The organism is Bradyrhizobium sp. CB1717 (assembly GCF_029714325.1).
GTDB lineage: Bacteria > Pseudomonadota > Alphaproteobacteria > Rhizobiales > Xanthobacteraceae > Bradyrhizobium.
In genome coordinates this window covers 8446333-8502558 of the sequence record NZ_CP121666.1, presented here as the reverse complement: position 1 = coordinate 8502558, position 56226 = coordinate 8446333, and the positions used below count along the sequence as shown (strand labels likewise).

Annotated in this window: 58 protein-coding genes (2 of these 58 cut by a window edge); 37 read left to right on the top strand and 21 right to left on the bottom strand. The window is 64.6% G+C overall.

Translation table 11 applies throughout. The features are described from left to right. The 7 genes from QA649_RS39515 to QA649_RS39485 form a co-directional block, all read right to left on the bottom strand. A protein-coding gene (locus tag QA649_RS39515) for an AAA family ATPase (RefSeq protein WP_283021874.1) crosses the window boundary here: on the bottom strand, positions 1 to 349 show its beginning. The gene continues 920 nt to the left of window position 1, outside the view; the window shows 349 of its 1269 coding nt (coding positions 1–349); it begins with the start codon at positions 347 to 349; its stop codon lies off the left edge, out of view. Then, positions 346 to 1080 carry a CpaD family pilus assembly protein gene (locus QA649_RS39510; protein ID WP_018646593.1) on the bottom strand — a complete coding sequence of 245 codons (735 nt, stop codon included), beginning with the start codon at positions 1078 to 1080 and terminating at the stop codon, positions 346 to 348. Before QA649_RS39510 ends, QA649_RS39515 begins: the two co-directional genes overlap by 4 nt. A gap of 20 nt (positions 1081 to 1100) precedes the next feature. Then, the gene (locus QA649_RS39505) at positions 1101 to 2576 is read right to left on the bottom strand and encodes a type II and III secretion system protein family protein (RefSeq protein ID WP_283021873.1); all 1476 of its coding nucleotides are present in this window, start codon (positions 2574 to 2576) and stop codon (positions 1101 to 1103) included. A gap of 11 nt (positions 2577 to 2587) precedes the next feature. Further along, a complete protein-coding gene (gene cpaB, locus QA649_RS39500; protein WP_026312554.1) occupies positions 2588 to 3388 on the bottom strand; it encodes a Flp pilus assembly protein CpaB in 801 nt (266 codons plus the stop codon). A 128-nt stretch (positions 3389 to 3516) separates the two neighbouring features. Then, a complete protein-coding gene (locus QA649_RS39495) occupies positions 3517 to 4041 on the bottom strand; it encodes a prepilin peptidase (RefSeq protein WP_283021872.1) in 525 nt (174 codons plus the stop codon). A gap of 111 nt (positions 4042 to 4152) precedes the next feature. Next, entirely contained in the window at positions 4153 to 4299 is a 147-nt protein-coding gene (locus QA649_RS39490; protein ID WP_283021871.1) for a hypothetical protein, read from the bottom strand. A 70-nt stretch (positions 4300 to 4369) separates the two neighbouring features. Beyond that, positions 4370 to 4534 carry a Flp family type IVb pilin gene (locus tag QA649_RS39485; RefSeq protein ID WP_018646598.1) on the bottom strand — a complete coding sequence of 55 codons (165 nt, stop codon included), beginning with the start codon at positions 4532 to 4534 and terminating at the stop codon, positions 4370 to 4372. Between the two features lie 269 nt (positions 4535 to 4803). On the opposite strand from QA649_RS39485, the gene QA649_RS39480 reads away from it, so the two are divergent. The 4 genes from QA649_RS39480 (at position 4804) to QA649_RS39465 (ending at position 7862) form a co-directional block, all read left to right on the top strand. Continuing rightward, on the top strand, positions 4804 to 5631 hold the full coding sequence (locus QA649_RS39480) for a sterol desaturase family protein (RefSeq protein WP_283021870.1): 828 nt from the start codon (positions 4804 to 4806) through the stop codon (positions 5629 to 5631). 255 nt (positions 5632 to 5886) lie between these two features. Next, positions 5887 to 6384, top strand: a complete 498-nt coding sequence (locus tag QA649_RS39475) for a pilus assembly protein N-terminal domain-containing protein (protein WP_283021869.1) — start codon at positions 5887 to 5889, stop codon at positions 6382 to 6384. A gap of 242 nt (positions 6385 to 6626) precedes the next feature. Then, positions 6627 to 7205 (top strand): TadE/TadG family type IV pilus assembly protein, encoded by a 579-nt coding sequence (locus tag QA649_RS39470; protein ID WP_283021868.1) that lies wholly within the window; start codon positions 6627 to 6629, stop codon positions 7203 to 7205. Between the two features lie 78 nt (positions 7206 to 7283). Continuing rightward, positions 7284 to 7862, top strand: coding sequence for a TadE/TadG family type IV pilus assembly protein (locus QA649_RS39465; protein WP_283021867.1), 579 nt, complete (start codon positions 7284 to 7286; stop codon positions 7860 to 7862). Positions 7863 to 7967: 105 nt separating this feature from the next. Here the strand turns inward: QA649_RS39465 and QA649_RS39460 are convergent, their stop codons facing one another. From QA649_RS39460 to QA649_RS39450, 3 genes are all read right to left on the bottom strand, one after another. After that, positions 7968 to 8180 carry a cold-shock protein gene (locus tag QA649_RS39460; RefSeq protein ID WP_008131892.1) on the bottom strand — a complete coding sequence of 71 codons (213 nt, stop codon included), beginning with the start codon at positions 8178 to 8180 and terminating at the stop codon, positions 7968 to 7970. A gap of 268 nt (positions 8181 to 8448) precedes the next feature. Further along, positions 8449 to 8736, bottom strand: coding sequence for a translation initiation factor IF-1 (gene infA, locus QA649_RS39455; protein WP_018646603.1), 288 nt, complete (start codon positions 8734 to 8736; stop codon positions 8449 to 8451). A gap of 23 nt (positions 8737 to 8759) precedes the next feature. Continuing rightward, positions 8760 to 10349 carry a DEAD/DEAH box helicase gene (locus QA649_RS39450; RefSeq protein WP_283021866.1) on the bottom strand — a complete coding sequence of 530 codons (1590 nt, stop codon included), beginning with the start codon at positions 10347 to 10349 and terminating at the stop codon, positions 8760 to 8762. A gap of 482 nt (positions 10350 to 10831) precedes the next feature. Here QA649_RS39450 and urtA point away from each other — a divergent pair, with 482 nt between their 5' ends. The 16 genes from urtA (at position 10832) to QA649_RS39370 (ending at position 25384) form a co-directional block, all read left to right on the top strand. Continuing rightward, positions 10832 to 12160 carry an urea ABC transporter substrate-binding protein gene (gene urtA, locus QA649_RS39445; protein WP_283021865.1) on the top strand — a complete coding sequence of 443 codons (1329 nt, stop codon included), beginning with the start codon at positions 10832 to 10834 and terminating at the stop codon, positions 12158 to 12160. 84 nt (positions 12161 to 12244) lie between these two features. Beyond that, complete coding sequence (gene urtB / locus QA649_RS39440) at positions 12245 to 13852, top strand: urea ABC transporter permease subunit UrtB (protein ID WP_283021864.1); 1608 nt, start codon at positions 12245 to 12247, stop codon at positions 13850 to 13852. After that, entirely contained in the window at positions 13849 to 15018 is a 1170-nt protein-coding gene (urtC, locus tag QA649_RS39435; protein WP_283021863.1) for an urea ABC transporter permease subunit UrtC, read from the top strand. Before urtB ends, urtC begins: the two co-directional genes overlap by 4 nt. Before the next feature lie 6 nt (positions 15019 to 15024). Continuing rightward, positions 15025 to 15786, top strand: coding sequence for an urea ABC transporter ATP-binding protein UrtD (urtD, locus tag QA649_RS39430; protein ID WP_018646608.1), 762 nt, complete (start codon positions 15025 to 15027; stop codon positions 15784 to 15786). Between the two features lie 3 nt (positions 15787 to 15789). Beyond that, positions 15790 to 16485 carry an urea ABC transporter ATP-binding subunit UrtE gene (gene urtE / locus QA649_RS39425; RefSeq protein ID WP_283021862.1) on the top strand — a complete coding sequence of 232 codons (696 nt, stop codon included), beginning with the start codon at positions 15790 to 15792 and terminating at the stop codon, positions 16483 to 16485. Between the two features lie 35 nt (positions 16486 to 16520). Continuing rightward, positions 16521 to 17351: an urease accessory protein UreD gene (locus tag QA649_RS39420; protein WP_283021861.1), complete on the top strand. Its 831-nt coding sequence runs from the start codon at positions 16521 to 16523 to the stop codon at positions 17349 to 17351. A 40-nt stretch (positions 17352 to 17391) separates the two neighbouring features. Next, on the top strand, positions 17392 to 17694 hold the full coding sequence (locus tag QA649_RS39415; RefSeq protein ID WP_018646611.1) for an urease subunit gamma: 303 nt from the start codon (positions 17392 to 17394) through the stop codon (positions 17692 to 17694). 10 nt (positions 17695 to 17704) lie between these two features. After that, complete coding sequence (locus QA649_RS39410; protein ID WP_283021860.1) at positions 17705 to 18010, top strand: urease subunit beta; 306 nt, start codon at positions 17705 to 17707, stop codon at positions 18008 to 18010. A 92-nt stretch (positions 18011 to 18102) separates the two neighbouring features. Next, entirely contained in the window at positions 18103 to 18543 is a 441-nt protein-coding gene (locus QA649_RS39405) for an endonuclease domain-containing protein (RefSeq protein ID WP_283021859.1), read from the top strand. A 2-nt stretch (positions 18544 to 18545) separates the two neighbouring features. Next, a complete protein-coding gene (locus QA649_RS39400) occupies positions 18546 to 19085 on the top strand; it encodes an HD domain-containing protein (protein ID WP_283021858.1) in 540 nt (179 codons plus the stop codon). Between the two features lie 34 nt (positions 19086 to 19119). Beyond that, a complete protein-coding gene (gene ureC, locus QA649_RS39395; RefSeq protein ID WP_283021857.1) occupies positions 19120 to 20835 on the top strand; it encodes an urease subunit alpha in 1716 nt (571 codons plus the stop codon). Positions 20836 to 20976: 141 nt separating this feature from the next. Then, positions 20977 to 21276: a putative quinol monooxygenase gene (locus QA649_RS39390; RefSeq protein ID WP_283021856.1), complete on the top strand. Its 300-nt coding sequence runs from the start codon at positions 20977 to 20979 to the stop codon at positions 21274 to 21276. 13 nt (positions 21277 to 21289) lie between these two features. Continuing rightward, the gene (gene ureE / locus QA649_RS39385) at positions 21290 to 21937 is read left to right on the top strand and encodes an urease accessory protein UreE (RefSeq protein ID WP_283021855.1); all 648 of its coding nucleotides are present in this window, start codon (positions 21290 to 21292) and stop codon (positions 21935 to 21937) included. Further along, the gene (locus QA649_RS39380; RefSeq protein WP_349254089.1) at positions 21918 to 22646 is read left to right on the top strand and encodes an urease accessory protein UreF; all 729 of its coding nucleotides are present in this window, start codon (positions 21918 to 21920) and stop codon (positions 22644 to 22646) included. The genes ureE and QA649_RS39380 overlap by 20 nt, the downstream gene beginning before the upstream one ends. 158 nt (positions 22647 to 22804) lie before the next feature. After that, positions 22805 to 23428 (top strand): urease accessory protein UreG, encoded by a 624-nt coding sequence (ureG, locus tag QA649_RS39375; RefSeq protein WP_283021854.1) that lies wholly within the window; start codon positions 22805 to 22807, stop codon positions 23426 to 23428. A 300-nt stretch (positions 23429 to 23728) separates the two neighbouring features. Next, a complete protein-coding gene (locus QA649_RS39370) occupies positions 23729 to 25384 on the top strand; it encodes an HWE histidine kinase domain-containing protein (RefSeq protein WP_283021853.1) in 1656 nt (551 codons plus the stop codon). A gap of 1 nt (position 25385) precedes the next feature. Here the strand turns inward: QA649_RS39370 and QA649_RS39365 are convergent, their stop codons facing one another. Then, positions 25386 to 25994 (bottom strand): TetR/AcrR family transcriptional regulator, encoded by a 609-nt coding sequence (locus tag QA649_RS39365; protein WP_283026202.1) that lies wholly within the window; start codon positions 25992 to 25994, stop codon positions 25386 to 25388. Between the two features lie 97 nt (positions 25995 to 26091). Next, complete coding sequence (locus QA649_RS39360) at positions 26092 to 27234, bottom strand: OpgC domain-containing protein (RefSeq protein WP_283021852.1); 1143 nt, start codon at positions 27232 to 27234, stop codon at positions 26092 to 26094. A 374-nt stretch (positions 27235 to 27608) separates the two neighbouring features. On the opposite strand from QA649_RS39360, the gene QA649_RS39355 reads away from it, so the two are divergent. The 3 genes from QA649_RS39355 to QA649_RS39345 are packed head-to-tail and all read left to right on the top strand — an operon-like array spanning position 27609 to position 31345. Beyond that, positions 27609 to 29942, top strand: a complete 2334-nt coding sequence (locus QA649_RS39355; protein WP_283021851.1) for a TonB-dependent siderophore receptor — start codon at positions 27609 to 27611, stop codon at positions 29940 to 29942. A gap of 9 nt (positions 29943 to 29951) precedes the next feature. After that, positions 29952 to 31166, top strand: a complete 1215-nt coding sequence (locus tag QA649_RS39350) for a PepSY-associated TM helix domain-containing protein (RefSeq protein WP_283021850.1) — start codon at positions 29952 to 29954, stop codon at positions 31164 to 31166. Then, positions 31163 to 31345 carry a hypothetical protein gene (locus QA649_RS39345; RefSeq protein ID WP_283021849.1) on the top strand — a complete coding sequence of 61 codons (183 nt, stop codon included), beginning with the start codon at positions 31163 to 31165 and terminating at the stop codon, positions 31343 to 31345. The genes QA649_RS39350 and QA649_RS39345 overlap by 4 nt, the downstream gene beginning before the upstream one ends. An 11-nt stretch (positions 31346 to 31356) precedes the next feature. Here the strand turns inward: QA649_RS39345 and QA649_RS39340 are convergent, their stop codons facing one another. The 3 genes from QA649_RS39340 to QA649_RS39330 form a co-directional block, all read right to left on the bottom strand. Beyond that, entirely contained in the window at positions 31357 to 31812 is a 456-nt protein-coding gene (locus tag QA649_RS39340; protein ID WP_283021848.1) for a hypothetical protein, read from the bottom strand. An 89-nt stretch (positions 31813 to 31901) separates the two neighbouring features. After that, entirely contained in the window at positions 31902 to 32273 is a 372-nt protein-coding gene (locus QA649_RS39335) for a DUF883 family protein (protein WP_283021847.1), read from the bottom strand. Positions 32274 to 32352: 79 nt separating this feature from the next. Then, positions 32353 to 33465 carry an AI-2E family transporter gene (locus QA649_RS39330; RefSeq protein WP_283021846.1) on the bottom strand — a complete coding sequence of 371 codons (1113 nt, stop codon included), beginning with the start codon at positions 33463 to 33465 and terminating at the stop codon, positions 32353 to 32355. A gap of 209 nt (positions 33466 to 33674) precedes the next feature. On the opposite strand from QA649_RS39330, the gene QA649_RS39325 reads away from it, so the two are divergent. Continuing rightward, positions 33675 to 34454 (top strand): L,D-transpeptidase, encoded by a 780-nt coding sequence (locus QA649_RS39325; RefSeq protein WP_283021845.1) that lies wholly within the window; start codon positions 33675 to 33677, stop codon positions 34452 to 34454. A gap of 19 nt (positions 34455 to 34473) precedes the next feature. Continuing rightward, complete coding sequence (locus QA649_RS39320) at positions 34474 to 35121, top strand: DUF2865 domain-containing protein (protein ID WP_283021844.1); 648 nt, start codon at positions 34474 to 34476, stop codon at positions 35119 to 35121. 158 nt (positions 35122 to 35279) lie between these two features. Here QA649_RS39320 and QA649_RS39315 read toward each other — a convergent pair whose 3' ends face one another. Beyond that, complete coding sequence (locus QA649_RS39315) at positions 35280 to 37373, bottom strand: methyl-accepting chemotaxis protein (protein ID WP_283021843.1); 2094 nt, start codon at positions 37371 to 37373, stop codon at positions 35280 to 35282. A gap of 350 nt (positions 37374 to 37723) precedes the next feature. Beyond that, a complete protein-coding gene (locus tag QA649_RS39310; RefSeq protein ID WP_283021842.1) occupies positions 37724 to 39817 on the bottom strand; it encodes a HAMP domain-containing methyl-accepting chemotaxis protein in 2094 nt (697 codons plus the stop codon). Between the two features lie 275 nt (positions 39818 to 40092). On the opposite strand from QA649_RS39310, the gene QA649_RS39305 reads away from it, so the two are divergent. Continuing rightward, positions 40093 to 40248, top strand: a complete 156-nt coding sequence (locus QA649_RS39305; protein WP_018646636.1) for a Thivi_2564 family membrane protein — start codon at positions 40093 to 40095, stop codon at positions 40246 to 40248. A gap of 158 nt (positions 40249 to 40406) precedes the next feature. On the opposite strand, the gene QA649_RS39300 is transcribed toward QA649_RS39305, so the two are convergent. The 4 genes from QA649_RS39300 to cysD all read right to left on the bottom strand — a co-directional run bounded on the left by QA649_RS39300 (position 40407) and on the right by cysD (position 46092). Next, complete coding sequence (locus QA649_RS39300) at positions 40407 to 40607, bottom strand: CsbD family protein (RefSeq protein WP_026312563.1); 201 nt, start codon at positions 40605 to 40607, stop codon at positions 40407 to 40409. Between the two features lie 178 nt (positions 40608 to 40785). After that, positions 40786 to 42951: a malate synthase G gene (locus tag QA649_RS39295; RefSeq protein ID WP_283021841.1), complete on the bottom strand. Its 2166-nt coding sequence runs from the start codon at positions 42949 to 42951 to the stop codon at positions 40786 to 40788. Between the two features lie 409 nt (positions 42952 to 43360). Further along, positions 43361 to 45277: an adenylyl-sulfate kinase gene (gene cysC, locus QA649_RS39290; RefSeq protein ID WP_283021840.1), complete on the bottom strand. Its 1917-nt coding sequence runs from the start codon at positions 45275 to 45277 to the stop codon at positions 43361 to 43363. Between the two features lie 20 nt (positions 45278 to 45297). Beyond that, entirely contained in the window at positions 45298 to 46092 is a 795-nt protein-coding gene (gene cysD / locus QA649_RS39285) for a sulfate adenylyltransferase subunit CysD (protein ID WP_283021839.1), read from the bottom strand. A gap of 245 nt (positions 46093 to 46337) precedes the next feature. Here cysD and cysG point away from each other — a divergent pair, with 245 nt between their 5' ends. From cysG to QA649_RS39230, 11 genes are all read left to right on the top strand, one after another. Continuing rightward, on the top strand, positions 46338 to 47753 hold the full coding sequence (gene cysG, locus QA649_RS39280) for a siroheme synthase CysG (protein WP_283021838.1): 1416 nt from the start codon (positions 46338 to 46340) through the stop codon (positions 47751 to 47753). Beyond that, a complete protein-coding gene (locus QA649_RS39275; protein ID WP_018646646.1) occupies positions 47750 to 48067 on the top strand; it encodes a DUF2849 domain-containing protein in 318 nt (105 codons plus the stop codon). The genes cysG and QA649_RS39275 overlap by 4 nt, the downstream gene beginning before the upstream one ends. Before the next feature lie 11 nt (positions 48068 to 48078). Further along, positions 48079 to 49734, top strand: coding sequence for a nitrite/sulfite reductase (locus tag QA649_RS39270; protein WP_283021837.1), 1656 nt, complete (start codon positions 48079 to 48081; stop codon positions 49732 to 49734). Beyond that, positions 49721 to 50236, top strand: coding sequence for a DUF934 domain-containing protein (locus tag QA649_RS39265; RefSeq protein WP_283021836.1), 516 nt, complete (start codon positions 49721 to 49723; stop codon positions 50234 to 50236). Before QA649_RS39270 ends, QA649_RS39265 begins: the two co-directional genes overlap by 14 nt. Then, positions 50233 to 50958 (top strand): phosphoadenylyl-sulfate reductase, encoded by a 726-nt coding sequence (locus QA649_RS39260; RefSeq protein ID WP_283021835.1) that lies wholly within the window; start codon positions 50233 to 50235, stop codon positions 50956 to 50958. Before QA649_RS39265 ends, QA649_RS39260 begins: the two co-directional genes overlap by 4 nt. 108 nt (positions 50959 to 51066) lie before the next feature. Further along, complete coding sequence (locus QA649_RS39255) at positions 51067 to 52068, top strand: sulfate ABC transporter substrate-binding protein (protein WP_283021834.1); 1002 nt, start codon at positions 51067 to 51069, stop codon at positions 52066 to 52068. Between the two features lie 88 nt (positions 52069 to 52156). Beyond that, positions 52157 to 52942: a sulfate ABC transporter permease subunit CysT gene (gene cysT, locus QA649_RS39250; RefSeq protein ID WP_035667571.1), complete on the top strand. Its 786-nt coding sequence runs from the start codon at positions 52157 to 52159 to the stop codon at positions 52940 to 52942. Positions 52943 to 52953: 11 nt separating this feature from the next. After that, a complete protein-coding gene (gene cysW / locus QA649_RS39245; protein ID WP_283021833.1) occupies positions 52954 to 53877 on the top strand; it encodes a sulfate ABC transporter permease subunit CysW in 924 nt (307 codons plus the stop codon). After that, positions 53867 to 54901: a sulfate ABC transporter ATP-binding protein gene (locus QA649_RS39240; RefSeq protein ID WP_283021832.1), complete on the top strand. Its 1035-nt coding sequence runs from the start codon at positions 53867 to 53869 to the stop codon at positions 54899 to 54901. Before cysW ends, QA649_RS39240 begins: the two co-directional genes overlap by 11 nt. Before the next feature lie 123 nt (positions 54902 to 55024). Continuing rightward, entirely contained in the window at positions 55025 to 55528 is a 504-nt protein-coding gene (locus tag QA649_RS39235; RefSeq protein ID WP_283021831.1) for a CAP domain-containing protein, read from the top strand. A 94-nt stretch (positions 55529 to 55622) separates the two neighbouring features. Continuing rightward, positions 55623 to 56226, top strand: the 5' portion of a protein-coding gene (locus QA649_RS39230) for a DUF3734 domain-containing protein (RefSeq protein WP_283021830.1). Its footprint extends 572 nt past the window's final position; the window shows 604 of its 1176 coding nt (coding positions 1–604); its start codon is at positions 55623 to 55625; its stop codon lies off the right edge, out of view.

Genomic DNA, 56226 nt, shown 5'->3' with positions numbered 1-56226 from the left:
CGTTGATGCGGCCGATCACCACCACGCGGGTGCCGGCGTCGCAGACGGTGGCGAGCTGGTCGAGGCCGCCCAAGAGGTCGTTGCGGCCGTCGCTCTCGAGCACGATCACGTTCGGCGTGGGCGCCGAGCGGTAGGCTTCGATCGCGGCGGCCATGCCCCCCATCTGGATCTTCAGGTGAGCTTTGCCGAGGCGGCGATCCTCGCCGGCCGACTGCACCGCGGCAGCCGTCTCCACGGTCTCGCAGAAGGCCTGGACCGAGACGCGCGGCGCGGGCGCAATATGCTCCTCGACCGGCGGGAGTGATGCTTCCGGCTGCTCTTCTTGGGACTGGCGAGCGTAACTGATCATTTGCCGGTGTCGCTGAGTTTGGCCTTTTCGGCGTCAGGATAGATGACCGCGGTCGGAGTTCCCTTGCGATATTTCTCGAACGCGGCGGTGCGTCGCGTCGTGTAGGACGGCGTTTCGGAACGCGGCTGCTCGAGGTCCGCCGGGTTGTCGACCATGGCGGCCATGTTGCGCTGATAGGCGCAGCCGTAATTGTAATAGTCCTTGTTCTCGAACCAGCTCTTGTTCTTCATCGAGGGGCCGATGTCCTCCGGCCAAAGGCCGCAGGGACCCGCGACTGCGGCGATCCTGGAATAGGTCAGCCGGATCGGCGGCAGGAAGCGCTTGTCTGTCGGCTGGTAGGGACGGGTGATGATGCCGCGCGGGGGAATGCCCGCAGCCGCCAGCATGGCCTGGATCTCACGCATCGATTCCGCTGCCGGGCGCGTATTCGGCGTGCCGGACGGCACGTCGATATGGATGGCGCCGGTGCCTTCGTGCAGCCAGGCCGATGCCAGGCCCATCACATCGGCGCGCTGGGCGGCGGTCAACCCGCCGCGGGCGTGGCCGACGAAGACGACGATCGAGCGGTTCTGCTCCTCGACCGCGATCGGGTGACGCTGCTTGTAGTCGTCGGGGATGGAGGCGGTCATCACCTCGTCGTGCTGGCAGCCGCCGAGCGCAAGCGCGATGCCGACGAGCGCGCCACCGAAGCGGATGGCGCGTTGGCGAAGCTGGGGTGGTCTTGTGATCATCGTGAAGTCCCCGTTCCGCCTCAGTCGGTGATGAAGCCGTAGGTGCCGCGGTAGTTCCGGGCCGGTTCGGTCCGGCCAGGCACGCCGTAGATGCGGTTGATGTTGCCGATCAGGCCGGCCTGCGGATCGGCAGGCGCGGCGAAGCCGTCATCCGGTCGCGACAGGTCCTTCGGCGCTGCAGCGCGCACGACATAAGGCGTCACGATCACGACCAGCTCGGTCGCGTTGTTGACGAAGTCGCGGCTGCGGAACAGCGTGCCGAGGACCGGAAGCTGCATCAGGCCCGGCAGTCCGCTCACCGCCTGCTTGGTCTGCTGCTGGATCAGGCCGGCCATTGCCATCGCGCCGCCGGAGGGAATTTCCAGCGAGGTTTCGGCGCGGCGGGTCCGGATCGAGGGCACCGTCACCGAGTTCACCGACGTCGAGGTCACGGCCTGCGACAGCGTGATCGAATTCTCGTTCGAAAGCTCGGAGACCTCGGTCATCACCCGCAGGCTGATCTTGCCTTCGGTCAGAACCACCGGAGTGAAGTTGAGCGAGATGCCGAACTTCTTGAAGCTGATCTGAGTGGTACAGACATGCGTGGTGGGATCGCACGCATAGCCCGCCGGCACCGGGAATTCGCCGCCGGCGATGAAGGTCGCCGACTCCCCGGAGATCGCGGTCAGGTTCGGCTCGGCCAGCGTCCGGATCACCCCGGCGGTCTCCATCGCGCGCAGGGTGGCCTGCACCGAGGGCGTCGCGCCGAACTTTGTGGTCAGACTGTTGCCGTCCACGAGATTGTGGCCAAGGGCGGTGAACGGATTGGAATTGGTGAAGCTCACCACCGAGGTGCCGTAGTTCAGGTTCGCCGAGAGGTCGATGCCGAGCTGCTTGACGATGGTGCGCTGGACCTCGGCCACCGTCACCTTCAGCATGACCTGGTCGCGGCCGCGGACCACGATCGAGTTCACCACCTTGTCGGCGCCGCCGGCGAGCCGCGCGGCGAGTTCGTTGGCCTGCTGCGCCTCCATCGGACTCGCCACGCTGCCGGTCAGCACGACACCCTCGCCGAGCCCGTCGATCTGGATGTCGGAATTGGGCAGGACCTGCTTCAATGCGGCGCGCACGCCGTTGAGGTCGCGCTTGACCGCGATGTCGTAGGCCGCGATCTGCTGGCCGGCGGAATCGAAGAACACGATGTTGGTCTGGCCGACCGAGGCGCCGATGATGTAGGCGCGCTGCGCCGAGCGCACCACCGCATTGGCGATCTTGGGGTCGGCGACCAGCACGTCCTTGATGTCGCGCGGCAGGTCGATCACGATCGATTTGCCGACGCCGAGCGAAAGGAAGCGCGCGTTCATCTGGCCGTCGGCGGCGGCCGGCGCCGCGGGGCGGTAGTCGGCGGCGACCACGGGGGTCAGCGCCGGGTTGAGCACCAGCGCGAGGGCGGCCGAAAACGACAGGGCGCGGACCACGGAGGTTCGCATCGTCGTCAAATCTGCCCTGCATTTCATATCGACTGCCCTCATCGTGCCTTTGCCGTCGCGCTCGGAATGCCGTAGCGAATGATCGAAACGCCATCGCGCTTCTGTGCGGAATCATCGAGCGTGATCTCGCTCATCTTGACGTCGACGATGCTGCGCAGCGCCAGCGACAGCGTGCCGCTCTGGCGCGCGGCGGAAAGCGTCGCCGTCTGTGCGGGATTGAGCTCGAGGGTGACGGTCTTGCCGACCACGGCGTTCTGGCCGTCCTTCTCCTTCGGCGCCTGGTCGATCGCCAGGACGCGGATGTTGGCCAGGATGATCTCGGAGGTGATGAGATCGGGAGCGCCGCTGCTCTGGTCGGGGTTCTTGAGGCGGCGGGTCAGAAGCACGTCGACGCGATCGTTGGGCAGGATGAAGCCGCCTGCGCCGGTCTCCGGCGAGATCTCGGTCGAGATCGCGCGCATGCCCGTGGGCAGGATCGCCGCCATGAAGCCGGAGCCCTCGGCCTTGACCAGCTTCTGGTCGCGGATCGGCTCACCCTGGATGAAGGGGGCGCGGGCGATCGAGCCCGTCACCTGGGTCGCGCCCTCCGGGCGCTCGTTGCGGCGGATGAAGGTGGCGCTGGCGGTCGCGGCCGGCCAGGTCTGCCACTGCACGTCTTCAGGCTTGACGGTCTGGCCGAGACCGATGTCGTTCTTGGCCACCAGCACGTCGACGGTCGGAAGCTGCGCGACCGGAGCCGCTGGAGGCGGCGCAGAATTGTCCGAGCCGCTCGCCAGATACGCGGCGACGCCGCCGGCGCAGATGGCGACCGTCAGGACGACAATGCGTGCCCTATTCATACGCTTCACTTTCCAACAAAACGCCGCGACGCTGCCGCCGCCGTAATCGGCAGTTGACCAGCTATTCGTCAAAGCATGGTTAATGAGGCGTATCTAAATCGGCTTAACGCCGGGTTTACTCGGGGCGTTCAGCGCAGTGCGAGGTGAGCGAGGTCGATCGCCTTCACCCATTCGGTTTCCGGGTAGACCATCAGCGCGCTCAGCGCGAGCGCGATGCCGTAGGGAATGCCGCTCTCCTTGGCGTGCAGTCGTGCAAGCCAGGCCTGGCCCGCGAGGCCGTAGGGCAACGGCCATTGCCGAAACTGGAGCAGGAGCAGCGTCAGCGCTCCGCCGAACAGCGAGGCATAGAGCAGGAAGTTCATCAGGTGCGCGAAGCCGAACCAGAGCGCGACGGAGGCCGCGACCTTGGCGTCGCCGCCGCCGACCCAGCCCATCGCGAAGCACGTGAAGGCCACGACCAGCAGAAGCGCGCCGGCGCCGACATGTGTGAGCATCTCGTAAGGTGCCATGCCACCGGCAAGGGCGAGCACGAAGAAGCCCGCGACCAGCGCCAGCGACACCCGGTTCGAGATGGTCATCGTGAAGAGATCGCTCGCAGCCGCGAACGCCATCAGGGCCGGGAAGAGCATGAGGCGCGCAAGGTCGAGGATCATGGGCTGCGTCTTGAGGCCTGGGTTTGTCGCGGGATCTGCCGTCGCGCGATGCTAGCCGGCAGTGCTAAACAAACCGACAACGGCGGCAGCGAGAACCCTGTCGCGGCCTGCTCACCAGAGGCTGGCGATGCGCGCGGCGAGTGCGACCGTTGCGAGCAGCAATGCAAGGCACACCCAATAGGCCGGCGAGCCGGTCGGCGCCGCTTGCGCCTCGCTCGCCGCAACCGCGGCACCCGTTCTGTACTTTCGCAACGCCACTGGAACTCGCCGTACTCGGAAAAACAAAGGCCCCGGAGGTCCGGGGCTTTTGCCGTCGTTTGTCGGTCGCTTACTTCAGCGAGCTGCTGATCGAGCCGAACTTGGTGTTCAGCGTGCTGCCGAGATTGTTGACGACGGTGATGATGGCCAGCGCGATGCCGGCGGCGATCAGGCCGTATTCGATGGCGGTGGCGCCGGATTCATCCTTGGCGAAACGCGCAATCAAGTTCTTCATGAACAAACTCCATCTTGGGTGGGATCGCCTCGTTCGGCGCTGTCGTTGACGCGATGACCATGAGAGCCGAGCTCTTTCGGTAGAGTTAATTCGATCGTGTAAACCCAATTGCTGCGCGATGCTTTTGCCCAGAGTGAATCTCACCTTAAAGCCCCCATCGAAATTCGCTCCGGTTCCGGACGCACTGCAACTGCGTCGCCCGGCTTCACCCTCCCTTAAATTTCGCGGAGTAGGCGTAAGAGGACCAGCAATTCGGAAGAGAGGCGACGATGTCGAGCCTGCCCATGCAAGTCGCCCTGATGCTCGGCGAGACCATTGCGAAGGTGGTCCCCGTCACTTTCGTGCTCGCGCTGGTCTTCACGGTGCTCGAGCATTTCTGGGCCTGCAATCCCGGCCTGCCGTGGTGGCGCAAGCGGGAGATCGTCACCGACATCTGCTACTGGTTCTTCGTCCCCGTATTCGCCCGGACCATGCGGATCGGACTCCTGATCGTCGGGGCGGGCGCCTTCTTCAACATCCACGACGCCGACGATCTCATCGCCTTCTACGACAACGGCCACGGCCCGCTGGCGCAATTGCCGCTCTGGGTGCAGGCCGCGCTGTTCCTGGTGCTGTCGGACTTCATGCTGTACTGGCTGCACCGGCTCTTCCATGGCGGCGAGTTCTGGAAGTACCACGCGATCCATCACTCCTCCGAAGAGATCAGCTGGATTTCGGCGGCCCGCTTCCATCCCGTCAATCTCGTGCTCGGCACGATCGGGGTCGACGTCGTGCTGCTGATGGCCGGCATCTCCCCGAACGTCATGATCTGGGTCTCCCCGTTCACGACCTTCCATTCGGCCTTCGTGCACGCCAACCTGAACTGGACGTTCGGGCCGTTCAAATATGTGCTGGCGACGCCGGTATTTCACCGCTGGCACCACACCCCGCTCGAAGACGGTGGCGACACCAATTTCGCCGGGACGTTCCCGATCTGGGATGTGCTGTTCGGCACCTTCCGCATGCCGGAGGGGAAACTGCCGCAGGACTACGGCAAGGACGAAGCGACCATGCCGAAGGAGATCGGAGGGCAGCTTGCCTATCCGTTCCGCCGCTAAAGCATGATCCGGAAAAGTGCGAAGCGGTTTTCCGGAAGGATCATGCGTAAACAACAACCTAAAGCGCGATGACGATTCATCCCAATCTCATCGCGCTTTAGGGGTGCTCCAGAGCGGCAAATCGTCAGTCCGTTCAAACAATAGAACGCGAATTTGCGGAACGTTCACGAATTGAGGGCAGGTTAGCGGGGTCGGGCACCGGCTCCGCTGTATCCGATCGCTTCTGCCGGTTTGTGACGTCCCGGGGGTAAGAGTATGCGTAAAGAACTGCTGCGCCGCCATGCGCGCGTCTGTCTTCTGGTTGCGGCCGCGGTGCTGGCATCGCCTTCTGCCGGCCTTGCCGAATCCACCGCCGATACCATCGCCGTCAATGTCGACCAGGCCAAGCTGGTCCGGCTGCCCGGCAAGGTGGCGACCATCGTGGTCGGCAATCCCCTGATCGCCGACGTCACGCTCCAGCCCGGCGGCATGATCGTCGTGACCGGAAAGGGCTACGGCGCCACCAATTTCATCGCGCTGGACCGGGCGGGCGAGATCCTGGTCGACCGCCAGATCCAGGTCGAAGGCCCGAGCGATCGGCTCGTCACCGTGTATCGCGGGGTTGAGCGCGAGTCCTACAGTTGCCTGCCGCTCTGCCAGCGCCGCGTGACGCTGGGCGACAGCGACAACTACTTCAACACCACGATGGGCCAGGCTGGTTCGCTGAGCAGCAATGCCAGCGGCAATGGCGGCGCGGGTGCCAAGACCAACTAACAAGATGAGCCAATAAGCCAGCGAGCAAGTCCGATTGACGGGGCCGGATCGTATGGTCAGGTCCGGATTGTGCTCGCCAGTCCTCTCCGTCCGGTCGTCTTTTGTGCGCCTTGGGTCGTGCTGGGTTAACGACCCCTTAACGGCGCGCGTCGCCGGCCGCGGCCGGCCTGCAACACTTAAACAATCAGTTTTAGCTATTTCATTGAGCGGATGATCGCCGCTGGCTGGGGAAATTTGACGCGATGCCATCGCCTGCACCTGAGAGGTTCGCGCTCCGAACCGTGCTGCGTCGGTTTCGCGGCAATCGCCGCGGTTCCGCGGCCGTCGAGTTCGCGCTGGTCGCGCCGATCTTCTTCGCGCTGCTGTTCGCCATCATCGAGACGGCGCTCATGTTCTTCGCGAGCCAGGTGCTCGAGACCATCACGCAGAATTCCGCGCGGGTGGTGCTGACCGGGCAGGCGCAATCGGGTTCGGTGACCGCCTGCGCGGTGTCCGGCATCGGCACGCCGTGCACGCAAGCAACGTTCAAGACCTACGTCTGCAGCCAGATCCCGGCGCTGTTCGATTGCAGCAAGCTCTATGTCGACGTCACGAGCTACTCGTCCTTCTCTGCGGTGACGTTGTCGAGCCACATCGACGGCTCCGGAGGTTTCGACACGAGCATGAGTTACAGCCCGGGCAGCGCCGGCGACATCGTGGTGGTGCGGCTGTTCTATCAGTGGCCGCTGTTCGTCACCGGGCTCGGCTACAACATCGCCAATCTCACCGGCAGCAAGCGACTGCTGGTGGCCACGGCGGCGTTCAAGAACGAGCCTTACTAAAGCATGATCCGGAAAAGTGCGTAGCGGTTTTCCGGCAAGATCGTGCTCAAACAATAGGACAAGTGATCGGGCGAGACGATGCAGGCGATTGCGAAATTGTGGCAGGCGACGCGTCTGACCGCGTACGAATTCCTCGCCGATAGCAGGGGGCTTGCGGCCACCGAATTCGTCGTAGTCGTGCCGCTGATGCTGGTGATGTTTTTCGGCACGGTGGAGTTCTCGTCGGCGGTGGCAATCGATCGCAAGGTGACGCTGATGGCGCGGACGCTGTCGGACCTCACCTCGCAGTCGACGTCGGTCAGCGATACCGACATGACCAACTTCTTTGCTGCCTCGACCGGCATCATGACGCCTTATGCCACCTCGCCGGTCTCGGCGACGATCACCGAGCTCTATGTCGATCCCTCGACTCTGCAGGCGCATGTGCAGTGGAGTAAGGGATCGGTGCCACGGACGCCGAAGTCCGCGGTGACGATTCCCACGACGCTGGCGATCGGTGGCACCTACCTGATCTTCAGCGAGGTCAGCTACACCTACACGCCGTCGGTCGGCTATGCGCTGAAGAGCGCGATCACGCTGAGTGACGTCGCCTATACGAGGCCGCGCCAGTCGACCTGCGTCTATTACAGTCCGGATACCGCCTGCACGATCTACTGAGTGCATCGATCTCCGACATGAAAAAAGGCCGTGCATCGCGCACGGCCTTTCCATTGTTGCTTCGACTTGCTCAGTCGGGCTGATCCGGACCGAAGGTCCGTGGGCTCAGCCGGCGGAGCGAAGATTGTCGGCGGCCGACTTGCCGGACCGGCGATCGGCGACGATCTCGTAGGAGAGCTTCTGGCCTTCGCGCAGCGTGCCGAGGCCGGCGCGCTCGACGGCGCTGATGTGAACGAACACGTCCTGGCCGCCATCGTCGGGCTGGATGAAGCCGAAGCCCTTGGTCGCGTTAAACCACTTCACGGTTCCCATGCTCATGGGGGTAGTTCCCTCTCAGATAAACAATGTAAAAGTCCGCTCGCGCGGACAGGTTAGATCGAATTTCTGGAAGGGTCGTCAGCGTGTCTGAACCGGCTATACCGGTGGATGCCAATGTCGTCCGGCCGAAAATCGATTAATTCATTTTATTGGAATTGGGGCTTCAAAACAATCCGGCCGTGCACGATTTTTTGATCCGCCGCGATGCGCGCGGCGGATCAGCATACAGGTCAGAATTTTACTTCCGTATCGATGCGCTGGAAGCGGATCAACGACGGCGGAACTGGCCACCGCGTTGACCGGGGCGCGGCGGTCCGCCAGCGGTTGCGGGACGCTCGTCCTTGTGGCGGAAAATCAGCCGGCCCTTCTCGAGGTCATAAGGCGACATCTCCACCGTCACGCGGTCGCCCGCGAGCGTCTTGATGCGGTTCTTCTTCATCTTGCCGGCGGTGTAGGCGACGATCTCGTGTCCGGCGTCGAGTTGCACGCGGTAGCGGGCGTCGGGGAGGATTTCGGTGACCAGTCCTTCGAACTGGATCAGCTCTTCCTTAGCCATTGATATCTCCAGGTCGTGGACGGCTAGTGCGAATAGGGTTTGCGGGTCGATTGGCCGTTCGGCCGACTCTCACGGCGCAGAAAGGCCACGCCTTGTATCCCATCAGGCTTGCCGGCGCTATGCGCGGGACGCTGTTCCGACCGATCGGTTTGCGAATGTCCCAGCTTATTAGCACCGGAGCGACGGCGGCGGCGAGACCCCTTCGAGGCGTTCTGGCCGTCGTTGAATCGTCCGTCGACATGCCGCGCGTCGCCGCCGTGCCGGCCTTCACCGGGGCGTCCGTCGCCCTGCTTGCCGGCGCTATGGTGACGTCCGTCGCCATGCCTTTCGTCGGCGCGACGTCCGTCACCGTGCCGTGCGCCTTGCGGACGCTGGCCCGGACGGCCTCCGCGGCCCTGTCGTTGCTGCGGCGCGGGAGGACCCGCATCGCGGCGGCCGGCATCGGTACGGAGGTCTTCGCGCGGCAGCGCCACCTTGATCAGCCGCTCGATGTCGCGGAGGTAGCTGAGCTCCTCGCCGCCGGCGACCAGCGAGATCGCGGTGCCGTCGGCCCCGGCGCGCGCGGTGCGACCGATGCGGTGCACATAGGTCTCGGGCACGTTGGGCAGGTCGAAATTGATGACGTGGGTGATGCCGTCAACGTCGATGCCGCGGGCGGCGATGTCGGTGGCGACCAGCGTGCGGATTTCACCGGACCGGAACTGTGCCAGTGTGCGCTCGCGATGGTTCTGCGACTTGTTGCCGTGGATGGCGCTGGCGGGGATGCCGGCCTTTTCGAGTGTCTTCACGACCTTGTCGGCACCGTGCTTGGTGCGGGTGAAGACCAGCGCACGGTTGATCGGCTCGTCCTTCAGCAGCTTGGTCAGGAAGGCGGGCTTGGCCGAGAAGTCGACCTGCAGGATGCGCTGGTTGATCCGCTCGGCGGTCGAGGAGACCGGGGTCACCGCGACGCGGGCGGGATCGCGCAGCATGGAGTCTGCGAGCTCGGCGATGTCCTTCGGCATGGTGGCCGAGAAGAACAGCGTCTGCCGCTTGATCGGCAGCTTGGCGACGATTTTGCGGATGTCGTTGATGAAGCCCATGTCGAGCATGCGATCGGCCTCGTCGAGCACGAGGAACTCGACGCTCGAGAGCTTCAGCCCGTTGCTCTGCACGAGGTCGAGCAGGCGGCCGGGCGTGGCGACCAGCACGTCGACACCCTGCATCAGGGCGCGGACCTGGCGGCCCATCGGAACGCCGCCGATGGCGAGCGTCGAGGACAGGCGGATGTGGCGGCCATAGGCGTTGAAGCTGTCGAGGATCTGCCCCGAAAGCTCGCGGGTCGGCGACAGCACCAGAACGCGGGCGGTCTTGGGCTGCGGCTTGATGCGGTTCTCCAGCAGGCGGTGCAGGATCGGCAGCGCGAAGGACGCGGTCTTGCCGGTGCCGGTCTGGGCGATGCCGACGACGTCGCGGCCGGTCAGCGCCAGCGGGATGGTCTGGGCCTGGATCGGGGTTGGGGTGACGTAATTCTCTTCACGAAGAGCGCGCGCGATGGGTTCGGCGAGGCCGAAGTCCTGAAACGAAGTCAAAAGATGGGTTCTTTCCATGTCAAAAGCGGGCGCCCGGCGCATTCAGCGCGGCGCGCGCAAAAGGGTGTCGAGAAGACACCTGCGTGTTTGGGGTGTCGGATGGCTTGGATGATATGGGGCAAGCCAGAGGCCCGGAGGGGGCTTAAGAACACGCGGCTCGCTACGACCCCTTGATTCGCAAGAGGTCTCGACCGTTTATATGGAACATCGAGGGGGCGCTTTCAAGGCAAGTCCGCCCCAAACCGCGGTTGCGGTGCAGAAATAGTTATGCCGGAAATTTAGACAGAAGCGCCATTTTGCTCAGAAAATGAACTGTCTGCCGCATTAGCATACATTTTGTTCGCCCAAGTTTTAAGCAATTTGACTGCGGCGAAACTTTGTTTTCTGCAGAATTTCTAAACAAAACCAACGCGTTACCGCGTGTTCAGCCCATGGCATGGTTCTTGCGATTCCATTAATCGCAGGCGGCCGTGGGGCCGTTTCGCAGCGTCTTTTCACGTCTGCGTCAGGGAGATGATACACAAATGCTTACCAAATCCACTCGCGATAGAGCGGCGTCATTTAGCCGCCGCGGCGTTCTCGCCGCGTCCGCCGGACTGATGCTCGGTCTGGCCTCATTGACCGGCGCCAAGGCCGCGGACGATACCATCAAGGTCGGTGTGCTTCACTCCCTCTCCGGCACCATGGCCATCAGCGAAACCACGCTGAAGGACACCATCCTCTTCCTGATCGACGAGCAGAACAAGAAGGGCGGCGTGCTCGGCAAGAAGCTCGAGGCCGTCGTGGTCGATCCCGCCTCGAACTGGCCGCTGTTCGCCGAGAAGGCGCGCGAGCTGATCACCAAGGACAAGGTCTCGGTCGTGTTCGGCTGCTGGACCTCGGTGTCGCGCAAGTCGGTGCTCCCGGTGTTCAAGGAGCTCAACAACATCCTGTTCTACCCCGTGCAGTACGAGGGCGAGGAGAGCGAGCGCAACGTGTTCTACACCGGTGCGGCGCCGAACCAGCAGGCGATTCCCGCCGTCGATTATCTGATGAAGGAAGAGAAGGTGAAGCGCTGGGTGCTCGCGGGCACCGACTACGTCTATCCGCGCACCACCAACAAGATCCTGGAAGCCTATCTGAAGTCGAAGGGTGTCGCCCAGGAAGACATCATGATCAACTACACGCCGTTCGGTCACTCCGACTGGCAGACGATCGTGGCCGACATCAAGAAGTTCGGCTCGGCCGGCAAGAAGACCGCGGTGGTCTCGACCATCAACGGCGACGCCAACGTTCCCTTCTACAAGGAGCTCGGCAACCAGGGCATCAAGGCCAAGGACATCCCGGTGGTCGCGTTCTCGGTGGGTGAGGAAGAGCTCGCCGGCATCGACACCAAGCCGCTGGTCGGCCATCTGGCCGCCTGGAACTACTTCGAGTCGATCAAGACCAAGGACGGCTCGAACGAGAAGTTCATCAAGGACTGGCAGACCTACACCAAGAATCCGAAGCGCGTGACCAACGACCCGATGGAAGCGCATGTGATCGGCTTCGCCATGTGGGTGAAGGCGGTCGAGAAGGTGAAGTCGACCGATCCGGACAAGGTGATCGACGCGCTTCCCGGCATCGAGGCGCCGAACCTGACCGGTGGCGTGTCGAAGATGCTGCCGAACCACCACATCACCAAGCCGGTGTTCATCGGCGAGATCAAGGGCAACGGCCAGTTCGACGTGGTCTGGAAGACCCCGGGCCTCGTCGCGGGCGACGCCTGGTCGAAGGAGCTCGACGGCTCCAAGGACCTGATCGGTGACTGGGTCGGCAAGAAGTGCGGCAACTTCAACACCAAGACCAACAAGTGCCTCGGCTCGGGCTCCTGATCCGGGTCTGACGCTCCATTGCACGATCGGGGAGGGCGGCGATCCCGCCGCCTTCTCCACCCATTTCTGCCGGGGTCATTCACAGTGCCAGCCAAATTGCCCGCCCGTCTCTGTTCGCTGCTGCTCTCGTTGCTTCTGATTGCGTTCGCACTGCCGGCCTTTGCGGGTCCGTTCGAGGATGCGGTCGCCAAGTTCGCCAACGACGATTTTTCCGACACCGAAGAAGCGGTCGGCGTGATCGCCAGCAGCGGCAACAAGCTGGCTTTTCCCATCATCAGCGCGCTCCAGGACGGCCGGTTGATGGCCGATCCTGATAGCAAAAAGGTTTACGTCACCGGCACCGACGGTAAGTCGATCGATGCCGCGACCGGCGAGGCCGTCGCCAGCGTTCCCGACAGTGCGAGCGCGGTCCGCCTCAACAACCGCCTGCGCCGCAGCGTCGATGCCGCGCTCGGCAGCCTGACGCTGCAGTCGCCGGATGTCGGAACGCGCCTGCAGGCCGCGCAATCCGTCTTCAAATCGCACGAGGAGACGGCGCTCGAGGCCGTCGATGCCGCGCTCGCCAAGGAAACCAACAAGTCGGTCAAGACGGCACTCGGTGAAGCCCGCGCGGCGATCCTGCTGTTCAAGTCCGATGCCACGGAGGTCGAGAAGCTCGAGGCCGTCGCCACCCTCAAGGCGCGCGGCGACCAGGAGGCGATGGCGCTGCTCACCGGCATGGGCGACCAGCCGGCCTCGGTGACCAAGGCTGCGGCGAGCGCGATCGGCTCGATCCAGTCTTCGCTCGCGGTCTGGTCCACGGTGCAGAACGCCTGGTATGGCCTGTCGCTCGGCTCAGTGCTGCTGCTTGCCGCGATTGGGCTCGCCATCACTTTCGGCGTGATGGGCGTCATCAACATGGCGCATGGCGAAATGGTGATGATCGGGGCCTACACCACCTTCGTGGTGCAGGAGGTGATCCGCACCCGCTACCCCGGCCTGTTCGACTATTCGCTGCTGATCGCCGTGCCGCTCGCCTTCCTCGTCGCCGGCGCCATCGGCGTCTTGATCGAGCGCAGCATCATCCGCTTCCTCTATGGCCGTCCGCTGGAGACGCTGCTGGCGACCTGGGGCCTGTCGCTGGTGCTGCAGCAGGCGGTGCGCACCATGTTCGGCCCGACCAATCGCGAGGTTGGCAACCCCTCCTGGATGAGCGGCGCGTTCGAGCTCGGCCAGATCACCATCACCTATAACCGGCTCTGGATCCTCTGCTTCACGCTGGCCGTGTTCGCGATCCTGCTCGCGATGCTGCGCTACAGCGCGATCGGTCTCGAAATGCGCGCGGTGACGCAGAACCGCCGCATGGCGGCCTCGATGGGCATCGCCACATCGCGCGTCGATGCGCTGACCTTCGGTCTCGGCTCGGGCATTGCCGGCATCGCCGGCGTGGCGCTGTCGCAGATCGACAATGTCAGCCCCAATCTCGGCCAGAGCTACATCATCGACAGCTTTATGGTCGTGGTGTTCGGCGGCGTCGGTAATCTCTGGGGCACGCTGGTCGGCGCCTTTACGCTCGGCATCGCCAACAAGTTCCTGGAGCCGGTCGCCGGCGCCGTGCTCGGCAAGATCGCGATCCTCGTTCTCATCATCCTGTTCATTCAAAAGCGGCCGCGCGGCCTGTTCGCGCTCAAGGGCCGTGCGGTGGAAGCATGACCCCTCACATGCTGACGCGATCGCTGGACCGCGGCGCGACGATCTTCCTGCTGGTTGCCGCTGCGCTGGGCGTGCTGATTCCGCTGTCCAACCTGCTGCTGCCCGCGGGCTCATTCCTGCAGGTGCCGACCTATCTCGTCGCGCTCTGGGGCAAGTATGTCTGCTACGCCATCCTGGCGCTTTCGATCGACCTGATCTGGGGCTATTGCGGCATCCTCTCGCTCGGCCACGGCGCCTTTTTCGCGCTCGGCGGCTACGCGATGGGCATGTACCTGATGCGGCAGATCGGCACCCGCGGCGTCTACGGCAATCCGATCCTGCCCGACTTCATGGTGTTCCTGAACTGGCAGAAGCTGCCGTGGTACTGGTACGGCTTCGACATGTTCTGGTTTGCCGCGCTGATGGTGCTGGTCGTGCCCGGCCTGCTTGCCTTCTGCTTCGGCTGGCTCGCCTTCCGTTCCCGCGTCACCGGCGTCTATCTGTCGATCATCACGCAGGCAATGACCTACGCGCTGCTGCTCGCCTTCTTCCGCAACGATTTCGGCTTCGGCGGCAACAACGGCCTGACCGACTTCAAGGACATCCTGGGCTTCAACGTGCAGGCGGAGGGGACGCGCGCCGCGTTGTTCGCGCTGAGCTGCCTGGCGCTGATCATCGGTTTCCTGATCTGCCGCGCCATCGTCTCGTCCAAGCTCGGCAAGGTGCTGATCGCCGTGCGTGATGCGGAATCGCGGACGCGCTTCCTCGGTTACCGCGTCGAATCCTACAAGCTGTTCGTGTTCACAGTGTCGGCCTGCATGGCCGGCGTTGCCGGCGCGCTCTACGTGCCGCAGGTCGGCATCATCAACCCGTCCGAGTTCGCGCCGGGCAATTCGATCGAGGCGGTGATCTGGGTCGCGGTCGGCGGCCGCGGCACGCTGGTCGGCGCCGCGCTCGGTGCCGTCGTCGTCAACTACGCCAAGACGTTCTTCACCTCGGGCATGCTGGCGCCGTACTGGCTGTTCATGCTGGGAGCGCTGTTCATCCTGGTGACGCTGCTGCTGCCCAAGGGCATCGTCGGCACCTTCAACGCCTGGTGGGATCAGTCGAAGGAAAAACGCGCCGCGGCAGCCGTTGCGAGCGCCGCGGCCGAAGACGGCGTCACCGAACCCAAGATGGCGGAGTAAGCGGTCATGAACGTCATGGACACCCGTGCGACTTCCGCGATGCTCTACCTGGACGGCGTGCACGTCTCGTTCGACGGCTTCCACGCCATCAACAATTTGTCGCTGACGCTCGAGCCCGGCGAGATGCGCGCCATCATCGGTCCGAACGGCGCCGGCAAGACCACGATGATGGACATCATCACCGGCAAGACCAAGCCCGACGAGGGCACCGTTCTGTTCGACGGCGTCACCGACCTGACGCGGCTGGACGAGACCCGCATCGCCGAGCTCGGCATCGGCCGCAAATTCCAGAAACCGACGGTGTTCGAGAGCCAGACCGTGCAGGACAATCTCCTGCTTGCGCTCAATGTCGACCACTCGGTCCGCGGCACGCTGTTCTGGCGCGGCAGCAAGGCGGAGTCCGAGCGTATCGACAAGGTGCTGGAGACGATCCGCCTCACCGAAGCCCGCAACCGTCTCGCCGGCAGTCTCAGCCATGGCCAGAAACAATGGCTCGAGATCGGCATGCTGCTGGCGCAGGATCCGAAGCTGCTGCTGGTCGACGAGCCCGTCGCGGGTATGACCGACGTCGAGACGCATCTCACCGCCGAGCTCTTGAAAGAAATCAACAAGACCCACACCGTCATGGTGGTCGAGCACGACATGACGTTCGTGCGCGAGCTCGGCGTCAAGGTCACCTGCCTGCATGAAGGTACGGTGCTCGCGGAAGGTACCATCGACCAGGTCTCGTCCAACGAGCGGGTCATCGAAGTCTATCTGGGACGCTGAGCGATGCTTGAGGTCAAGGACATCAACCTGTTCTACGGCGCGGCGCAGGCGCTGCGCGGCGTTTCGATCTCGGCCGAGCCCGGCAAGGTGACTTGCGTGCTCGGGCGCAACGGCGTCGGCAAGACCTCGCTGCTGCGCGCCATGGTCGGGCAATATCCCATCTCTTCGGGCGCGATCGTGTTCGACGGCAACGACATCGCGGGCCTCAAGCCCTATGAGCGGGCGCGCAAGGGCATCGGCTTCGTGCCGCAGGGCCGCGAGATATTCCCGCTGCTGACGGTCGAGGAGAACCTCAAGACCGGCTTCGGCCCGCTCAAGCGCGAGGACAAGCACATTCCGGACGACGTGTTCTCGCTGTTTCCGGTGCTGCAATCCATGCTCGGCCGGCGCGGCGGCGACCTCTCCGGCGGCCAGCAGCAGCAGCTCGCGATTGGCCGCGCGCTGGTGATGCGGCCAAAACTGCTCCTGCTCGACGAGCCGACCGAGGGCATCCAGCCCTCGATCATCAAGGACATCGGCCGCGCCATCTCGTACCTGCGCAACCTCGGCAACATCGCCATCGTGCTGGTCGAACAATATCTCGACTTTGCCTGCGAACTCGGCGACAGTTTCGCGGTGATGGATCGCGGCGCGGTGAAATTCACCTGCGACCGCTCCAACCTCGATCCCGGCGAAATCAGCCGCCAGATGGCGCTGTAAGCCAAAATTCCTGCCGCGACCGGCTGGGGAGACGGATGCGCAGCGAACTGTCGGCCACGTCCACGCTATTCGAAGCCAACCGTGCCCGTGGCGCGGTGCGCTTCGACGTGCATGCGCGCGACGGCGTGACGCGGCGCGGCGCCTTGCATGAATCCGGTTCGCTCCGCGTCCGCTTTCCATCGCCGGAAGATCAGGGCCTCTCCGGCGTGTTCGTCAATACGGCCGGCGGCGTTGCCGGCGGCGATCGCTTCGACATCGAGATATCGGCGGCGGATCGCGCGCGGCTGACGCTGACCACGGCGGCCGCCGAAAAGGTCTATCGCGCGCCGGGCCCGACGGCGCAGCTCAATATCTCGCTGAAGGCCGGCGCGGGCGCGCATTTGTCCTGGCTGCCGCAGGAGACCATCCTGTTCGATCGCGCGCGGGTGCAGCGCCGCTTCGACATCGAGCTCGACGAGGCGGCCTCGCTCCTGCTTTGCGAGATTGTCATATTCGGCCGCACTGCCATGGGCGAGCGGATGGAGCAGGGCGAGTTCGTCGACCGCTGGCGGATGCGCCGCGGCGGCAGACTGGTGTTCGCGGAAACCGTCCGGCTTGACGGCGATATCGGCGCAAAGCTCGCGCGATCGGCTGTGGCCAAGGGTGGCGCGGCGATCGGCACGGCGCTGATCGTGCCCGGCGATGAGGCCCTGGTCGAGCGCATCCGGGAAGCGTCGGAGTCTTTCTCCGGCGAGGTCGGAATCTCCGCGTGGAATGGCTTTGCAATGGCGCGGTTCTGTGCCCAAGATGCGGCGCGTTTGCGCGCCGACATGATGGCCGTGCTGGCGCGCACCGGCGCGGTCCTGCCGCGGCTCTGGCTGAACTGATGACTGGCTGAATTGACGTGTTGAACGGAAGAGATTTCGCATGAACCTGTCTCCCCGCGAAAAGGACAAGCTTCTGATCTCGATGGCGGCGATCGTGGCGCGCCGCAGGCTGGACCGCGGCGTCAAGCTCAACCATCCCGAGGCGATCGCGATCATCTCCGATTTCATTCTCGAAGGCGCGCGCGACGGCCGCACCGTCGCCGAGCTGATGCAATCCGGTGCGCAGGTCCTGACCCGCGACCAGGTGATGCCGGGCATCCCCGAGATGATCCACGACATCCAGGTCGAGGCGACCTTTCCCGACGGCACCAAGCTCGTCACCGTGCATGACCCGATCAGGTAGGAGCGAGAGCATGATCCCCGGCGAACTCTTCATCCAGGACGGCGAGATCGAGCTCAATGCCGGCCGCAAGACGGTGACGCTGACGGTCGCCAACACCGGTGACCGGCCGATCCAGGTCGGCTCGCACTACCATTTCTTCGAGACCAACCCCGCGCTGAAGTTCGATCGCAAGAAATCGCGCGGCATGCGCCTCGACATCGCCGCCGGCACCGCCGTCCGCTTCGAGCCCGGCCAGACCCGCGACGTCCAGCTCGTCGCGGTGGCTGGCAGGAAGATGATTTACGGTTTCCGTGGCGAGGTACAGGGCAAGCTGTGACGTAAGCCGAGATGAGAGTGGTGGTCCACAGTGAGGTGAGCGCAACTGTCTCGCTCCCTCCCCCCTTGCGGGGGAGGGTTGGGGAGGGGGGTATGCCACACGACGAGGTCTCTCAGTTTCAAAGAACTCGCGCCCGGCAATTGCGGCGCGTGATGACGCGTGCGGAGACGCTGCTCTGGCGTCATCTCAAAGCCCACCGTTTGGCTCGCCTCGGCTTTAGTCGGCAAGCTCCAATGGGCAACTACATCGCCGATTTTGTAGCCCATTCCTGCAAGCTCGTTATCGAGGTTGATGGCGAAAGTCACGATTTCGCAGAGCGCATCCGCCACGACGAGATCCGCGAGGAGTGGTTCGCCTCCCGCGGCTATCGGGTGTTGCGCTTCACCAATGACGATGTGATGAAGAACCTGGAGGGAGTGGCTCTCGCCATCCTTCAGGCAGCGGAGCTCGGAGCACCCCCCTCCCTGACCCTCCCCCGCAAGGGGGGAGGGAACGGAGAGAGCGGCGCCTCTGATGACCTGGAGGAGACATGATCATGCTCTCACCCATCCGCCTTGTCTCTGAAGCTGCCGAGCTTGCCGCGCATCGCCACAATGGAATGGCGCGCAAGGGGCGGGGGGACGAGCCTTACATCAATCACCTCGCCGAGGTCGCGAACCTGCTTGCGACCGCGACCGACGGCGCCGATGCCGAGCTGATCGCAGCCGGCTGGCTGCACGACACAATCGAGGACACCGACACCACACGCGAGGAGCTTGCGCAAAGGTTCTCCGATCGTGTTGCGTCCCTCGTCGTCGAATGCACCGACGACATGAGCCTGCCCAAGGCCGAGCGGCGGCAGAAGCAGGTCGAGGACGCTCCGCACAAATCTCCCGGCGCCAAGCTGATCAAGATCGCCGACAAGATCAGCAATATCGGCGCGCGCATTCAAACCGATCCGACCGCTGAAGAGCGCGACGACCTCGCCGACTACACCGGGTGGGCCGAGCAAGTTGTCGCTGGCTGCCGCGGCGGCAATGCGTGGCTCGATACGAAATTCGACGATGCTGTGAAAGCAGCGAGGGCTTTGCTGTGAGCAGCCAACATTTCAATCGCAAACGGGGCTTGTGATGTCCGTCAAAATAAAGCGTTCCGTCTATGCCGACATGTTCGGCCCGACCACCGGCGACAAGGTGCGGCTGGCCGATACCGATCTCATCATCGAGGTCGAGAAGGATTTCACCACTTACGGCGAGGAGGTGAAATTCGGCGGCGGCAAGGTGATCCGCGACGGCATGGGCCAGTCGCAGGTCACCAACAAGCAGGGCGCGGCCGACACGGTCATCACCAATGCGCTGATCGTCGATCACTGGGGCATCGTGAAGGCCGACGTCGCCATCAAGGACGGCATGATCTCCGCGATCGGCAAGGCCGGCAATCCCGACATCCAGCCCGGCGTCACCATCGTCATCGGACCCGGCACCGACGTGATCGCGGGCGAAGGCAAGATCCTCACGGCCGGCGGCTTCGACAGCCACATCCATTTCATCTGCCCGCAGCAGATCGAGCACGCGCTGATGTCAGGCGTCACCTCGATGCTCGGCGGCGGCACCGGTCCCTCGCACGGCACCTTCGCCACCACCTGCACGCCGGGGCCGTGGCACATGGGCCGGATGATCCAGTCGTTCGACGCCTTCCCGGTCAATCTCGGCATCTCCGGCAAGGGCAACGCCTCGCGCCCCGCCGCGCTGGTCGAGATGATCAAGGGCGGTGCCTGCGCGCTGAAGCTGCACGAGGACTGGGGCACCACGCCGGCCGCGATCGACAACTGCCTGTCGGTCGCCGACGATTACGATATCCAGGTGATGCTGCATTCCGACACGCTGAACGAATCCGGCTTCGTCGAGGACACCATCAAGGCGTTCAAGGGCCGCACCATCCACGCCTTCCACACCGAAGGCGCCGGGGGCGGTCACGCCCCTGACATCATCAAGGTCGCCGGGCTGAAGAACGTGCTGCCGTCCTCGACCAATCCGACGCGGCCCTTCACCCGCAACACCATCGACGAGCATCTCGACATGCTGATGGTGTGCCACCACCTCGATCCCTCGATTGCGGAAGATCTGGCGTTCGCGGAAAGCCGTATCCGCAAGGAGACGATCGCGGCCGAAGACATCCTGCACGATCTCGGCGCGCTCTCGATGATGTCCTCGGACTCGCAGGCCATGGGCCGCCTCGGCGAGGTCATCATTCGCACCTGGCAGACCGCCGACAAGATGAAGAAGCAGCGCGGTTCGCTGCCGCAGGACAAGGGCAAGGACAACGACAACTTCCGCGTCAAGCGCTACATCGCCAAGTACACGATCAACCCCGCGATCGCGCACGGCGTGTCGAAGCTGATCGGCTCGGTCGAGAAGGGCAAGCTCGCGGATCTCGTGCTGTGGTCGCCGGCCTTCTTCGGCGTCAAGCCGGATTGCATCGTCAAGGGCGGCACCATCGTCGCAGCGCCCATGGGCGATCCAAATGCCTCGATCCCGACGCCGCAGCCGGTGCACTATCAGCCGATGTTCGGCGCCTTCGGGAGAGCGCGTACCTCGTCCTCGGTGGTCTTCACCTCGAGGGCTGCGATCACCGGGGGTCTCGCGCGAAAGCTCGGCATCGAGAAGAAGCTCTATGCGGTCCAGAACACCCGCAGCAAGATCTCCAAGAAGAGCATGATCCACAACGACGCCACGCCCAATATCGAGGTCGATCCGGAGACCTACGAGGTTCGCGCCGACGGCGAGCTGCTCACCTGCGCGCCGGCGGAGGTGCTGCCGATGGCGCAGCGATATTTCATGTACTGAAATAGCGACTCAACGCATGTCCCTGGAATATGGCTTGAGTGCGCGTCCGGGGACGGCTTTTCCGGTTTTGCGTTCGGTCCCGCCTGGTTTAATGTCCCGCCCGGTATCTAACCCTTAGAAGAAAAGCCGGGAGGATTTCTCGTGATCTATGTCGTTGCAACCCTGACTATCAAGCCCGAGACGCGCGCCGAATTCATTGCAGGTGCCATCGCCTGCATCAAGGAGACGCGGAAGGAGCCCGGCAACATCGCCTACGACATGCATGAGAGCGTCACCGATCCCAGCAAGATGGTGTTCGTCGAGCAGTGGGAGAGTGCCGAGGCATTGGTGCCGCATCGCGCCATGGAACATATGAAGACGTTCGGCCGCATCGCGGTGAAGTGCTTCGCGGCGCCGCCGAAGATCGAAATCATCACGCCCGAGAAGGTCGAGACACGGTAAAGAGGTAAGACGCATGATCCGGGCGACGCAGGTCAGGGGACAACACCGCTTCACGGAAGCGCCAGCGGACACGGTCGTGCTCGATTTTGACGACCGGCACCGTCGCCGCATGGCAATGACGGGGACGCGCGGTCTCGAATTCCTGCTCGACCTGGAGAACGCCGTCGCGCTGCGCGGCGGCGATGCGCTGGTGCTGGAGGACGGAAGGCTGGTCGAGGTGGTCGCGGCTCCGGAGCCGCTGCTCGAGATCCGCGGCCGCGATCCGCACCACCTCATCCGCGTCGGCTGGCATCTCGGCAACCGCCACCTGCCGACGCAGATCATGGCCAAGAGCCTGCGCATCCGCCGCGACCACGTCATCGAGGCCATGGTCAAGGGCCTCGGTGCGCGCGTGATCGAGATCGAGGCGCCGTTCGATCCCGAAGGCGGCGCCTATGCGGACGCCGGTCACGCGCATGGGCACGACGACCATGCGCACCACGATCACGGCCATCATCATCACGATCATGGTCACGATCACCATGATCATCACGGCCATGACCACCATCATCATGACCATGCCGCGCATGATCATGGCCACGAGCACCACCATCACCACGACGAGCATTGCGACCATCCAGACCATCACCACGGCCACAAGCATGCTCATGACCACAAATGAGCCTGTCGGTGCCGGTGACCTCGCCGGGCGCGAGGCGGCGGCGCTGTACCGGTTGATGACCTGGCTGTCGCCGGCGTTCCCCGTCGGCGGTTTCTCCTATTCCAGCGGCATCGAATGGGCGGTCGAAGCGGGCGACATCGTCGACGTCGCGACGCTGGCCGACTGGCTCGATGCGACGCTCGGCGACGGCTCGGGCTTTTGCGATGCGGTCTTCCTGGTCCAGGCCTATCGCGCCACCGAGGCGGGCGAGGAGACCTCCTTGCGCGACATCGCGGAACTCGCGAGCGCCTTCGTGCCGTCGCGCGAGCGGCAACTCGAGACTGTCTCGCAGGGCCGCGCCTTCATCGATATCTCCCGCGCCGCGTGGGATGCGGAAGGCCTGGATGCCATGGTTGCGGCATGCAGCACGCCACTGGTCTATCCCGTCGCCGTCGGTGTAGTTGCCGCAATGCACGGCGTGCCGCTGGCACCGACGCTGCACGCCTTCCTGCATGCGCTGGTCTCGAACTGGATCTCGGCGGCCAGCCGCCTCATTCCGCTCGGCCAGACCGACAGCCAACGCGTGCTGGTGAGGCTGGAAGCGGCGGTGGCCGCCACCGCCAGCCGTGCGCTGACTGCAGCATTGGACGATCTCGGCAGCGCCACCTTCCGCGCCGATCTCGCCAGCCTGCGGCACGAGACGCAGTATACGCGGTTGTTCAGGTCATGAGTGCTAGGCTCTCAGCGTCGTCCCGGCGAAGGCCGGGACCCATAACCACAAATGGTCGTGGTTATGAAAGGCTGTGGCCGCAGTCCGCTGCATCAACCGAATTCGGTGGCTATGGGTCCCGGCCTTCGCCGGGACGACGCTAGGAAAGAGCAGACGACATGTCGAAATCTCACGGCCCTCTGCGTGTCGGCGTTGGCGGCCCGGTCGGGTCAGGCAAGACCGCGCTGATGGACCTGCTCTGCAAGACCATGCGCGAGCGCTATGACATCGCCGCGATCACCAACGACATCTACACCAAATGGGATGCGGAATTCCTGGTGCGGTCGGGCTCGCTGACGCCGGATCGCATCGCCGGCGTCGAGACCGGCGGCTGCCCGCACACGGCGATCCGCGAGGACGCCTCGATGAACCTCGCAGCGGTCGCGGACATGCGCGCGAAATTCCCGGGCCTCGATCTCGTGCTGATCGAGTCCGGCGGCGACAATCTCGCTGCCACTTTTTCCCCGGAGCTTGCCGACCTCACCATCTACGTCATCGACGTCGCCGCCGGCGACAAGATCCCGTCCAAGGGCGGCCCCGGCATCACCCGGTCCGACCTGCTGGTCATCAACAAGATCGATCTTGCGCCCCATGTCGGCGCCTCCCTCGAGAAGATGGAGACGGACGCAAGGCGCATGCGCGGTGAGCGCCCCTTCGTCATGACCAACCTGAAGAAGAGCGAGGGGCTAGACCGCATCGTCGGCTTTATCGAGGCCAAAGGCGGGCTGAAACGGGCTGGCTGACCCGACGCGACGACTTGGCGCAGGTGGTTTTCGTCGTTAACGCCTGGGCAGGGCCGCGCCTTGCGGAACAAATTTCGGACACGGCGATTGAATACCTCCGGTGCCCGGGGCAATTCCATCCCCGGCCGGACCCTCGGCCGGGCGGATTAAGCTTTCCAGGCGACCCAAGTTGCGTACTGATGCCTCCTCCTCCATTATCTGCGCCATTGGGGTTCACCCTGTTTCGGCACATGGCCGTTCGAGCGGCGTTCATATGCTCCGTGTTTATTGCCGACCTCCCGCTTCCGTCTGAGTAGTCGCGTGGTCCGGCTGGGTTTCATTATCGGCTTCATCGCTCTGCTCGGAGCCTTGCTTTCCGGGCTTGCGGCCTATCGCGTCCACGACCAGGAGCTGGCGCTGGACCGGATCGCGCTCGCGCGTGCGATCGACGTCCATGCCAGCCTGGTTCAGGACCGGCTCACCGAGCGCGAGCTGCTCGCGCGCGTCGCCTCAGGCCTGTTCCGTGCGCCGTCGGTGCTCAAGCCCAATATGCTGGAGCCGCTGCGCTCGGCGATCTACGCGTTCAAGACTGACTTCGTGGTGGCCGGCTGGGTTGCCCGGCTTCAGCCGAACGAGCTCGCGGCGGCGCAGGCGGCGATCGCGGCGGCCGGATTCCCGAAGCCCCAGATCCGTGACTACAGTGATAAGCCCATCGCCCCCGCGAGCCTCACCCATCCGATCGACGTGCTGATGGACCTCGAGCCGCGCAGTGACGAGACCAAGGCGCTGCCTGGCCGCAGCTATGACCAGGATCCGGTGCGCAGCGCGATGCTCGCCCGGGCCAGGATCGAGAAGCGATCGGTTGCTTCCGATCCGGTGCCGCTGTTGCGCGGGAACGGCCCGATCGGCATCATTGTGGCTGCTCCCGTGGTTCCCGAGGGGGCAACGGAGCCGGCCGGTTTCGTCACGTTCTCCTACGAGCTTGCCACACTGATGCTGACCAACGACGACATGTCGTTGTTCTCGGTTGCACTCAAGGATCCGCGCAAGGAAGGCGGCGAGCTCGTCGCCAACGACCAGGGCATTGTCTCCACGCGCATGGGCGCGGACGGTCCGGCGCCATCGGCGACGCGCACGATGAGCTTCGGCGGCCGCGACTGGCAGCTCAGCTACTACGCGAAGACCAATTCGGCGCGCCGCGCCGAGCAGACCGCGATCATCGTGGCGGCGATCGGTTTTGCCATCACCGCGATGGTGTGCGGCCTGTTCGGCTATGTCGCCTACAACAATCTGCGGCTCAGCCGGGAGATCCAGGTGCGGATCGGCTTCGAACGCCGCCTGACCGCGGTCATCGACGAGCTGAACCACCGCGTGAAGAACATCCTGGCTGTGATCCAGTCGATCGTGACGCGCACGCTGCGCCACGGCTCGGACATCGACGTCGCGCGCGAGCTCCTGATCGGCCGCATCCACGCCATGTCCAACGTGGTCTCGCTGCTCAGCGAGAGCCAGTGGCAGGGCGTCAAGCTGAAGGGCCTGTTCGAGGCGCGCGCGATTCCGCATGCCGATCGCATCGCCGTGACCGGCCCCGACATCGCGGTCAGCGCGCGCGCCGCGCAGAGCCTGTCGCTGCTGTTCTTCGAGCTCGCCTCGCATTCCGACGAGGGCCTGTCGCTGGTCGGCAAGCATCCGCACATCACCGCCAACTGGACGGTGACCGGCGAAGCGCCCGAAGAGGTCTTCCATTTCCGCTGGGAGGAGTTCAACACCAGCGAGGCGACGCGCCGGCCCGATTCCGACTTCGGCCTGATCCTGCTGGACCGCGTCGCGCCCGAGGCGCTGGGGGGCACCGCCAAGCGCTTCTTCACCGACGTCTCCTACGTCTATGAACTGACCGCGCCGATGGAGACGGTGGTCGACATGACCGAGCGCGACCGCACGGACAAGATCTCGGCGCCGGTGCGCCCCGTGCGCTGATCTAGTCCTTCGGCCGCAACACCAGATCGACCAGATTGCGCGCGTAGCCCGGTGTGATCGGCGCGATGCCGAAGATGTAGCGGTAGAACAGGCTGCCATAGATCGCGTCGTAGAGATCTTCAGCGAGCCCCCCGGCCAGAATGCTGCCGTCCTGCTGGCCCGCGGCGATCATGTCCACCAGCGCGTCGCGGCGGAATTGTAAGTAGCGGGCGTAGAACAGCTCCGCCGAGCCGGTCTTGGAGATGCATTCGGAGATGACGGCGAGCTGGACCTTGCCGAACTCGCCCTGCAGCGCCTCGGCATAGGCGGCGGCGTGGCGGCGCGCGCGCGCCGCGGGCGTACCGGCGCTCGCGGGCGGCAGCGGCAGCATCTGCGCGGCATGGTGGAGGAAGGCGTCGATCAGCAGCGCTTCCCGCGACGGCCACCATTTGTAGATCGTCATCTTGGACACGCTGGAGTGGCGTGCGATCGCATCGATCGTGGTCGTGGCAAGGCCCGTGGCCGCCATCAGCGCATAGGCGCTTTCGAGGATGGCGTTGGTGGTCTCGATCGACCTTGGCCGGCCGCGCCGGGGCGCGCTCTCCGCCTCTTCACCCCCGCCTTTCGCCATCGCCACGCCGGTCTCCTCACGCAGAGTCCCGGCATAGCGCAGCGGCCGCTTTCGGCCTAGCAGAATCGCACGATTTTGTTGTCGGAGCGATTTAGCTTTAGGCCTGGTGCCGCAGGGCTGCCGGCAGATCCTGCCGTTTCGACCATGCGATGTAATAGGCGAGCCCGGTCATCGCGGCGAAGCCGGTGATGCTCACCGCGACCTGCATCACTACCAGGTTCGGCCCGGTGATCAGGATGAGGTGGCCGGCGAAGGACAGGAACACGGCGACGCAGAACACCGCGAGCCATTCCTCGCCGCATGCGATCACCGCCTGTAGCGGCCTCCATTTCAGGCCGGGATGATCGGCCGGAATGAGATGGGTCGCAATGAGCGCGAGGGCGAGGAAGTGGAGCACGCGATAGGGCGCGAGGTTTTCCTTGTCGGTTGGTGCGATGCTGTTGAGGAACAGATCGGGCAGGTAGGTGGACAGCGTCGGCGAGTGGCGCATCAGGGTGACTGCCATCGCGAAGACCAGATAGGCGCCTGCGAGGATCCGCAGCCAGGACATGCCGCGCAGCGCACGCCCCGGCGCGCCTGTGACGGCGAACCAGCCGCCCAGCACCATCAGCATCTGCCAGCACAGCGGATTGAAGGTCCATTCCTGGTCCGGGTAGACCCGGAAATTCCAGTCGAACCAGCGCGCGGCGACGTACAGCGCGACCGATGCCGCCAGCGTCAGGTTCGGCCATCGCAGCAGCCCCCACAGCACGAGCGGAAAGAACGCCATCAGTGGGATCATCAGTTGCAGCAGGTCGAGGTTCAGCGGCTCTTCCTGGAGCACGAGGCCACGGATCAGGATGCGCAGCGGGTGCTCGAGAATTCCCGAGATGTTGTATTCGTGGATGATCTCCGGTGCCATCGATTGCGAGGCGACATAGGCGATGGTGTCGATATAAATCACGAACAGCACGACATAGGCGGCGTAGAGTCGCCAGACGCGACGGAAGATGCGCGTTGCAGCGACCACGTAGCCGCGCTCCAGTGCCATCCTGCCGTGGATGATGGCAACGCCATAGCCCACCACGAACACGAACAGATCGGCGGCGCCGCTGAAGCCGAAGTTGCGCAGCGTCAGCAGGTTGACGACGTTGTTCGGAATATGGTCGACGAACACCGACCAATTGGCGATGCCGAGCGTCAGATAGAGTCTGGCGTCGTGCTGAAATGCGGCGAGGTTCGCCTTGACGGACGGTTTCATTGAGTAAAATAGCTTTGAGAATCAGGGTGATGTTTTTACCGGCAACCGCCTGCCTATCCGAGTAGCGTTTGCGTGAGTGGGGCGGTTTGTCCCGATTGATGCAAAATTGCGCAGGATCTGCCGCTGCATTTGCAGGTCTGCGTTGAACCCGTCTCGGTCGCAACTTTTGCAAAGCGACAATCCGCCTGCGGTCGCGGCAGGCATCGGTCGCTCCCGGTACTGCACCGTTCTGCTCCCGGTTGCAGTGACTCTGTAGTCTGGAAATAGAAAACCTCCAGGCTGGAAACCTTTCACCCCGCAACGTCGAACCGCTGCGCTAACTCCTTGTTCCGGCTGGCTGCATTGCGCAGTCGTTGGAAGTTGGGGAAGTTGCAGTGGGCGTTTTGGAAGTGAGGCGCTGGCGGCTCATGGGGGCCGTCAGCTCGGTTGTCTTGATTGTTGTTACGGGAGGGGCGGCGGCCCAATCGTCGACCTCGGGTGCGTCCGCGGGGGCGGGGACCGAGCTTGGAACGGTCGTCGTCCAGGCAAGCGAGGCTCGCAAGCGCACCAGCGCACCGTCCTCGCGTAGCCGCAGTGCGGCCCGCGCGCGCGCGGTCTCGCGCGGCAATGCGCCCGCTGGCGCTGCCGCGGCAGCCGCCGCCGGCGCCGGAGCGGGGGGAGGCCACAAGGAATCGGCATTCGGCCATGTCGACGGCGTGGTCGCGACAAGGAGCGCGACCGGCACAAAGACCGACGCGCCGCTGATCGAGACGCCGGTCGCGATCTCCGTCGTGACGCAGGACCAGATCCAGGCCCAGGGCGCGCAGAGCATTGCGCAGGCGGTACGCTATACGTCGGGCGTGAGGAGCGAAAATCTCGGGGCCGACGCGCGCTTCGACAATATCTACATTCGCGGCTTCCTGGCCGACCAATATCTGGACTCGCTGCGGCTGCTGAATTTTGGCGTCTTCGCCTATCCGATCGTCGAGCCCTTCAATCTCGAGCGCGTCGAGATCCTGCATGGTCCGGCCTCCGTTCTCTACGGTCAGTCGTCGCCGGGCGGCATCGTCGATCTCGTCTCCAAGCGTCCGACGCTGGAGCCCTATCACGAGATGTTCGTGTCGACCGGCAGCTACGGCCGCGTCCAGGCGGGCGTCGACCTGTCCGGTCCAATCGACAAGAACAAGGAGTTTCTCTACCGCTTCACCGCGTCCGGCTTCGATGTGGGCAGCCAGGTCGATCACGCCGACTATCAGCGCATCTCGATCGCGCCGTCGCTGACCTGGCGGCCGGACAACCAGACCACGCTGACGGTGCTCGGCACCTATCAACGCGATCCCAAGGCCGGCTTCTACAACCAGCTTCTGCCGAGCGGCATCGGCACCATCACGCCCTACAAGGGCAGCTATATCCCGACGAGCTTCTATTCCGGCGAGCCGAATTTCGACAAGACCGACCGCACAGTCGGCACAGTCGGCTATTTGCTCGAACACAGCTTCAACAATAACGTCAAGGTGCGACAGAACCTGCGTTACATGGATCTCAGCACTGATTTCGCGGTGGTGTCCCCCAACGGCAGCCAGACAGATCCGACCAATCTCAAGCGTGCGGCCTTCACGACGCTGGAATCGATCCGCTCGATCAACGTCGACAACCAGCTCGAGACCAGATTCAATGCCGGTCCGTTCGAGCACATCGTGCTCGCGGGTCTTGACTACACCAACGCCGTCGACAAGCGGCTCAACGGCCAGCTCCTGGTCGCGCCGCCGATCAACGCGTTCAATCCGGTCTATGGCGTGCCGTTCGGTCCGGTGCCCAATACGACGAATGTCCGGCAGACAATCGATCAACTCGGTGTCTACGCGCAGGATCAGATCAAATTCGACCGCTGGGTCGCGCTGCTCGGTATCCGTCATGATCGGGCGCAGTCCAGCACCGATACGCTGACCTACGCGAACGGGACCACCTCGACCGCGCCAAAGTCCGACACGGCGGTCACCAAGCGCGGTGCGCTGCTCTACAAGTTCGACAACGGGATCGCGCCCTACATCCAGTACACCGAGTCGTTCCAGCCGACTGCCGGCACCGATGCTCTTCTCCGTCCGTTCTCGCCGACAACCGGCAAGCAGGAAGAAGTGGGCATCAAGTACCAGCCAAACGCAAACTCGCTCTACACGCTCGCCGCGTTCAACCTGATCCAGCAGAACGTGCTGACGCCGGATACGGATCCCACTCATCCTCCCGGCTCGCGTGTTCAGACCGGCGAAATCCGTTCGCGCGGCATCGAGCTGGAGGCCAAGACCGAGATCAGCCGTGAGCTGACCGTGCTGGCGTCCTACACCTATCTCGACAACATCGTGACGCGGACCAACACGCCGAGCCAGCTCGGCAAGCATCCGGTCATCGCCCCGATGAACTCGGCATCGGCTTGGGTCGATTACACCTTCCATGGCGGCCCGCTCGACGGCTTCGGTCTGTCCGGCGGCGTGCGCTATATCGGCGAGACGGCAGGTAACACAGCAAACACTTTCTATGTCCCGGACGTCACGTTGTTCGATGCGGCGATTCACTATGACTTCTCCGCACTGGGGCCGATGTTCAAGGGTTATTCGGCGCAGGTCAACGCCACGAACATCTTCGACAAGACCTATGTGACGCTTTGCCAGGACATCGGCTGCTATTACGGCCTCCGTCGTAACGTGATTGCGACGCTGCGCTACCACTGGTAGAGGAACGGCATGACCGAACAGGCGATCTCCAGGGAACGTGTCTATGAGCGAACGCCCGCGCTGCGGCGCTGGCTGTTCGTGCATAAATGGTCGAGCCTGATCTGCACGCTGTTCCTGCTGCTGATCTGCATCACCGGCCTGCCGCTGGTGTTGCGCGACGAGATCGACGGCCTGCTCGACGACGCCTTGCCCTATGCGCAGGTCGCCGAGGGCACGCCCAATGTCAGCCTTGACCGGGTGGTCGGGGCCAGCCGGAAGCTGTATCCCGGCGAGACCATCCTCTCGGTGTTCGTCGACGATGACGAGCCCAAGATCATGGTGTTCATGGCGAGCTCCTGGGAGGCCTTCAAGGCCAACCGCAGGTCGCTGCACTCGATCCGGTTCGACGCCCACACCGGCGATGTGCTGAAGCAGACCAAACCGTTCGGGGAGGACGGGCTGACATTCCTGCAATTGATGCTGTCGCTGCACCGCGACCTGTTCGCAGGGCTTGCGGGCGAATTGTTCCTCGGCGCGATGGCGCTTCTGTTCATCGCAGCGATCGTCTCCGGCATCGCGATCTACGGGCCCTTCATGCGCAAGCTGGATTTCGGCACCGTGCGCGCGGCGAGGTCGCCACGGCTGAAATGGCTCGACCTGCATAACCTGCTCGGCGTCGTCACCGTCGGCTGGGCGCTGGTGGTCGGCACCACCGGCGTGATCAACGAGCTCTCGACGCCGCTGTTCGCGCTGTGGCAGCAGACCGACGTCCGCGCGATGCTGGCGCCGCTGCAGGGCAAGCCGGTGCCGCACACGTCGGAGCTGTCCTCGCCGCAGGCGGCCTATGACACGGTGAAGGCGGCCTTCCCCGACATGACCGCGACCAGCGTCGTGTATCCCGGCTCGCCGTTCGGTTCGCCCTTCCACTACGTGGTCTGGACCAAGGGCAAGGAGCCGCTGACCTCGCGCCTGTTCAGCCCGGTGCTGGTCGATGCGAGAAGCGGAGCGCTGGTGTCCGCGGTCACCATGCCCTGGTACCTTCGCGCGCTGGAACTGTCGCGCCCGCTGCATTTCGGCGACTATGGCGGCATGCCGCTGAAGATCATCTGGGTGGTGCTGGACCTCGTGACGATCTTCGTGCTCGGCAGCGGGCTCTATCTCTGGCTTGCGCGGCCGCAGGCCGCGAAGACGCAACAGCGGCCCGCCGCGACCCTGCCGCTGTCGTCGCCGGGAGCAGCAGAATGACGGCCCGCCGCTCGCTCAACCTGATCTGGCGCTGGCCTGCGTTGCTCGCGGCCCTGAGCATTTTCGGCCTGTTCGCGGCGTTGATTGGTCAGACCGGAATTTGGCTGCCGCTGTCCTGGGGCGCGTTGACCATTCCGCTCGCGGTGGCCGCGATCTGTATCGTCCGCAGCCGCGGCTGAGATGCCGGCCGTTACTCGGCGGGCTCTGCCGATGCTTCGTCGGGGACGCCGGCGCGGCTCGCCATGATTCCCAGCGCAACGCCGCCGATGGCCAGGATCGGCAACAGCCGCTTGACCCCGATGGCACGGACGATCTGCAGCCCGGTGGCGAGCAGCATGGGGTCGGCGAGCATGCTCTGGACCGTCGACTTCGCGGCGCGCTCGGCCGCGATGCGGGCCTCCTTGCGCAATTGCCGTCTGTACGCCCAGTAGCTCACCGCGACGGTCAAGGTCAGCAGAAAGAAGACGCCGGCACCGGTGAGGCAGGCCTGCACCGGACCGTATTTTTCGAGCACCGCGATGAAGGCCGCGGCGCAGAGGAAGCATGTCGTGATGAACAACGCGAATGCGGCGCCCGCGGCAAGCGACGTCAGCCGGACCGTCGTGCCGGTCGATGCACTGATGCCGTCGATGATGCGCTGGAACATGGCCTTGCTCCTCGGATCCCCACAAGCCTGGATGTCACAAGCCGGCCTTGGCGGCGCGGCGGCGCCGCCTCAACGTTGGCCGGGCATCCTTACCGGCGCCAGGCGATGCCGATCAGGAAGCCGATGCCGAGCGCGAGCCCGACGGTCGCCAGCGGCCGCTGCGTGATCGCCTCTTCCAGCGTCTCCTCGATCGATCCATAGGCATCCTGCGCTGCGCCCATCATGGCGCTGCTGCGCTCCGACATGTCGTCGATCGCGGAATCCATGTTCTCGCGCGCCTGGCGATAGCCCCGCCTGGCCTGCTTGCTGGTGGAATTGGCAAAGGTATTGAGCGCGTCGGTGATCTGGTCGGTGAGGGCGGCGATATCGCTTTTCACGGCTGCTACATCCTTCTCGAGGCGTTCTCTGGAGGCTTTGTCGGTCCAGTCGCTCATTCCGGCTTCGGCACTGGTCGTTGACATCAGGAAGCTCCGAACTGTTTGCGGCTGAGATAGCCGGAAAACGTTTCGTCGTCGGGTAAGTTCCGATTGCGGAAACCGGTTACTCCTGCGGCAGCTGCGGCGCATCCTCCGGCAAAAGATGTTCCTTCAGGATCAGCCCGACGATGAGTAGCGGCGACGACAGGAAGGCACCCATCGGCCCCCACAACCAGGTCCAGAACGCCAGCGCCAGCAGCACCGCCAGCGCATTCAGCGCCAGGCGGCGGCCGATGATGGTCGGCGTGACGAAATGTCCCTCCAGGAAGGTGATGCCGCCGAAGGCGATGGCGGCAGCCAGGCCGCCGCCGATGGTCGGGAAGGCGACGAGGCCCACCACGACCAATATGGCGAACATCGCAATCGGCCCGATGATCGGGATGAAGTTGAGGGTTGCGGCAAGTGCGCCCAGGCCGGCCGGGTTGGGCATGCCGGTCAGGGCGCAGACCAATCCGGCGGCAATGCCCACGCCGATATTGATGACGGTCACCGTCAGCAGGTAACTGCCGAGATGGACCTCGATCTCGTTGAGAATGCGCAGCGTGCGCAGCCGCGCATCGCGGTCGCTGAACGTCATGATCAACGCCCGCCGCAGATCGCGCCAGCTCGCGATGAACAGGATCAGCGTGACGAAGAACAGCAGGAATTCGGTGAAGGTGGGCGAGAGGAATTCCAGCGTCGGCTGCACCCATTCGAATTTCGGCAGCTGGAAGCTCGGCAGCCCCTCCGAGCCGCCGACCATGGCTTGCAGCTCGCGCCACAGCATCAGCGGCCGGTCGAACACGTGCAGCTTGTCTTTCAACTGCGCGCCGAGCTCGGGCAGGCGCGAGCTCCACTCCATCACGGGCGAGGCGATCAGCGCGACGACGAAGGTCACCACGGCGGTCACGGCAATCACGATCAGGACTGCGCCCAGCCCGCGCGGCACCTTGCGGTTTTCCAGGAAGGTCGCAGCCGGGGACAGCATCGTGCCGACGACAAAGGCCATCACCACGGGGAGGAAGAACGCCCTTGCAACGTAGAGCACCGCGACCACTGCGATCAGCAGCAGGCCGGCGATCGCGAAGGCGACGAACTCGGTGCGGCGGATGACTGGCGGCAGGTCAGCATGGCTGCCGGGGAGCGGCTCACCTTCGCCGCCGCCGGGAATCAGACGTTCACTGGGAAGGACGCGCACAATACCCTCTCCCGCACGGAAAGCTTCCGCGCGCCCATTGATGACGTCACAACGTCCGAGGCGGCGCCGGGGTTCCATCGCGGCTTCGTGAAGCTGCGCTCGCTTGACTGTGACGTCGCCGCCGCATCGAGAGGCGGAACCTGAGTCGGCTCGGCTGCGTTTGTTGGCAAGCCGCATCACCCTGATGCGCACATCCAACGGGGCAGCTCATGACAATGGTCTCTCCAGCCCGCCGCTTCTCGCCGCGCGCCGCCACCGCTTTTGCCTTCGCCGCACTGCTTGTCGCCCCCTTCGGAGCCGCGAGCGCGCAAACGCTCGGCTATGTCCCGATGCAGCCGCAAGCCTATCCGCAAGCTCAGATCTATTCGCACGGCTATGTGAACGACGAGGCGCAGGCGACCGATGAGGATGCCCGGCTTCCCGACCGGCTGCGCAGGCAGATCGTCAGTTTTGACCGCAGCGAGCCGGCCGGCACCATCGTGATCGATACCGGCAATACATACCTCTATTACGTGCTCGGCAATGGCCGGGCCATCCGCTATGGCGTCGGCGTCGGCCGCGAGGGTTTTACCTGGTCGGGCGTCCAGAACATCAGCCGCAAGGCGGAATGGCCGGACTGGCATCCACCCGCCGAGATGATCGCGCGCCAGCCTTACCTGCCGCGCTTCGTCGCCGGCGGCCCCGGCAATCCGCTCGGCGCGCGCGCGATGTATCTGGGATCGAGTGAGTATCGCATCCACGGCACCAACGATCCCACCACCATCGGCAAGTTCGTCTCCTCCGGCTGCATCCGCATGACCAACGAGGACGTCACCGACCTGTTCAGCCGCGTCAATGTCGGCGCCAAGGTCGTCGTGCTGCCGAAGAACGCCCCGCTGATGGCGAAGGGCGGCGACAAGGGAAGTGATTCCTGGCGCAGGCGCCCCGCGGCGACGACGGTGCCGTCGGGCCGGCAGGCCTTGAACATCTCCCCGTCTGCCGTGAACTGAAGAGTTTGAGTGAGGTGATATGAAGAGACGCCTGATTGGCAAGCTGGCTGGCGGTGCGGCAGTTCTGGTCGCTATCTCGGCCGGTCCGGGATTGGCGCCGTCCGCGCATGCGGAAGATTTTTTCTCGGCACTGTTCGGCGCGTTCGGAGCGCGGCCTCCACAGATCCGCACTCCGTTCCCGAATGACGACATGCCGCGCTACGATGCGCCGCGGCAGCGGGCTGCCTATGGCGGCGGCACGGCCTACTGTGTGCGCGGCTGCGACGGTCGCTATTTCCCTGCGCAGGGGAGTGACGCCGAGAGCAAGGCGCAATCCTGCAAGAGCTTCTGTCCGACTTCCGAAACTTCGCTGGTTTATGGCAGCAACATCGACGACGCCACGAACGAGAGCGGGAAATCCTACTCCGACCTGCCGAACGCGTTCCGCTACCGCAACGAGATCGTTGCGGGCTGCACCTGCAACGGCAAGGATCCGGTGGGGCTTGCCCAGGTCAAGGTCGAGGACGACCCCACCTTGCGCAAGGGTGACATCGTTGCGGGAGCGGGCGGTCTGGTCGTTGCGAACCGCAACGCCAACGACCGCCGCGGCGTCGCGATGAATTTCTCGCCGCTGCCGGATTCGGTCCGGGCCAAATTCCGCCAGGTGCCGGTGGTGGCGAAGGAGTAGGGTTTCCCCACGTCGTCCTGGCGAAAGCCAGGACCCATTACCCCGAATGTGAGTTTGGCGGCACGCAGATAACCACCAGCCTGCCCATTGCAGAGGCCGGTGGTTATGGGTCCTGGCTTTCGCCAGGACGACGTCGATCGTGTTACGCTGGCGCTTCCCTACGCCGCCCGGATCTTGCCCAGGAAGTCGCTGACCTGCTGGCCGAGTTGGCGGCTCTGCGTCTCCAGCGTTTCGGAGGCCTGCTTGACGTTCTCCGCGGCGCCGGCCGCGGTGTCGGCGTCGGCCTTCACGCCGGTGATGTTGTCCGAGACGTTCTTGGTGCCCTGCGCCGCATATTGCGTGCTGCGGGTGATCTCCTGCGTCGCCGCGCCCTGTTCCTGAACGGCGGCGGCGATCGCGGTCGCGACTTCGTTGACCTCGCCGATGATGCCGCCGATCGCCTGGATCGCGTTGATGGCATCGCCCGCGACCTTCTGGATGTCGGCGATCTGCTCGGAGATCTCCTCGGTCGCCTTGGCGGTCTGGCTGGCCAGCGACTTCACTTCAGAGGCAACCACGGCAAAGCCGCGGCCGGCCTCGCCGGCGCGCGCAGCCTCGATGGTGGCGTTGAGCGCCAGCAGGTTGGTCTGCGCCGCGATGGTGTTGATCAGCCCGACGACCTCACCGATCCGCCCGGCGGATTGCGCCAGTCCCTGTACGGTGCTGTCGGTCTCGCGGGCCTGGTTGACGGCCCGGCTGGCGATGCCGGCGGCATGCGCGGCCTGCTGGCTGATGTCGTTGATCGAGGCCGACAGTTCCTCGGCGGCAGCGGCCACGCTGTCGACGCTCATGGAGGCGTCGTTGGAGGCCTTGCCGGCGATCTCGACGCGCTCGTTGGTTTGGCGCGAGACCGCGGAGAGGTCGCCCGAGGTCTTGCGCATCTCGCCAGAGGCTTCGCTCAATTCGCCCAGCGACTTGCGCACCACGCCCTCGAACTCGCCGACATAGGCCTCCATCGCGCGCTGGCGCGCGGCGGCACCCGCGTTGCGCTCGCGCTCCTGCTCCTCGATCTTGAGCTTGTCGATCGCCTGCTGCTTGAACGTCTCCAGCGCGCCCGCAAGCGAGCCGATCTCGTCGTGACGGTCGAGATAACCGCTGTCGATGGTGAGGTCGCCGCCGGCCACCTCCAGCATGGCGTCGCGGATCCGGTGCAGCGGCGTGATCACGCGGCGGCTGACCGCCAGCATGGCGGCGCCGGTCAGGACGATCGCGGCAACGAGAAGGGCGATATTGACGATCAGCAGCTGCACCGCGGCCGCGCGCTGGGTCGCGGAATGGTCCTTGGCCGCCTCGAGCGCGGCATCGGCGAGCTTGATCGCGCTCGCCATGCGGCCCACCGAGTAGGGGCTCCACTGGTTCGCGGTCATCGATGGCTTTTCGCCCTTGGCGACCGCGGCAATGATGCCGTCGCGCGTGGTGGCGTATTGCGGGTCGAAATAAACGGCCTTGGCGTTCGCCATGGCCGCGGCGAGCGCCGGCGGTAGTTGCATGCCGACCGTGGCGAGCTCAATCGCATTCCAGGCGGTATCGGTGCCGCCAACGAATTTGGTATAGGCGAGTTGAAGCTCGGGCGTGATCTTGCCAGTGCCGAGCGCGTTTCCGACGATCAGCGAGGACTCGCCGGCACTCAGGCGCAAGAGCCAGGCCATCTGCTTGATCATCAGGAACTGGTCGATGATCGCGTCCTGATGATTGACGCTCGCGCCGAGCATCGGCGCCAGCTTCTCGAGGATCGCCATCAGCCCGTCCTCGGCGTCGGTATATTCCTTGGCGAGTGCTGCGCGGCGGGAAGCCTTGGGCTTGGCGACCTCGGTCCAGAATTCTGCCTGCTTCTCAAGCAGCAGCTTGTTCAGCCGACTGAGGTCGGACACCATCGCCTCGCCCTGCGGCAAGTCGATGGAGGGAAGAATCTCGATGGCGCGCGCCAGTGCCGGCATCAGGATGTCGCGGATTCCGCGGATGTATTTTTCAATGTCCTGGTCCAACTGGACGTCGGAGTTGAGCTGGCGGCTGCTGGTCGAACGGTCGGCCCGGATGTTCGCCATTGCCTTGAACACTTCGGCCGAGGCGCCGGAAACCGCAACGATCCGGTTCGCCTGCTGAAGCCGGGTCCATGAACTCCATGCGCTGATCGAGAAGCCGACGACCACAACGAGCGCGGTGGAGAGGATCACCGCTTTCAGCAGCGTGGATACGGTCAGGCGGTTGAGCATCGGACACCCCGGTACGCATTTCGAAGTTCGTGGCCCCGAACGGCAGCCCCCCGACGAACTTCGAAAGACCAAAGGGTTGCACGTGACAGAGGCACCTGCCGTGCGGCAGGCGCTTGAGGCGCATTTGGCCCGAAAAGGGTAAAAACTTAGACAGTGCTCCTGCCGTAAAATTACGGGCGCTATCTCCACCGTCGTCCTGGCGAAAGCCAGGACCCATTACCCCGAATGTCAGCGTGGAGGCACATGCCAACCACCGGCCTGCCAGTTACGACAGCCGGTGGTTATGTGTCCTGGCTTTCGCCAGGACGACGCCGAAGGAGTGGCTGACCGCGCGTGTATAAAGCCTAGCCTTACGCCGCGCGGATCTTGCCGAGGAAGTCGCTGACCTCGTGACCGAGCTGGCGGCTCTGGCTCTCCAGCATCTCGGAGGCGTGCTTCACATTGTCCGCGGCCGCGGCGGCGGCATCCGCGTCGGCCTTGACGCCGGTGATGTTGTCCGAGACGTTCTTGGTGCCCTGCGCCGCAAATTGCGTGCTGCGCGTGATTTCCTGGGTCGCCGCCCCCTGCTCCTGCACGGCGGCCGCAATCGCGGTGGCGACCTCGTTCACCTCGCCGATGATGCCGCCGATGGTCTGGATCGCGTTGATGGCGTCTCCGGCGACCTTCTGGATGTCGGCGATCTGCTCCGAGATTTCCTCGGTCGCCTTCGCGGTCTGGCTCGCCAGCGACTTCACCTCGGAGGCGACCACGGCGAAGCCGCGGCCAGCCTCGCCCGCGCGCGCCGCCTCGATCGTGGCGTTGAGCGCCAGCAGATTGGTCTGCGCTGCGATGGTGTTGATGAGGCCGACGACCTCGCCGATGCGCCCGGCGGATTTTGCCAGGCCCTGCACGGTGCCGTCGGTCTCGCGCGCTTGCGTGACGGCGCGGCCGGCGATGCCGGCGGCATGGGCGGCCTGCTGGCTGATGTCATTGATCGAGGCCGAGAGCTCCTCGGCTGCGGCGGCGACGCTGTCGACGCTCATCGAGGCGTCGTTGGAGGCCTTGCCGGCAACCTGGACGCGGTCGTTGGTCTGGCGCGACACGGCGGACAGATCGCCCGAGGTCTTGCGCATCTCGCCGGAAGCTTCGCTGAGTTCGCCGAGCGTCTTGCGGACCACGCCCTCGAACTCGCCGACATAGGTCTCGATCGCGCGCTGGCGCGCGGACGCGCCGGCATTGCGCTCGCTTTCCTGCGCCTCGATCTTGAGCTTGTCGGTGGCCTGCTGCTTGAAGGCCTCCAGCGCGCCGGCGAGCGCGCCGATCTCGTCCCTGCGGTCGAGATAGCCGCTGTCGACGGCGAGATCGCCCCCGGCGACCTTGAGCATGGCGTCGCGGATGGTGTTGAGCGGACGGATCACGCGGCGGCTGACCAGCATGATCGCGCCGAGGGCGAGGGCGACGGCGAGCGCGAGCAGCACGAGCTGCAGGATCAGCGCGCGCAGCGCAGCACCGCGCTGCTCCAGCGTGTGGTTCTTGGCGGCGTCGAGAGCGGTCTCGGCGACGGCAACCGCGCTGGACAGGCGGCCCACCGTCACCGGCGTCCACTGGTTCGCGGTCATTTCGGCCTTCTCGCCATTGGCGAGCGTGTTGGCCAGGCGATCGCGAAGGGCCAGATATTGCAGATCGAAATAGGCGGTCTTGGCAGCAGTCATGGCGGACGACAGGGCCGGCGGCAGCTGCATGCCCGAGGCCGACAATTCCAGCGCCTTCCACATCGCGGCCGTCCCGCCGACGAACTGGGTGTAGGCGAGGCGAGCCTCCGGCGCGATGCGGCCGCTGTTGAGTCCGAGGGAGATGATCAGCGACGCTTCACCCGCGGTGTTGCGGAGCAGCCAGGCATTCTGCTTGATCGACAGCAGCTGGTCGATCGCCGCGTCCTGGTGATTGACGGTCGCGGCCAAGGCGTTCGAGAGCTTGTCGAGCGTGTCGAGCAGGCCCTGCGTCGTCTCCATATATTCCTTCGGCAGGCCGGCGCGGCGCTGGTCCTTGGGCTTGACGACCTCCTCCCAGAACTGCTTCTGCTGCTCGCTCGCCGATTTGTAGAGGCGCGCAAGCTCCGGCACCAGCGTGCCGGACTGCGGAAACTCCATCGTCGGCAGCAGCTCCAGCGCATGTGCCATTGCCGGCATCTCGGCATCCCGGATCGCGCGCAGATATTTCTCGATCTCTGCATCCATCGGCTCGGTCGCGTTGAGGAGCCGGTTGGTGGTCGAACGGTCGGTGCGCAGATTGTGCATCGCCTTGAACAGGTCAGCGGATGCGTCGGCGATCTGCGAGATGCGGTTGGCGGTCTTCAACCGGTCCCAGGAGGCATAGGCCGTGAGCGAGAGCACAACGACCACGCAGACCGACGTGATCGCGATCACTGCCTTGAGCAGCGCGGATACGGTCAGACGATTCAGCATCGAGGTCCCCCAATTCCCATATCGAAGTTCGAGACGGCGCCCCGGCAACATCGAAAACAAAGGGGCCCGTTAGGATCGGCAATCACATGCCGTTGGCGCCTCAAGGCCAGACGGTTTCCGCATGTGAAAGGAAAAGGGTAAAGTTTTAGGCAGCCAGCCTGCTGGTAGAAATACGCATTTACTAGAAGTTGCAATGGGTTGCCGGGATGGAACCGGCGCGCGAGACTGGCGTTAGGATACCGCGTTAGCAATTTGCCAGAAGGGGGGTCCCTGCAATGCTGATTGGCGTCCTCGTCACTTTTCTCGTCGTCATCCTCGTACTCTATCTCATCAACATGCTGCCGATGGATGGCCGTGCCAAGCAGATCGCGCGCGTCATCGTCATCATCATCGGCATCGTGTCATTGTTGAAATATCTCGCGGTGTTCTAGCGACAGTATCGTAGGCGCGTAGCCCGGATGGAGCGAAGCGAAATCCGGGGTCTTGCCCCAAGCGATACTGGTCCCGGATTGCGCTTCGCTTCATCCGGGCTACCGCTACCTTCAAGCAAAGAGCCCCGGCCTGAGGCCGGGGCTTCGTTCATGCTGCGCTAATGCAGCGACTTCAGCCAGTCGTCGACGTCCTGACGAACCTGGTCCTTGGCCTTGCCGTAGCGTTCCTGGATCCGGCCTTCCAGCTGCTCGCGGCGGCCCTCGATCAATTGAAGATCGTCGTCAGTGAGCTTGCCCCATTTCTCCTTGGCCGATCCCTTGAACTGCTTCCAGTTTCCTTCGATCCGATTCCAGTCCATGACCATCTCCCATGGGTTGATGGCCGGACAACGCGAGGCGCGCGCAGCCGTTCCGCAGCGTGTCGCGACGTTTCGTCCAACAAAAAAGCCCCGGCTCGCGCCGGGGCTTCTGACGTTCCAGTGACTCAGCTCAACCCAGCGCCTTGTTATCCAAGAGCCTTGTTATCCAAGAGCCTTGTTATCCAAGAGCCTTGGCCTCGCGGCGGCGCGCGGTGAGGATGTATTCGGTATAACCGTTCGGCTGCTCGCGTCCCCTGAAGATCAGGTCGCAGGCGGCTTTGAAGGCAACGCCGTCGAAGGCAGGCGCCATCGGCTTGTAGATGGGATCGCCGGCGTTCTGCTTGTCGACGACGACGGCCATGCGCTTGAGCGATTCCATCACCTGCGCCTCGGTGATCACGCCCTGATGCAGCCAGTTGGCGAGATGCTGGCTGGAGATGCGCAATGTCGCGCGGTCTTCCATCAGGCCGACATCGTGGATGTCGGGCACCTTGGAGCAGCCGACGCCCTGGTCGATCCAGCGCACGACATAGCCCAGGATGCCCTGGCAGTTGTTGTCGATCTCCTGCTTGACGTCGTCTGGCGCCCAGTTCGACTTCGACACCGGAATGGTGAGGATGTCGGAGAGCTTTGCGCGCGGGCCACCCTTGGTCAGCTCCTGCTGGCGCGCGATCACGTTGACCTGGTGATAGTGCAGCGCGTGCAGCGTCGCGGCGGTCGGCGAGGGCACCCAGGCCGTGGTGGCGCCGGCCTGCGGATGGGCGAGCTTCTGCGCCAGCATGTCCGCCATCTTGTCGGGCGCGGCCCACATGCCCTTGCCGATCTGGGCGTGGCCGGGCAGGCCGCAGGTCAGGCCCATGTCGACGTTCCAGTCCTCGTAGGCCTTGATCCAGGCCTGCGCCTTCATCTCGTTCTTGCGGATCATCGGGCCCGCTTCCATCGAGGTGTGGATCTCGTCGCCGGTGCGGTCGAGGAAGCCGGTGTTGATGAACATGATGCGCTTGGAGGCGCGCTGGATGCAGGCCTTGAGGTTGACGGTGGTACGCCGCTCCTCGTCCATGATGCCGACCTTGAGCGTGTTCTCCGGCAGCGAGAGCATCTTCTCGACGCGGTCGAAGATCTCGCAGGTGAGCGAGACTTCGTCGGGGCCGTGCATCTTCGGCTTGACGATATAGGCCGATCCCGTGCGGCTGTTCTTGACCTTGGAGTTGCCCTTGAGGTCGTGGATGGCGAGCAGTCCGGAGACGGCGGCATCGAGCAGGCCTTCCGGAACCTCTTCGCCCTTCTCGTCCAGCACCGCGTCGGTGAACATGTGGTGACCGCAATTGCGCATCAAGAGTAGGCTGCGGCCATGCAGCTTGAGCTCGCCCTTGCCGTCAGGCGTCTTGTAGACGCGGTCGGCGTTGAGCGAACGCGTCAGCGTCTTGCCGCCCTTCTCGAAGTCCGCCGACAGCGTGCCGTTCATCAGGCCGAGCGTGTTGCGGTAGACGAGGACTTTATCTTCGGCATCGACCGCGGCGACCGAGTCTTCCATGTCCAAAATGGTCGAGACCGCGGCTTCCATGATCATGTCGGCGACGCCGGCCGGATCGTCCTTGCCGATCGTGCTGCCACGATCGATCTTCACCTCGACATGCAGGCCGTTGTTGACGAGCAGCACCGCGCTCGGCGCGGCCGCATCGCCCTGGAAGCCCGCGAATTGCGCGGCGTTCTTCAGCGCGGTCGCGTTGCCGCTCTTCAGTTTCACCGCGAGTTGGCCCGCGACGACGCTATAGGCGGTGACGTCGGTGTGGCTGCCGGTCGCCAGCGGCGCGGCCGCATCAAGGAACGCCTTGGCCTTGGCGATCACCTTGTCGCCGCGCGCCTTGTTGTAACCCTTGCCGCCCTCGGACGGATCGTGTGGAATCGCGTCGGTGCCGTAGAAGGCGTCGTAGAGCGAGCCCCAGCGCGCGTTCGCCGCGTTCAGCGCATAGCGCGCATTGGTGAGGGGCACGACCAGCTGCGGGCCGCAGATCTTGCCGATCTCCTCGTCGACATTGGCGGTCTCGACCTTCTGCGTCGCCGGCTCCGGCACGAGGTAGCCGATCTCCTTCAGGAAGGCGGTGTAGGCGTCGAGGTCGAACGCCTTGCCCTTGTTGGCACGATGCCAGTCGTCGATCTTGGCCTGCAGCGTGTCCCGCACCGCCAGCAGCGCGCGGTTCTTCGGTCCCAGGTCCTTGATGATGCCTGCAACCCCGGCCCAGAACGCATCCGGCGCGATCCCCGTTTTCGGGGCCGCTTCCTTGGCGATGAAGTCAAACAGGACGGGAGCGATCTTCAATCCGTGGGCGTCGACGCGTTTCATGATGGGCTTTCTTGTTGGAAATGGCTGTTTTTGGCTGCTTTTGACCCGACAGCAGCAAAATGCGCCCACGAGGGGCGGCTTTCGGGACCTATTAGCCCCAAAATCGGGGCGGTGAGAAGACCCCCGGGAGGTTGTCAAAATGTCAAGGAGAGGTGTGGGAGTGACGCCTTTTACAAGCAGTCGAGCCCGGCTCCCGGCCACGCACACAACTGCGCTCCCTCCCCCCTTGCGGGGGAGGGCGGGGGAGAGGGTTGGCCCAGCAAAAGGTGTCTCTGAGATCGACGGAGCGGAATGCTCTTGCTGATGGAGAGAGTCCCCGTGTGAACCCCTCTCCCTAACCCTCCCCCGCAAGGGGGGAGGGAACGCACTGCCTGTGTAGCGGCAGCGAGTGCACCAACGAGAGTGCTCCTCAAATATTCGCGGCGAGGTCCACGAGTTCGTCGAACAGCACGCCTGATGTCTTCAGCATCTGCTCGATCTCGTCCGCCGCCTCGGCCACCGTCCGCTTCGACGTGTCGATCACGAGCTCGGCCGCCTGCGGCGCCTCGTAGTCGTTGCCGATGCCGGTGAACGACGCCAGCGCGCCGGCTCTCGCCTTTTTGTAATGGCCCTTGGGATCGCGATCCTCGCAGACCTCGGCCGGGGTCGCGACATGGATCTCGCGGAACGCGGTGTCGGCGATGCGGCGTGCGGCGGCGCGATCCTCGCGCGCCGGCGAGACCGCGGCAACGATCGCGATGTGGCCGTTGCGGGCGAGGTGTGTCGCGACTTCCGCAAGACGGCGGATGTTCTCGCTGCGATCGGCGGCGGAGAAGCCGAGATCGCTGTTGAGGCCCGCGCGCAGCGTGTCGCCGTCGAGCAGGATCGGCGAGCCGCCATTGGTGAAGAGACGCCGCTCCAGCGCCTTCGCCAGCGTCGACTTGCCTGAGGCGGGCAGACCGGTGAGCCAGACCACCGCGCCGTTGTGGCGGTAGCGCGCCGAGCGCTCGTCGGGACGAAGCGCCGATTCCACCGGAACGATGTCAACAGGCACGGCGCGCTGGCCGGCATCGACCGACAGCACGAGGCCGCCGCCGGCAATGCGCCCGGAGACCTCGATCACGAGACGACCGGTGCGCGGATTCTCGGTGTAGGGATCGGTGGCAATCGGATTCGAAAGAGAAATATCGATCTCGCCGACATGGTTGCGGCCGATCGCCTTGTTCTCGCTGCTCGAGAGCTCGCCGGGGTCGACCGCCTTCTCGATGGCGACGACGGTGGCGCGGCTTTCCTTCGGCCCGCAGCGGACCAATAGCTGGTCGCCCTTGGCGAGCGGCTTGTCGTGCAGCCAGAAGATGCGCGCGCGCAGGCGGCGCGTCTCGCGCGGGGCGGTGCCGGCATGCGCGACGATGTCGCCGCGCTCGATGAACAATTCGCGGTCGAGCGTGATGCCGACCGAGCGGCCGGCTCCTTGCCGTCCCGCCACCGGCGTCACCGGCCAGCTCTCGACCGTCTTGATCTTCGCGATCTTGCCGGCCGGCATGATCACGATCTCGTCGCCGGCAATGAGGCTGCCGGATTCGATGCGGCCTGCCACGATGCGGCGGTCGTCGAACTTGTAGATCGCCTGCACGGGCAGCCGCAGCGCCAGCGCTTCGAGCGGCCGCGCGGGCTCGAGCCTGTCGAGCGCTTCGACCACGGTCGGCCCCTTGTACCAGCCGATGCGGTCGGTGCGCTCAGCAACGCCGTCGCCATCGCGCGCGGAGATCGGGATCACGGCGGTCGGCGTCACGCCGAGACCGTTGAGATGCGCGGAGATCTCGTCGCTGATGTCCTTGAAACGATCGGCCGAGAAATCCACGCGGTCCATCTTGTTGACGACGACAGCGACCTGCTTCACGCCGAGCAGATGCAGGAGATAGCCGTGCCGCCTTGTCTGGTCGCGCACGCCCTCCAGCGCGTCGATGATCAGCACCGCACCATCGGCCTGGGAAGCGCCGGTGATCATGTTGCGCAGGAATTCGGCGTGGCCGGGCGCGTCGATCAAGACGATGTCGCGCGAATTGGTGCGGAAGCGGATCTGCGTGGTGTCGATGGTGATGCCCTGATCGCGCTCGGTCTGCAGTGCATCGAGCAGGAACGACCATTCGAACGGCATGCCGCGCCGCGCGCTGACGGCTTTGAGCATCTCGAGCTTGCCGTCGGGCAGGCTGCCGGTCTCATGCAGGAGGCGGCCGACCAGCGTCGACTTGCCGTGGTCGACGTGGCCGACGATGACGATGCGCACTTGCGGACGCGTGGTGCCGTTCGGGGTCGCCGGCGAAGCGGGAGTGACGATCATGTTCATAGCCGCAAAGCGTCCTAAGGTCAGAGATAGCCGGCGACGCGAAGGCGCTCGAAGGCGTCCTCGGTCTCGTGGTCGAGCGCGCGTCCGGCGCGCTCCGGCACCTTGGTCTGCTCGAGCTCGACCAGGATCTCGTCGATGCTGGACGCCGTCGAATTCACGGGGTTGGTGATGTCCTGATCGCCGAGCGAGCGGTAGCGCTTACCGTCCTTGGCCAGATACAGCGGGATGATCGGAATGTTCTCGCGCTTGGTGTAGGCCCAGATGTCGGCCTCGGTCCAATGCAGGATCGGATGAATGCGCAAATGCGCGCCTTGCGGCGGCGAGGCGTTGAAATGATCCCAGAACTCCGGCGGCTGGTCGCGCACGTCCCAATTGCCTTCGAGCCCGCGCGGCGAGAACACGCGCTCCTTGGCGCGGGTCGCTTCCTCGTCGCGACGGATGCCGGCGATCAGGCCGTCGAAGCCGTATTTGGCGAGCGCCATCTTGAGGCCCTCGGTCTTGCGCGCGGCGGAACGGGCGGCGGGCGGCAGCGTTGGGTCGACGGCATCGATGGGCGGGCAGGGCTCGACACGCAAGTCGAGGTCCCACTCCTTCCCGTAATGATCGCGGAAGCGATACATCTCCGGAAACTTCTTGCCGGTGTCGACATGGAGAGCCGGGAACGGCATGCGGCCGAAGAACGCTTTCCGCGCCAGCCAGATCATGACGTTGGAGTCCTTGCCGAGCGACCACAGCAGGGCGATCTTCTTCAGGCGGGCGAAGGCCTCGCGAAAGATGTAGATGCTCTGCGCCTCGAGCTGGTCGAGATGGTCCATGCTGGGCGCAACATCAGCAGAAAATTCTTGCGAGCCTGAGCGGCTGGCGGAGGCCGGGCTGCTCACTCCGACAGCTGCGGAATCGTCCTTGAGAAGATGCATCTCTGCCACTTTGCGTTTGGAGGCGAATTTTCTATAGTTGCGGTGCAGAAGAGAAGAAAAAATTTTCTCTTTGCGCGCTCGAAACGACACATATATAGAAAATAATTCCAGTCAACCCCGGATGTGGGGGAAGCGAGTATCGCATGCGGTTCTTGCCGGTGTTTCTCGATCTCAAGGCCGGTCCGGTGGTTCTCATCGGCGCGGGTGAGCTTTTGCGCGCAAAACTGCGCGTGCTCACTGCTGCCGGCGCGCGCATCCGCGTGCATGCGGTCGACGGCAATCATGATCTGGGCCTTGGCTCCGAGGACGCTTCGCGCATCGAAATCGCGGCCGGCGATCCGCTGACCGCTGATCTCTCCGGCGTCATCGCCATCGTTTGCGCGGGCGCAGGCGATGTCGGCGTTGCCATGTCGGCGCGGGCGAAGGCGCTCGGCCTGCCCGTCAACGTCATGGACGATCTCGAGCATTCCAGCTTCATCTTCCCGGCCATTGTCGATCGCGGCGATGTCGTGGTCGCGGTCGGCACCGGCGGCACATCGCCGGTGGTAGCGCGGCGCGTGCGCGAGAAGATCGAGGCGCTGCTGCCGGCGCGCATCGGCGAGCTCGCCGAGTTCATTGGCACCTTCCGCAAATCCATCAACGAGCGCATCGCCGAGTTTCCGCTGCGCCGGCGCTTCTGGGAGCGCGTCGTTGACGGCCCGATCGGTGCCGCCGTGCTGGCCGGCCGCAAGGCTGAGGCGGACGCCTCGCTCAAGGCGATTTCCGATCCCTCCGATTTCGCGCGCGCCGACAAGCCGGAAGGCTCGGTCGCGCTGGTTGGCGCCGGTCCCGGCGACCCTGACCTCCTCACCATCAAGGCGCTGCGCGCACTTCAGGACGCCGACATCGTCTTCCATGATGAGCTGGTTTCGCCTGAAATTCTCGACCGCATCCGCCGCGACACCACGCGCGTGCCGGTCGGCCGCCGCGTCGGCAAGCCCGGCATCGGCCAGGACGCCATCAACAAGCGCATGATCGAGGCCGCGCAATCAGGCCAGCGCGTGGTGCGGCTGAAGGGCGGCGATCCCCTCGTATTCGGCCGCGGCGGTGAAGAAGTGGAAGCGCTGCGTGCCGCCGGCGTCGGCTATTCGATCATCCCCGGCATCACCGCAGGACTGGGTGGCGCTGCCGATTTCGAGGTGCCGCTCACTTACCGTCACGAAGCAACCCGCATCACCTTCCTTACCGCGCACAAGGCGCGCGATGCCGACTGGTCGACGCTGACCGACACGAAAATGACGGTCGTGGTCTACATGGGCATGACTGCGGCACCCGCCGTGCGCGCCGGCCTGTTCGCGGCCGGACGTTCGCCGGAAACGCCGGTCGGCGTGTTCGCCCGTGTCACGCGGCCCGATGCGCAAGGCGCGGTCGGTACGCTGCGCGATCTGCCCGAGCTCGTGCGGCGGATCCAGGGCGGTCCCGCCATCCTCATCATCGGCGACGTGGTCCGGCATGCCGGCTCGCTTCGCCGCCAAACACCCAACCAAATCATCTCTGACCTATTGGATGCAGCCGAATGACCTCTCCGCTCGAACAGAAGAAGATCAAGATCGCCGGCCCCTCGGTTGTGACCGCCAACCGCACCTGGGACGGCATCGTGGTGTACCGCACCGCCGCCAAGAGCTGGTCCGCGGACCTCTCGGAAGCTGCGATCGTGCGCAACTCCGACGAGGCCAAGGCGTTGCTTGCGGAGTCGGTGGCCGATGACGTTGGCGCCATCGGTCCCTATATCGCGCCCGTGCAGGTCGGCGAGGACGGCAAGATCCTGCCCGGCAACCTGCGCGAACAGATCCGCCGCACCGGCGTCACCATCGGACAGCCGGCCCAGGTTTAAGGCATTCTTCTATGTACGCTTACGACGAAATCGACCGCACGCTCGTCAACGAGCGCGTCTCGGAGTTCCGCGACCAGGTGAAGCGGCGCCTGTCCGGTGAGCTCACCGAGGACGAGTTCAAGATCCTGCGCTTGCAGAACGGCGTCTATCTGCAACTACACGCCTATATGTTCCGCGTCGCGATCCCCTACGGGACGCTGGCAACGAACCAGTTGCGGGCGCTGGCGCACGTCGCGCGCAAATACGATCGCGGCTACGGCCATTTCACAACGCGCCAGAACATCCAGTTCAACTGGATCAAGCTCGCCGAGCTGCCGGATGCGCTGGCTGATCTCGCCGAGGTCGGCATCCACGCGATGCAGACGTCCGGCAACAACATGCGCAACGTCACCTCGGACCAGTGGGCCGGCGTCGCGCCGGGTGAGATCGAGGATCCCCGCATCTGGTCGGAGCTGATCCGCCAGCACACCACGCTGCATCCGGAATTCTCGTTCCTGCCGCGCAAGTTCAAGATCGCGATCACCGCCTCGGACCATGACCGCGCCGCGATCAAGATCCACGACATCGGCCTGCGCCTGATCAAGAACGAGAAGGGCGAGACCGGCTTCGAGGTGCTGGTCGGTGGCGGTCTCGGCCGCACGCCGTTCATCGCCAAGACCATCAAGCACTTCGTGCATGGCCGCGACATCCTCAGCTACATCGAGGCGATCCTTCGCGTCTACAACCAGTACGGCCGCCGCGACAACATCTACAAGGCGCGCATCAAGATCCTGGTGCACGAGCTAGGCATCGAGAAATTCTCGCGCGAGGTCGAGGACGAGTGGCAGCACATCCGTAACTCCTCGCTCCAGATCGACGACGAGGTGATCGAGGACATCCGCTCGCGCTTCACCTATCCGGCCTATGAGAAGCTGCCGCACATGCCGGACGAGCTGCGCCAGGCCGCGGCCGATCCGGAGTTCGAGGCGTGGCGCAAGAACTCGGTGGCTCCGCACAAGGTGCAGGGCTATTCGATCGTCACGATCTCGCTGAAGCCGACCGGCGGGCCTCCGGGCGATGCCACGGCCGAGCAGATGGACGCGCTCGCTGACCTCGCCGACAAATATTCCTTCGGCGAGATCCGGGTCGGCCATGAGCAGAATCTGGCGCTGCCGCACGTCGCCAAGCGCGATTTGCCGGCGCTGTGGAAGGCGCTCGACAAGCTTGGCCTTGCGACGCCCAACGTCAATCTGATCACCGACATCATCGCCTGCCCCGGGCTCGACTATTGCTCGCTGGCGAATGCGCGCTCGATCCCGATCGCGCAGGAGCTGACGCGGCGCTTTGCCAATCACGAGCTCGCCAACCTGATCGGGCGGCTGCACATCAACATCTCCGGCTGCATCAATGCCTGTGGCCATCACCATGTCGGTCATATCGGCATTCTCGGCGTCGAGAAGAACGGCGAGGAGGTCTACCAGATCACCATCGGCGGCCGCGCCGACGAGAACGCCGCGCTCGGCACCCTGATCGGTCCCGGCGTCAAGTTCGACGAGGTCGCCGACGTCATCGAGGACGTCGTGGAGGCCTATCTGGCGCTGCGCGAGCGTCCGGAAGAATTGTTCATGGACACGGTGAAGCGCCTCGGTGTCGAACCCTTCAAGGAGCGCGTCTATGCCACTCGTTAACGGCGGAAAGATCGCCGACGACAGCTTCGTCAAGCTCGCCGTCGACACCCCGCTGCCCGAGGGCGGCGACATCCTGGTGCCGGCCGAGCGCTTTCTCGGCGAGGCCGACGGGCTGCTCAAGCGCTCGGGCAAGGTCGGCGTGATCTGGCCGAACAATCGCGACATCGCCGAGCTTGTGCCGTATCTCGGCAAGATCGCCGCGGTTGCGCTGGTGTTCCCGACCTTCCGCGACGGGCGCGCCTACAGCCAGGCGCGGCTGCTGCGCGAACGCTACAATTATCGCGGCGAGCTGCGCGCGACGGGACAGGTGCTGCGCGACCAGTTCGTTTTCATGCTGCGTGCCGGCTTCGATTCCTTCGAGGTCAAGAAGCAGGCCGACGCGGAAGCCTTCATGCAGACCGCCAAGCGCTATTCGGTGTTCTACCAGCCGACCGGCGACGGCCGTATCACGGCGCTGCACCGGCGCATGCAGCTGCGTCACTCCGAAGGTGTCGGCACGTGAACGCGATCGCGCCTCAGGTTTCGTCCATCTCTGCGCTGCCTTCGGCGGAGGAGCTCGATCGCGCCTTGCGCGATGCCTCGCCCGCGGAGGTCATCGCCGCGGCGGTGAAGACGGTCGGGCGCGAGAAGCTTGCGCTGGTGTCGTCCTTCGGCACGGAATCGGCGACGCTCTTGAAGGTGATGGCGGATGTCGATCCTGCGATCCCGGTGGTCTTCCTCGATACCGGATGGCTGTTCGAGGAGACGCTGGCCTATCGCGACACACTGATCGCGGCGCTGGGCCTGAAGGACGTGCGCTCGATCAAGCCGTCGGAGGAGACGCTGTCGCGCGAGGATCCCGACCGCGACCTCTGGTTCTCCGATCCCGATGCCTGCTGCCGCATTCGTAAGGTCGAGCCGCTGGCGCGCGCGCTGAAGCCGTTCGACGCCTGGCTCAACGGCCGCAAGCGCTTCCAAGGCAATGCACGCGCCGATATTCCCGTCGTCGAGATCGACGGTGCGCGGTTGAAGTTCAACCCGTTCGCTAATGTCTCGCGCGAGGAACTCGAGGCGATCTTCGTCCGCGCCAAATTGCCGCGTCATCCACTGGCTGCCTCCGGTTTCCTGTCGGTTGGGTGTATGCCTTGCACCAGCAGAACGGCCGAGGGCGAGGATGCGCGCGCCGGTCGCTGGCGCGGCCGGTCGAAGACGGAATGCGGCATCCACACGATGAAGATTTCGTAGCACAGTTGAGCTGCCCGGCTGCGAACAAGAAAATCCGGTTCCGTTGACTTAAGAGCGTTTCGCCCCGAGTTATGCCTGCCATCGATGACGCCGATGTCGTCGAGGTGAATGGAGATGGACATGATGCGCCGTATCGTTCCGCTCGTGGCAGGACTGCTTTGGGCAAGCTCGGCTCTCGCCGCTGACATCAATCTTCTGAACGTGTCGTACGATCCGACGCGTGAGCTCTATGCCGAGTTCAACAAGGCGTTTGCGGGCGCCTATCAGAAGGAGACCGGCAAGAGCGTCGAGATCAAGCAGTCGCATGGCGGCAGCGGCTCGCAGGCGCGTAGCGTGATCGACGGCTTGCAGGCCGATGTGGTGACGCTGGCGCTCGCCTACGACATCGACGCGATCGCGAACAAGGGCCTCACCGCGGCCGACTGGCAGAAGCGGCTGCCGCAGAATTCATCACCCTACACTTCGACCATCGTCTTCCTGGTGCGCAAGGGCAATCCCAAGGGCATCAAGGACTGGGACGACCTGCTCAAGGCGGGCGTTGCCGTGATCACCCCGAACCCGAAGACGTCGGGTGGCGCGCGCTGGAATTATCTCGCCGCCTGGGGCTTTGCGCAGAAGAAGTACGGCTCGGCCGACAAGGCCAAGGACTTCATCGGAAAACTCTACCAGCAGGTTCCGGTGCTGGACACCGGTGCGCGCGGCGCCACCGTGACCTTCGTCGAGCGCGGTGTCGGCGACGTGCTGCTCGCCTGGGAGAACGAGGCGTTCCTCGCGCTGAAGGAGTTCGGCGCGAACAAGTTCGAGATCGTGGCGCCGCCCCAGTCGATCCTCGCCGAGCCGCCGGTCGCGATCGTGGACAAGGTTTCCGACAAAAAGGGCTCGCGCAACGCCGCCGACGCCTACCTTCAGTACTGGTACACCAAGGAGGGGCAGGAGATCGCCGCGCGCAACTTCTACCGTCCGCGCGACGCCGAGATCGCCAAGAAGTACGAAAACGCATTCGCCAAGGTCGAGCTGTTCACGATCGACGACGTCTTCGGCGGCTGGACCAAGGCGCAGAAGGAACATTTTGCCGACGGCGGCGTTTTCGATCAGATTTACAAGAACTGATCGGGCGCCGACGTAGGAGGCTTTAGCAGGGGGCCTGGTGAGCGCACTCGCAGCACGACGCCGGACATTGCCGGGCTTCGGTCTCACGATGGGACTGACGCTTTCCTGGCTGTCGATCATCATCCTGATTCCGCTCGCCGGCCTGTTCCTGAAATCGTTCGAGCTCAGTCCCGAGCAGTTCTGGAACATCCTCTCCAGCCGCCGTACCCTGAACGCCTTGCGGGTGTCGTTCGGCCTCGCCTTCGCGGCGGCCTGCGTCAATCTGGTGATGGGCAGCATCATCGTCTGGGCGCTGGTGCGCTACCGCTTTCCCGGACGACGCATCTTCGACGCCATCGTGGACGTGCCGTTCGCGCTGCCGACGGCGGTGGCCGGCGTCGCGCTGACCGCGCTGTTCGCCGAGAAGGGCTGGCTGGGCGCGCCGCTCGCTGCGCTCGGCATCAAGGTGGCGTTCACGCCGGTCGGCATCTTCGTCGCCATGATCTTCATCGGCATCCCCTTCGTAGTCCGCACCGTGCAGCCGGTGCTCCAGGATCTCGACCCCGAGATCGAGGAGGCCGCGGGCAGCCTGGGGGCCAGCCGCTGGCAGACCATCATCCGCGTGATCCTGCCCTCGCTGGCGCCAGCGCTGCTCACCGGCCTTGCGCTGGCCTTCGCCCGCGCCGTCGGCGAATACGGCTCGGTGATCTTCATTGCCGGCAATCTGCCGAACGTCTCCGAGATTGCGCCGCTTCTGATCGTGATCCGCCTCTCCGAATTCCGCTATGCCGATGCGACCGCCATCGCGGTGGTCATGCTCGTCGTGTCCTTCGTCGTCATCTTCGCCGTCAACCGGCTCCAGCGCTGGGCGCAGAGCCGGATTCCGGCGCGCTGAGGAGGGATGCGATGACGATGCAGATCGCAGATACCGTGTCGCTCTCGGCTTCCGATGCCAAGGCCCGTGAAAAAGCGCGCGCGCATGCGGCGGCCGCGCGTGACAATCTCCGCACCGAGCCGCGCGCGGTGCGCATCGCCATCATCACGCTGGCGATCATGTTTCTCACAGTCTTCGTCGTGCTGCCGCTGGTCGTCGTGTTCGCGCAGGCGTTTTCGCGCGGCATCCTCGCCTATCTCGCCGCGCTCGCCGAGCCGGAGGCGATGGCGGCGATCAGGCTGACGTTGATCGTCGCGGCGATCTCGGTCGGCCTCAATCTCGTGTTCGGTCTCGTCGCCGCCTGGGCAATCGCCAAGTTCGAGTTCAAGGGCAAGACCTTCCTGATCACACTGATCGATCTGCCGTTCTCCGTCAGTCCGGTGATCTCGGGCCTCGTCTTCGTGCTGCTGTTCGGCGCGCAAGGTTATTTCGGCGGCTGGCTCAGGGACCACGACATCCAGATCCTGTTCGCTGTGCCCGGCATCGCGCTTGCGACCACCTTCGTGACTTTCCCCTTCGTCGCGCGCGCGCTGATCCCGTTGATGCAGGAGCAGGGCACGCAGGAGGAGGAGGCCGCGATCTCGCTCGGCGCCTCGGGCCTGCAGACCTTCTTCCGCGTCACGCTGCCCAACATCAAATGGGGCGTGCTCTACGGCGTTCTGCTCTGCAACGCCCGCGCGATGGGCGAGTTCGGCGCGGTCTCGGTCGTCTCCGGCCACATCCGCGGCGAGACCAACACCATGCCGCTCTTGGTCGAGATCCTCTACAACGAATACCAGTTCGTCGCCGCCTTCGCGATCGCCTCGCTGCTGGCGATGCTGGCGCTGATCACGCTGATCGCAAAAACCGTCCTCGAACGTCATCTCGACGAAGGAGAAGACGCAAGTGACCATTGAAGTCAGGAATCTCGTCAAGAAGTTCGGCAGCTTTGCCGCTCTCGACAGTGTCGACCTCAAGGTCGACAACGGCGAATTGCTGGCGCTGCTCGGGCCGTCCGGCTCCGGCAAGACCACCCTGCTGCGCATCATTGCCGGTCTCGACTGGCCGGATTCCGGCGAAGTCTCCTTCAACGGGGAGGACGCGCTGGCCCAGGGCGCGCGCGAGCGCCATGTCGGCTTCGTGTTCCAGCACTATGCGCTGTTCCGCCACATGACCGTGTTCGAGAACGTCGCCTTCGGCCTGCGCGTGCAGCCGCGCGCGGTCCGCAAGGACGAAGCGACGATTCGTGCGCGCGTAAAAGAGCTGCTCGATCTCGTGCAGCTCGACTGGCTCGCCGACCGCTATCCGAGCCAGCTTTCCGGCGGCCAGCGCCAGCGCATCGCGCTCGCCCGCGCTCTGGCGATCGAGCCGCGCATCCTGCTGCTCGACGAGCCCTTCGGTGCGCTCGATGCCAAGGTGCGGAAAGAACTGCGCAGATGGCTGCGCTCGCTCCACCACGAGATCAACGTCACCTCGATCTTCGTCACCCACGACCAGGAGGAGGCGCTCGAGGTCGCCAACCGCGTCGTGGTGATGGACAAGGGCCGGATCGAGCAGATCGGCTCGCCCGACGACGTCTATGAAACCCCGGCGACGGCCTTCGTGCATGGCTTCATCGGCGAATCCATCGAGCTGCCGGTCCAGGTCGATGGCGGCGTGATCAGGCTTGGCGACCGGCCGCTTCAGCTCGCGGCGGAGGGCCTGGCGCCTGGCGCGTCAAAGCTGTTCGTACGGCGACATGACATGCTGGTCGGCCCGCCCGGCACCGGCGCGTTCGAGGGCGCGGTCCAGCACGTCCGCAATTTCGGCCCGGTGCAGCGGGCCGAGGTCGCGCTGTCAGGCGGCGAAACCATCGAGATCGACGCCCCCCGCGACAAGGAACTGCGCGCCGGCGACACCATCGGCCTCAATCCCCGCCGCTACCGGATCTTTGCGGGCTGAGGCCCCGTCATTCCGGGTTCGCGCTAGCGCGGGCCCCGGAATGACAGCGACGATTTTCCTCAAAATTCACCTTTCAGCCACGGTTGGTATGCAACAACGGCCCCTCATTGGGGGCCTCGATTCATGCGCGCTGCGGCCGCAATTTTCATCACTTTGCTGCTCGCCGGCTGTGCCGGCAACGAAGCACCGGTCCAGCAGCCGTCGATGTATACCGACATGGCGGTCCCGGGCGCCCAGCTCGACGCGCAGGCCGCCGCGGTGATGATCTCGCAATACCGCCAGAACAACATGCTCGGCACAATCGTGGTCGATCCCGACCTGATGCGGCTCGCCGAATCCCAGTCCCAGGCCATGGCGGCGGCCAACAAGATGGACCACGACGTCCGCGCGCCGCTGGCCAAGCGCCTTGCCACCGGAGGCTATCCGGCCACGGTTGCCGTCGAGAACGTCTCGGCCGGCTATCATACGCTGGCGGAAGCGTTTTCCGGCTGGCGCGACTCGCCTCCACACCGCGCCAACATGCTCAAGAGCGGTGTCACAAAATTGGGCATTGCGGCGAGCTATGCTCCGGGCACCAAGTACAAGGTGTTCTGGACCATGATCCTGGCGTCGACCGAGCCCCGATAAGCCAGACTTGATCCCCGGATGCATTGACGCCGCGGCGGACTGTCGCCACGGTGGCGCGCCATTTGCTGTTGTTCCCTTATGCTATTGTTCCCTTATGACCGATCATAGCCCGGAATCCGCCAGCGTCCCCGCCAATGCGCAACGCGTCCTGGTCCTGCAGGGCGGCGGCGCGCTCGGCTCCTATCAGGCCGGCGCCTTTCAGGCGCTATGCGGCTACGGCTTCGAGCCGGATTGGGTCGCCGGCATCTCCATCGGCGCGATCAACGCCGCCATCATCGCCGGCAATGAGGGCCACACCCGCGTCAAGCGGCTGAAGGAATTCTGGGAAATGGTCTCGGCGCCGGTGCCGTGGAAGCCGGTCGGCAAGAGCGATCACAGCCGCGAGCTGTTCAACTCGACGAGTGCGGCGCTGATCGCCACTTTCGGCGTGCCCGGCTTCTTCGTGCCGCGCGTCCCGCCCGCGCCGATGTGGCCGCCGGGCCATCCCGAAGCCGAGAGCTATTACGACACCGCGCCGCTGAAGAAGACGCTGGAGCGGCTGGTCGATTTCGACCGGATCAACGATCTCAAGACGCGCTTCTCCGTCGGCGCCGTCGGCGTCACCTCGGGCAACTTCAAATATTTCGACAATTACGAGTTCAAGAAGCTCGGCAAGAAGATCGGCCCCGAGCACATCATGGCCTCCGGCGCGCTGCCGC

Bases quoted from the DNA above. Each gene is read 5' to 3' on its own strand.
- QA649_RS39510 (WP_018646593.1), bottom strand. From the start codon at position 1,080: ATGATCACAAGACCACCCCAGCTTCGCCAACGCGCCATCCGCTTCGGT.
- QA649_RS39505 (WP_283021873.1), bottom strand. From the start codon at position 2,576: ATGAAATGCAGGGCAGATTTGACGACGATGCGAACCTCCGTGGTCCGC.
- cpaB (WP_026312554.1), bottom strand. From the start codon at position 3,388: ATGAATAGGGCACGCATTGTCGTCCTGACGGTCGCCATCTGCGCCGGC.
- QA649_RS39495 (WP_283021872.1), bottom strand. From the start codon at position 4,041: ATGATCCTCGACCTTGCGCGCCTCATGCTCTTCCCGGCCCTGATGGCG.
- QA649_RS39485 (WP_018646598.1), bottom strand. From the start codon at position 4,534: ATGAAGAACTTGATTGCGCGTTTCGCCAAGGATGAATCCGGCGCCACC.
- QA649_RS39480 (WP_283021870.1), top strand. From the start codon at position 4,804: ATGTCGAGCCTGCCCATGCAAGTCGCCCTGATGCTCGGCGAGACCATT.
- QA649_RS39475 (WP_283021869.1), top strand. From the start codon at position 5,887: ATGCGTAAAGAACTGCTGCGCCGCCATGCGCGCGTCTGTCTTCTGGTT.
- QA649_RS39470 (WP_283021868.1), top strand. From the start codon at position 6,627: ATGCCATCGCCTGCACCTGAGAGGTTCGCGCTCCGAACCGTGCTGCGT.
- QA649_RS39465 (WP_283021867.1), top strand. From the start codon at position 7,284: ATGCAGGCGATTGCGAAATTGTGGCAGGCGACGCGTCTGACCGCGTAC.
- QA649_RS39460 (WP_008131892.1), bottom strand. From the start codon at position 8,180: ATGAGCATGGGAACCGTGAAGTGGTTTAACGCGACCAAGGGCTTCGGC.
- infA (WP_018646603.1), bottom strand. From the start codon at position 8,736: ATGGCTAAGGAAGAGCTGATCCAGTTCGAAGGACTGGTCACCGAAATC.
- QA649_RS39450 (WP_283021866.1), bottom strand. From the start codon at position 10,349: ATGCGCCGGGCGCCCGCTTTTGACATGGAAAGAACCCATCTTTTGACT.
- urtA (WP_283021865.1), top strand. From the start codon at position 10,832: ATGCTTACCAAATCCACTCGCGATAGAGCGGCGTCATTTAGCCGCCGC.
- urtC (WP_283021863.1), top strand. From the start codon at position 13,849: ATGACCCCTCACATGCTGACGCGATCGCTGGACCGCGGCGCGACGATC.
- urtD (WP_018646608.1), top strand. From the start codon at position 15,025: ATGAACGTCATGGACACCCGTGCGACTTCCGCGATGCTCTACCTGGAC.
- urtE (WP_283021862.1), top strand. From the start codon at position 15,790: ATGCTTGAGGTCAAGGACATCAACCTGTTCTACGGCGCGGCGCAGGCG.
- QA649_RS39420 (WP_283021861.1), top strand. From the start codon at position 16,521: ATGCGCAGCGAACTGTCGGCCACGTCCACGCTATTCGAAGCCAACCGT.
- QA649_RS39415 (WP_018646611.1), top strand. From the start codon at position 17,392: ATGAACCTGTCTCCCCGCGAAAAGGACAAGCTTCTGATCTCGATGGCG.
- QA649_RS39410 (WP_283021860.1), top strand. From the start codon at position 17,705: ATGATCCCCGGCGAACTCTTCATCCAGGACGGCGAGATCGAGCTCAAT.
- QA649_RS39405 (WP_283021859.1), top strand. From the start codon at position 18,103: ATGCCACACGACGAGGTCTCTCAGTTTCAAAGAACTCGCGCCCGGCAA.
- QA649_RS39400 (WP_283021858.1), top strand. From the start codon at position 18,546: ATGCTCTCACCCATCCGCCTTGTCTCTGAAGCTGCCGAGCTTGCCGCG.
- ureC (WP_283021857.1), top strand. From the start codon at position 19,120: ATGTCCGTCAAAATAAAGCGTTCCGTCTATGCCGACATGTTCGGCCCG.
- ureE (WP_283021855.1), top strand. From the start codon at position 21,290: ATGATCCGGGCGACGCAGGTCAGGGGACAACACCGCTTCACGGAAGCG.
- QA649_RS39380 (WP_349254089.1), top strand. From the start codon at position 21,918: ATGCTCATGACCACAAATGAGCCTGTCGGTGCCGGTGACCTCGCCGGG.
- ureG (WP_283021854.1), top strand. From the start codon at position 22,805: ATGTCGAAATCTCACGGCCCTCTGCGTGTCGGCGTTGGCGGCCCGGTC.
- QA649_RS39365 (WP_283026202.1), bottom strand. From the start codon at position 25,994: ATGGCGAAAGGCGGGGGTGAAGAGGCGGAGAGCGCGCCCCGGCGCGGC.
- QA649_RS39360 (WP_283021852.1), bottom strand. From the start codon at position 27,234: ATGAAACCGTCCGTCAAGGCGAACCTCGCCGCATTTCAGCACGACGCC.
- QA649_RS39350 (WP_283021850.1), top strand. From the start codon at position 29,952: ATGACCGAACAGGCGATCTCCAGGGAACGTGTCTATGAGCGAACGCCC.
- QA649_RS39345 (WP_283021849.1), top strand. From the start codon at position 31,163: ATGACGGCCCGCCGCTCGCTCAACCTGATCTGGCGCTGGCCTGCGTTG.
- QA649_RS39340 (WP_283021848.1), bottom strand. From the start codon at position 31,812: ATGTTCCAGCGCATCATCGACGGCATCAGTGCATCGACCGGCACGACG.
- QA649_RS39335 (WP_283021847.1), bottom strand. From the start codon at position 32,273: ATGTCAACGACCAGTGCCGAAGCCGGAATGAGCGACTGGACCGACAAA.
- QA649_RS39325 (WP_283021845.1), top strand. From the start codon at position 33,675: ATGACAATGGTCTCTCCAGCCCGCCGCTTCTCGCCGCGCGCCGCCACC.
- QA649_RS39320 (WP_283021844.1), top strand. From the start codon at position 34,474: ATGAAGAGACGCCTGATTGGCAAGCTGGCTGGCGGTGCGGCAGTTCTG.
- QA649_RS39315 (WP_283021843.1), bottom strand. From the start codon at position 37,373: ATGCTCAACCGCCTGACCGTATCCACGCTGCTGAAAGCGGTGATCCTC.
- QA649_RS39310 (WP_283021842.1), bottom strand. From the start codon at position 39,817: ATGCTGAATCGTCTGACCGTATCCGCGCTGCTCAAGGCAGTGATCGCG.
- QA649_RS39305 (WP_018646636.1), top strand. From the start codon at position 40,093: ATGCTGATTGGCGTCCTCGTCACTTTTCTCGTCGTCATCCTCGTACTC.
- QA649_RS39300 (WP_026312563.1), bottom strand. From the start codon at position 40,607: ATGGACTGGAATCGGATCGAAGGAAACTGGAAGCAGTTCAAGGGATCG.
- QA649_RS39295 (WP_283021841.1), bottom strand. From the start codon at position 42,951: ATGAAACGCGTCGACGCCCACGGATTGAAGATCGCTCCCGTCCTGTTT.
- cysC (WP_283021840.1), bottom strand. From the start codon at position 45,277: ATGAACATGATCGTCACTCCCGCTTCGCCGGCGACCCCGAACGGCACC.
- cysD (WP_283021839.1), bottom strand. From the start codon at position 46,092: ATGGACCATCTCGACCAGCTCGAGGCGCAGAGCATCTACATCTTTCGC.
- cysG (WP_283021838.1), top strand. From the start codon at position 46,338: ATGCGGTTCTTGCCGGTGTTTCTCGATCTCAAGGCCGGTCCGGTGGTT.
- QA649_RS39275 (WP_018646646.1), top strand. From the start codon at position 47,750: ATGACCTCTCCGCTCGAACAGAAGAAGATCAAGATCGCCGGCCCCTCG.
- QA649_RS39270 (WP_283021837.1), top strand. From the start codon at position 48,079: ATGTACGCTTACGACGAAATCGACCGCACGCTCGTCAACGAGCGCGTC.
- QA649_RS39265 (WP_283021836.1), top strand. From the start codon at position 49,721: ATGCCACTCGTTAACGGCGGAAAGATCGCCGACGACAGCTTCGTCAAG.
- QA649_RS39255 (WP_283021834.1), top strand. From the start codon at position 51,067: ATGGAGATGGACATGATGCGCCGTATCGTTCCGCTCGTGGCAGGACTG.
- cysT (WP_035667571.1), top strand. From the start codon at position 52,157: ATGGGACTGACGCTTTCCTGGCTGTCGATCATCATCCTGATTCCGCTC.
- cysW (WP_283021833.1), top strand. From the start codon at position 52,954: ATGACGATGCAGATCGCAGATACCGTGTCGCTCTCGGCTTCCGATGCC.
- QA649_RS39235 (WP_283021831.1), top strand. From the start codon at position 55,025: ATGCGCGCTGCGGCCGCAATTTTCATCACTTTGCTGCTCGCCGGCTGT.